This is a genomic window from Lysobacter olei, from assembly GCF_054777355.1.
The window spans coordinates 1-57671 of the sequence record NZ_BAAHAT010000002.1 but is presented as its reverse complement, the minus strand read 5'-3'; the positions used below and the strand labels follow the sequence as shown (position 1 = coordinate 57671).

The window sequence follows — 57671 nt, the reverse complement described above, 5'->3', positions numbered from 1 at the left end:
CCATGGCCTGCAACCGGGCGCGTGTGGCGTGGTCGGTGTCGCGGCGTTCGCGCAGCAACTGCTGCATGGTGGCCAGTTGGGCCAGCACGCTTTGCGGGTGGCGATTGCCCGTCGGCAGCGGCGTGTCGAGGTCACCCGTCGACACTCGCAGCGCCACCGCGGCCGCTTCACGGGGGTCGCCCCCCAGCAGTCGGCGGGCGGTGCGCAACAGGATCGCGCCCACGGCCAGCGCCAGCAGCAGGCCGACGCCACCGGCGATGCCCAGCGCCAAGTGCTGTTGCCGCGCCTCGCGCTGGGCGTCGAGCGCTGCCCACTGTACCTGCTGCTGGCGCTCGCCCACCTGAATCTCCAGCAGCTGGCGCCACGATGTCAGGGCCGGCTCCACGATCTCGGCGTAGCGCACCTGTGCGTAAGCGAGGTCCCCGGTCACGAGCGTGGCGGCCATGTCCTCCGCGGCCTTCGCGGCCTTCTCCTGCATGTCGACCAGCGCGCGCAGTGCCGCGCGCTGGTCGTCGCCGGCGGGCAGGCGCGTCAGGGCCTCCTGCGCGACCCGTGCGTCCAGCCAGCCGGGCAGCGCCTGCTCCAGGCGGGTGGCGGCTTCCGTGGCCGAAGGCGCGGTGGACGCGGCCTCCACGTCACGCGCGATGCGCGCCGCGGCCATGTCCAGCGCGTGCAGGTGCTGGACCTGCGGCAGGATCTGCTGGGTGATCCGATCCAAGCGCTGCTGCATGCGCGTCGTGGCCAGCAGCGTGCCGGCGCACACGGTGGCCAGCAGCAGGGCCATCAGCCCCAAGCCGAGCGCCAAGCGAGCGCGAAAAGACAACCGGTCCTTCATTCCATCCATCCTTCGTCGGGGCGGCGACGAGGATCCGGCAGTTTCATTCAGCGCATATGACAGGCTGGCGCGCCGGGGGCCGTGCCCGCCACAATGCGGCGCATGGACAGCCTTGCCCCCACCCTGCTTGAAACCGTCGAACGCGAGACCGGCCCGTCGCCCACGTGGTCGGTCATCTGGCTGCATGGCCTCGGGGCCGACGGCCACGACTTCGAACCCATCGTCCCCGAACTGGTGCGCCGCGACTGGCCGGCAATCCGCTTTGTGTTCCCGCACGCCCCGGTGCGCGCCGTGACCATCAACAACGGTGCGCGCATGCGCGCCTGGTACGACATCAAGGATTTCGACCTGGCCAACCGCGCCGACGAGGGGGGCGTGGCCGAATCGGTCGAGCAGGTCGAGGCGCTGGTGGCACGCGAAGTCGAACGGGGCATCCCGCGCGAGCGCATCCTGCTGGCGGGGTTCTCGCAGGGCGGCGCGATCACGCTGGCCTGGGGCCTGCGGACGGCGCGCCCGTTGGCGGGGCTGGTGGCCCTCTCCACCTACCTGCCCTCCGCACAGAAGGCGGGCGAGTTCGCCACGGCCGAGGCCGTGACGCAGCCGGTGTTCATGGCGCACGGCACGATGGATCCGGTGGTGCCGGTCCAGGCCGGGCAGTTCAGCGCGAGGCTGCTGCAGCAGCTGGGCCTGCGCGTGGACTGGCATGCCTACCCGATGGCGCACCAGGTCTGTGCCGAGCAGATTCGCGACCTGGGCGACTGGCTCTCGCGGCGCTTCGCGGCGCCCTGACCCATGATCGGTCCCGGCACGGAGCGCGAACCCTGGCTGCCGGACCTGTGTCGGCTGCCGCGGTTGGCGGTGATGCTGGGCGTGGCCGAACTCGTCGTGGTGGTGCTGGCACTGGCGCCAGACGGTGGGGTGCGGTGGGATCTGGAGCGGTTCGTCACTGCCAGTGGCTTCGCGCTGTGGCTGGCGCTGACGGCGTCCGTGCTGCTATGCGTGTCGCGCCGTGCGCTGTCGCGGCTCCCGCAGACGGCGGGGGCGGCGTTGGCCCTGCTGGGCACGGGCGTCGTGGCTGCGGTCGGCGCCTGGATCGTGTTCGTGATCGACAGCAGCCTGGCCTACGGGCTGGTGCCGCCGGCGGTGACCCTGCACCGCTTCGCCTGGGGTGCCGCCGCGATCACCATGCTCATGGCGACCGTGGTGGTCCGGTACCTCTACGTCAACGACCGTTGGCAGGCCCAGGTCCGCGCCAGTGCGCGCGCCGAGGTGGATGCCTTGCAGGCCCGGATCAAGCCGCACTTCCTGTTCAACAGCATGAACACGATCGCGGGGCTGGTGCGCAGCGACCCGGCGGTGGCCGAGCGCGCGGTGCTGGACCTGTCGGACCTGTTCCGCGCGGCGTTGGGCGCCAATCGGGGCGATTCGACCCTCGCCGAAGAGGTGGAACTGGCCGAGCGCTACCTCGCCATTGAGCAACTGCGCCTGGGCAACCGCCTGCACGTGACCTGGTACCGCGACGAGCCGCTGCCGTGGGACTTCGCCATGCCCCGGCTGGTGCTGCAGCCACTGCTGGAGAACGCCGTCCTGCATGGCATCTCGCGCCTGCCGGAAGGCGGTACGGTGGAGGTCGCGTTGTCGGTGGAGGGAACGGAGCTGGTGCTGCGGGTGCGCAACCCGGCCCCGCCGCCGCGCGAGCGGGACGGCCAGGGCGCCCAGCACGCGCAGGCCAACATCGGCCAGCGGCTGCGCTACCACTACGGCCCGCGCGCCCGGATGACCGCACGCTGGGAGGCGGACTACTATCTGTGCGAACTGCGCGTGCCACTGGGGGGCGGGGCGCGCACCGGATGAAGGGGATGCCGATGCGCGTGATCATCGCCGACGACGAACCGCTGGCCCGCGAGCGCCTGCGCGGGCTGCTGGCCGACATCAACGACGTCGAACTGGTGGCCGAGGCCGCCGATGGCCAGCAGGCGCTGCACGCCTGCGCCGAGCTCAACCCCGACCTGGTGCTGCTCGACATTGCCATGCCCGGCATTGACGGGCTGGAGGCCGCGCGCCACCTCGCCGCCTTCGAGCCGCGCCCCGCGGTGGTGTTCTGCACCGCCTACGACGCGCATGCGCTGTCCGCGTTCGAGGCCGAGGCCATCGACTACCTGGTCAAGCCGGTGCGCCCGGAGCGGCTGGCGGCCGCGCTGCAGCGCGTGCGCACCTTCGCCGCCGGACGTCAGCAGACCACTCCCCCCGGCGAGGGGCGGCGCCGCAGCCACCTGTGCGCGCGCCTGCGCGGCAGCCTGCGCCTGATCCCGATCGAGGACGTGCATTACCTGCAGGCCGAGGAGAAGTACGTGGTGGTGCACCACGCCCGCGGCGAGGACCTGATCGAAGAGTCGCTCAAGTCCCTGGAAGAGGAGTTCGGCGACCGCTTCGTGCGCATCCACCGCAACTGCCTGGTGGCCCGGCACGAAATCACCGAGCTGCGGCGCGCACCCGATGGCCACACCCATGCGGTGCTGCGCCACGGCCGGCAACCGCTGGAGGTCAGCCGGCGCTGCGTGGCGCAACTGCGCGAGACGCTGAAGCATCTGTAGCCGCCCTGCTCGCCCGCGGGGTCGGTTCCCCGGCGTCGGTGCGGCGTTGAGCGTTGCCCGAGGGCCACGATCGCGCCGCGGATGTCCGGATCGCCGATAATGGGCGCATGAAGACCCTGCGCATCGCTACCCGTAAGAGCCCGCTCGCCCTGTGGCAGAGCGAGCACGTCGCCGCCCGCCTGCGCGCCGCGCATCCTGGCCTGGAAGTGGTGCTGGTGCCGATGAGCACGCGGGGCGACGAAGTGCTGGATCGCTCGCTGGCGGCGATCGGGGGCAAGGGCCTGTTCCTCAAGGAACTGGAGCTGGCCATGCAGCGCGGCGAAGCCGACTGCGCGGTGCACTCGCTCAAGGACGTGCCGATGGAACTGGAGCCGGGCTTCGCCCTGCCGGCCATCCTGGAGCGCGCCGACCACGCCGACGCCTTCGTCAGCAACCATTTCGCCGACATTGCCGCGCTCCCGCACGGCGCCCGCGTGGGCACGTCGTCGCTGCGCCGGCAGGCGCAGTTGCGCGCACTGCGCCCCGACCTGGAGTTGCGGGACCTGCGGGGCAACGTCAACACCCGCCTGGCCAAGCTCGACGCCGGCGATTACGACGCCATCGTGCTGGCGTGCGCCGGTTTGGCGCGACTGGGCTTCGAATCGCGCATCCGCGCCCGACTCGATGCGCCGCAGTGGCTGCCCGCGCCGGCGCAGGGCGCGATCGCGATCGAGACGCGCGACGACGATGCCGCCGTGCAGGCGCTGTGCGCGGTGCTTGACCACGCGCCCACCCGCACCTGCGTGTCGGCCGAGCGGGCGATGAACCTGGCCCTGCACGGCAGCTGCCACGTACCGGTCGCGGCGTACGCGGTACTGGCCGATGGCCGTCTGTCGCTGGAGGGGGCCGTGGGTTCGGCCACCCAAGGTACCGTCGTGCGTGCGCGCGGCGACGGCACGGCCGAGTCGCCGGCACGGTTGGGCGATGAAGTGGCCCAGGCACTGCTGGCGCAGGGCGCACGCGCGCTGATCGACGCAGCCGACTGAGGCGCGCACGCGCGCGCCGCTGCGATCAGAAGCGGCGACGGATCCCCAGCCAGCCCTCGGCCGTCCGCAGGGCATCGCTGTCGGGCTGGTGGCGGATCACCGCATCGGTTTCCAGCGTCCATTCCGGCCACAGCGCCACGTCCAGCCCGATCGATTGCTTGACGAAGGTGTCGTAGCGCCCCGCCTCGAACTGGATGCGCTGGGTCCATTGCGCCCGCTCGCCCAGGCGCTGGCCGACGTGCAGTTCGCCGCGGAACACCGGCCCGGCGTGGCGCACGCCATCGTCGTGCAGGGGGGCCAACCGGTAGCCGGCGCCAAACACCAGGCCCACCCGCGTGTCGCCGTCCCGCAATGCGTCGTAGCCGTAGGTCGTTCCCACATGGAAGTGGTCGGCGTAATGGCTGGACGCGTCACGTCGCGTGGCAGGTGCGCTCAACGCACCGCGGCTGCGGCTGCCCGGCAGGCTGGGCGGCCGGCGGGATGCCGTTTCCAGCCGGGGCGCGTCGGCAGCGCCGGCCAGGCGCCAACCCCCGTCGCCGCACCGCGTGGAATAGCAGGGCAGGCGCAGGTGCGCCGGGTCGCTGGCCAGCGCGATCAGCGCAGGCTCGCCGCCGTACACCGGCGTGGGAAAGGACACGAACGGACCCGTCAGCAGGGCCAGTCCAACGGCACCAAGCATGCTCAGGCAACGCGAAGGAGTGTGTCGGGATTATGCCAAAACCCGCAGACGCCGCATCCTTGCCCGGCGCCCCAGCCTTTCGGCTCCCAGTGGGCTCAGTAATACAGGCTGACGAGATGGCGGGCCTGGGCGAAGAACAGCCACCGCTCGACCGCGGCGCCCAGCAGCGCGGACGTCGCTGCCAGCACCAGCAACGCGGGGGCGGCCGACGCCAGGGTCGGCACCAGCACCAGGCAGAGCCCCGGGATCGCCCCGAACAACGCCGCGGCGACGATGCGGAGCGCGCGGCCGTGCTTGCGAGCCAACACGAAGACCATCTCGCGGGTGACGAAGTTGGCTTCGGTATGCGGCCGCTCGAACACACTGGGCGCGCGCGCAGGCAGGCCAATCGCGTCGCCGCGGCTGACCGGCAACGGGTCCGAGTCGATCGCGCGCCAATAGGCGAGTTTCAGCAGCACCAGCCCGGCCGCCATGGCCAGCAAGGCCCAGCCTCCCGGCGTGGCGCGATTGGACAGCGTCAGCACGCCTTGATCGAGCAGCCCGCCGGTAAACAGCGCGAAGCCCAGGTAACCCGGCAGCACCAGCGGCTGGCGCCAGGCGGGGATCGGCTTGAGCGAGGCGTAGATCATCGCCGTGCAGGCCACCGTGGCGAGGCTGCCCACGACGAGCAGGGCAGCCGCCAGCGACACCGCGAACGCCGGCACCCGCAGCAGGGATTCGCCCGACGCGTCGAACTGACGGGTCACCAGCAGCGTGCCCAGGAATGCGGCCGGCAGGAACGTCGCCATCGCCGCCACGCCTTCGCGCGACAGCCATGACGTGCGCCACTGCGACAGGGCGCGCCACGCGCGCGCGGGCTGGCCCAGGTGGGCCAGCGAGGCGAGCAGGCCGGCGACGACCAGCACGCCCCCCAGCGCGAGTCCCGCGAGCCAGGGCCCGGCGTCGCCGCGGGCCACGCCACCCAGGGCCAGGCGAAGTCCGAGCCAGCACCACAGGCCGTAGCCGGCGCCGGAGAGCGTGGTGAAGACGATGACGGAGAAGGCGGGGTGCATGCGATCAACCGGCGCGGAGGTGAAGGGGAAAGCGGCACGTCACGGTCGCGTCCAAAGTCGCTGGGGTCATCGCGACAGCACCCTGTCCAGCCAGCGCAGCACGCCCGGGAGCTGGGCCGCGTCGAGCGTTTCCGTCGGTGCGGTCGTTGTGGTCGTCTGGCGGGGACGTGTCGGCAGGTATTTGTTGGTGGGCCGGTAGCCCAGCGCCGGCATCAGGTCCACGCCGCCGCGTTCGGCGACCAGCTTCGACACCGCAGATTCCGGGTCGCCGAGGTCGCCAAAGTGGCGCGCGCGGGTCGGGCAGGCCTGCACGCAGGCCGGCTGCCGTTCGCGCTCGTCCAGATGCTCGTTGTAGATGCGGTCGATGCACAGCGTGCATTTCTTCATCACGCCTTCCACCGGGCTGTACTCGCGCGCGCCATAGGGGCAGGCCCACGAGCACAGCTTGCAGCCGATGCACTTGTTCTCGTCCACCAGCACGATCCCGTCCTCGGCCCGCTTGTAGCTCGCGCCGGTAGGACACACGGTGACGCACGCGGGTTGCTCGCAGTGCAGGCAAGAACGCGGGAAGTGCAGCGTCATCGCCGGTTGCGCCGGGTCCGGACCCGGGGTGGGCGTGCCACAGCCTGTGGCCGCCAGCTCATAGCCGTGCACGCGGTTGAACCACACGCCCGACGGATCCTTGCCGAAGGGTTGTTCGTCGGTGAGCGGCGCGGCCGCGCCCCCGGCGTTCCATTCCTTGCAGCTCACCGCGCAGGCATGGCAGCCCACGCAGGTGTCGAGGTCGATGACCAGCCCGAGCTTCTTCGCCGATGGTGGCGGCAGTGCGGTCACGGCCGGTCCTGCTTGCGGCACTTGAGCAACCACAGCCCCAGCACGAACAGCGCCAGCGCGCCCAGCAAGGTGGGCAACAGGCCTAGGAACAGCGCGGCGAGGGACGTGGGGGCCTGCGCGGTGGACATGCCGACCGGCTCGATTACCCCGTACCCCAGCAGCACGACCACGGCAAAGCCCAGTGCCACGCACAGCCAGCCGGCAAACCGGCGTCCATCGTTCATTGCTTGTCTCCAGGGGCGGGCGCCCGTCGGCGGAACGCGGCGCCGTAGCGCAACGGTGCATTGTCGGCCGTGCCGTAGGGGAGTGGCGCGAACTGGGGCAGGCTCTCGCCCGCCGCGGGGGCCTTGGCGATGCGCACGCGCAGGTCGAACCACGCCGCCTGGCCGGTGATCGGGTCGGCGTTGGCGTAATCGCCGCGTGGCGTGATGTCGCTGATCAGATGGTTGAGCAGGAAGCCCTTGCGCGACTCCGGAGCATCCTGCGCCAGCCGCCACGCGCCCTTGCGCTTGCCGATCGCGTTCCAGGTCCACACCGTGTCGGGCTGCACGTTGGCGGCCAGCCTGGCCTGCACGGTGATGGTGCCGTGGTGCGACGTCACGGTGATCCAGTCGTCGTCCGCAATGCCGTGGCGTGCGCCGGTGTCGGGATGCAGGTACAGCATGTTGCGTGTGGCGATCTGCCGCAGCCAGGCGTTCTGCGAGCCCCACGCGTGGTACATGAACATCGGGCGCTGGGTGACGGCGCTGAGCGGGAAGTCGCCCGTGGCCTGCACGCCCTCGAATGGCTCGTACCAGATCGGCAACGGATCGAAGTACGTGGCGACGCGCTCGCGATGGACGTCGGGCGGCTGGTGCGGGCCATGGCCCTGCGCTGCCAGCCGGAACTTCTGCAGCGTTTCCGAGTACAACTGCAGCGGGATGGGGGCGGCATGGCCGAGGAAACCCATGCGTTGCGCCCACTCCAGATAGCCACGATTGGCCATCTTGAAGTAACGCGCCTGCTCGGGGATGTCGCTGCGCCAGAATCCGCCGTGCGCGATGTAGCGCTGCAGCTGGTCCGGGTTCGGCGCGCCCTTGGCCTCCTGCGTGCCATCGGCACCGCGCCAGCCGGCGAGCAGGCCCACGCCCGGCGCGCGTTCGTGGCGAACGATGTAGTCGGCGTAGTCGCGGTACTTGGGTGTGCCGTCTTCGTTGACCATACCCGGCAAGCCCAGGCGTGCGCCCAGGTCGAGCAGCACGCTCTGGAAACCGCGCACGTCACGGTGCCGTTGTTCTGCACGTCCACCGGGATCACCGGCGTTCTCGCCACCTCCGCGACCAACGCCGTCGCGGGCGTCATCTGCGTGCGCGCTGCCGCCTCGCGCGGGATCCAGCACCGGGTGGCGGATCGCATCGGCGGCGCCATCGGCATCCGAAATCGGACGGTCGAGCAGACTGATCGCGTCGAACCGTTCCAGGTAGGTGGTGTCCGGCAGCACCAGGTCGGCGTAGGCCACGGTTTCGCTGGCGTACGCGTCGGCGTAGATGATGCGAGGGATGCGGTACTCACCGCTGGTGTCCTTGTCGGTGAGCCAGCCGATGGTCTCGGCGGTGTTCATCGCCGAGTTCCATCCCATGTTGGCCATGAACATCAGCAGCGTGTCGATGCGGTACGGATCGCCCGCCCACGCGTTGCGGATCACCGTGTGCATCATCCCGTGCGACGACAGCGGGTAGGCCCACGAGAACGCGTGATCGATGCGGCGCGGTGCGCCATTGGCGTCCACCAGTAGGTCCTCGGGTCCATGCACGAAGCCCAGCGATGCGGCATCGAGCGCGCCGTTGGGCTGCCGGGCCTTGCCCGGCCGGTTGGGCGGCGGGATCGGCTTGGGGTGGGGCGGCTGGTAGCGGAACGAGCCCGGCGTATCCACCGCGCCCAGCAGCAGCTGCAGCAGGTGCAGCGCGCGACAGGTGTGGAACCCGTTGCTGTGCGCGCTGATCCCGCGCATGGCGTGCAACGCGACCGGGCGTCCGACCATCTCCGCGTGCTCTCGGCCCCAAGCGTCGGTCCACGCGATCGGCAGGCGCACTTCGTGGTCAAAAGCCGCTTCGGCCAACTCGCGTGCGATGCGACGGATGGTGTCGGCGGGAATGCCGCAGCGTTCGCTGACCGCATCGGGCGCGTACTGCGCGTCGAGGTAACGTTCGGCGACGAGGTGGAACGCCGGCACCGCGCGGCGCCCGTCCGGCAGCGTGACCTCGCCCACCACGGCGGGATGGATCTCGACGGCATCGGCGGGCACGGCGTGGCCGCGGTGAGGCGTGTGAGCGGCGTCCGTCGCCTCGCGCTGCCAGCACAATGGCCGGCCTTCGCCGTCGCGTGCGAACAGGCCGTCGTCGGCGCCGCCCGGGTTGCGCACCACCAGCCAGTGCGCGTTGGTGTAGCGCACCAGGTAGTCCAGGTCGATGCGGTCGGCCTTGAGCAACTCGTGGATCAGCGCGAAGGCAAACAGCCCATCGGTGCCGGGGCGGATGCCGATCCACTCATCGGCCACCGCGCCGTAACCGCTGCGCACCGGGTTCACCGCGACGATCTTCGCGCCGCGCGCCTTGAGCTTGCCCAGGCCGAGTTTGATCGGGTTGGAGTCGTGGTCTTCGGCCACGCCCCACAGCATCAGGTAGCGGGTGTGCTCCCAGTCGGGCTCGCCGAATTCCCAGAAACTGCCGCCGAGCGTGTACAGCCCGCCCGCGGCCATGTTGACCGAGCAGAAGCCGCCATGTGCAGCGTAATTGACCGTTCCGAACTGCTGCGCCCACCAGCCCGTGAGGGCCTGCGACTGGTCACGGCCGGTGAAGAACGCCAGCTCATCCGGGTTGCGTTCACGGATCGGCGCCAGCCACGACGTGGCGATGGCCAGCGCCTCGTCCCATTCGATCTCGCGGAACTCGCCGCTGCCGCGTTCGCCCACGCGCAGGAGCGGTTTGTCCAGACGCGCCGGCGAGTAGTGCTGCATGATCCCGGCCGAACCCTTGGCACACAGCACGCCCTGGTTGACCGGATGGTCGGGGTTGCCCTGGATGTAGCGCACGCGCCCGTCGCGCAACCACACCTTGATGCCGCACCGACAGGCGCACATGTAGCAGGTGGTGGTCTTGACCTCGTCGCCGGGCGAGGGCGAAGTGTCGATGGCCGGTTCCGTGGGCAAGCGCATGGCCGCATTGTGCCTGTCGGGGCGCGGCAGGGCCACGCCGGTCAGCGGCGTGGCGCGTGCCATCGCCGCCAGCCGCGGCCACGTGTGCCATCCTAGGCGCCAGCCCTCCGCCACGCCGTCCCTCATGGAACGCATCGAACGCATCCACGCCCTGCACCGCATCCTGTCCGCCGCGCGCTACCCGGTGACGGTGCAGCGCCTGCAGGACGAACTGGAATGTTCGCGCGCCACCGTGTACCGCGACCTGGCCTACCTGCGTGACAGCCTGATGGCGCCGCTGGTGGGCAATGGCGAGGCGGGCTTCCGCTACGACCACAGCGAGAACGACCGCTTCGAGCTGCCCGGCCTGTGGCTCAGTTCGGAAGAGCTGCATTCGCTGCTGGCCGCGCAGCAACTGCTGATGCGCAGTGGCGGCGGGGTGCTGTCGAATGCGCTGGCGCCGTTGCAGCACCGCATCGAGAAGCTGCTGGACGAACACGCCGGTGGCCGTCGCATTCCGGTGGAGCGGGTGCGCGTGGTGCCGCACCGCACCCGCAAGCTGGATGAGCACGCGTTCCGCAACGTCGCCACCGCGGTGCTGGATCGCAAACAACTCAGCTTTGAGTACCGCGCGCGCTCGACCGACGAAACCACGCGCCGCACGGTGTCACCGCAGCGCCTGACCCACTACCGCGACAACTGGTACCTCGATGCGTTCGACCACGACCGCGGGGCGTTGCGCAGTTTTTCCGTGGATCGCATCGGCAATGCGCGCGTGAGCGACACGGCCGCGCGTGACCTGCCCGAGGACGAGCTGAACCAGCACCTGGCCTCCAGTTACGGCATTTTCTCCGGCACGCCCAAGGGCTGGGCCACGATCGTGTTCAGTGCCAAGGCCGCGCGCTGGGTGGCCGACGAGCACTGGCATTCGCAGCAGCAAGGCCGCTTCCTGGCCGACGGGCGCTATGAGCTGAAGGTGCCCTACAGTGCCGGCCGCGAATTGCTGATGGACGTGATGCATTACGGCGCCGATGCGGAGATCGTCGAGCCGCCGGTGCTGCGCGAGCAGGCGCGCGCGCTGCTGTCGCTGGCGCTGGGCAACTACGAGCGCTGACATGGGCCCGGCCGGCACGCCAAGGCACGGGCAAGGTGAGCCGGTCGCACTGGTGTTGGGGGCCGGCGGCGCGCGCGGCTTCGCGCAGATCGGGGTGATCGAGGCGCTGGAGGCGCGCGGCCTGCATGTCGTGGCGGTTGCCGGGTCCTCCAGCGGCGCGCTGGTCGGTGGCCTGTATGCCGCCGGGCGACTGCCTGCGTTCCGCGAGTGGCTGCTGGGGTTGGGCCGCACGGCCATGCTGCGCATGCTGGACCCGGTGTTCGGCCAGCCTTCGCTGTTCGGCGGAGACCGCTTGATCCAGGCCTTGCGCGAACAGGCCGGCGACCATCGGATCGAACAGTTGCCAATTCCATTTACGGCCGTGGCGGTCGACCTCATGCGTCAGCGCGAAGTGTGGCTGCGCGATGGCGACCTGTGGGACGCGGTGCGTGCGTCGATCGCGATCCCCGGCATTTTCACCCCGCACGTGGTGCGCGGCCGTGCGTTGGTCGATGGCGGCCTGCTCGCACCGCTGCCCATCACCGCCACGCGGCTGTCGGGCACGCATCGGTTGATTGCCGTGGACATGCACGGCTGGCCGGAGCGACCGGTCGGCCGGTTGACGCAAACCTCGGCGGGTATCGAGGCCGGTGCCAACGCGAGTCACGTGGCGGCGGCATCGACGGAGTCCGGCGCGGCCAGCGACCCGCGCAGTCAGCCGGTCGCGCAGTCGGCCAAGCCCGACGCGGAGCGCTCCCGCATCATGGAGTGGCTGGCCAGGCGCTTCCGGGACGAAGCGCAACGCCAGGGCGGGGCTTCGCCCATGGCGCCGATCGGCCTCCCCGCGCCGCTGGGGTTCACCGAACTGATGGCGCGCTCGCTGGACACCATGCAGGCGCAGATCGCCCGGGTGCAGATGGCATTGGACCCGCCGGAGCTGGTGATCCGCATCCCGCGTGACGCGTGCCAGTTTTACGAGTTCTGGCGGGCTGGGGAGCTGATCGAGATCGGGCGGCGCGAGGCGGACAAGGCGTTGGACGCGGCGGGCTACTGACCGCGCGTCGGGTGCGCGCACCGTGCCCTGTCGAGCCCGGTCCGCCCCCTGTCGGGCAAGGTCGCAGCCCCTGAGACGCGGCCGGGCGAAGGTGGGTCCACGTCCCTCGGAGCCTTCGCCATGAGCCGCTTGCCGTCTGCCGTTGTCCGACCGAATTCATCCCCCTTCTCCACCGTCCGGCACGGCGATGCGGCCCCGGTCCAGCGTGCGTGGCGGTCGATGGAGGCCGCGCCGTTTGAATCCGGCCCCGACCCCTGGGTGGACGAGGCCCTGAAGCTGGTTCTGGCCGTGGGGGTCGTGGTCGTCCTGTTGCTTCCGGGCGCACGGGGGTCGGTGGCGAGCATCGGCTGGTTGCCAATGTGGCTGCTGGGCATGCCGCTGGTGGCGCTGTGGGCCCTGCGCGGCTTCCCGCATCCGTGGGGCGCGCGCGCTCCGGAGGTCGCCCCGGCGTCCCACCGCCGACGCCGCCTTTCCCCACAGGCCCGTCGCCGCACGCGGGCATTGCCGCCGCCGGTCCGCGCCCGGGCGGCCTGATTGGCCCAGCCTTGGGGCCCCCGGCCCCATGACTTTGGCCACGCGGGAGGGGCGTGGCGCGTGTGCTAGCGTCAAGGATTCCTGTTGCCCGAACCGGAGAACCCATGACGCCATTGTCGAAGGCCTGCCAGCACCTGGTGGCCGCCGCCGGCTTCGCCACCGTCGCCACGGTGGGGCTTGCCCATGCCAAGGAAACCGCGATGACCGACCCCTACGCCTGGCTGGAAGACGTCGAAGGCGAGCGCGCCCTCACCTGGGTGAAGCAGCAGAACGCCAAGTCCGAGGCCGAGCTGGCGACCACGCCCGCGTTCAAGCAGCTGGAAGGCGACATCCGCGCCATCCTCGACTCCACCGCCAAGATCCCCGGCGTGGAGAAGATCGGGCCGTACTACTACAACTTCTGGAAGGACGCGCAGCACCAGCGCGGCCTGTGGCGCCGCACTACGCTTGAGGAATACCGCAAGCCCGAGCCCAAGTGGGAAACCGTGCTCGACCTGGACGCGCTGAACAAGGCCGAGGGCGAGAACTGGGTATGGCACGGCGCGCAGTGCCTCAAGCCGAAGTATGAGCGCTGCCTGATCGCGCTGTCGCGCGGCGGCGCCGACGCGGATGTCACGCGTGAGTTCGACCTCACCAGCAAGAACTGGATCAAGGACGGCTACTTCCGCCCCGAGGCCAAGGGCGGCCTGGCCTGGATCGACCAGGACAACGTCTACGTCTACACCGACTTCGGTACGGGCTCGATGACCTCGTCGGGCTATCCGCGCGTGGTCAAGCAGTGGAAGCGGGGCACGCCGATGTCCGCCGCGAGCGTTGTGTACGAAGGCAAGGCTGACGACATGTACATCGCCGCCGTGCACGACGACACGGTCGGCTTCGAGCGCGATTTCGTCAGCCGCACCCTGGCGTTCTACAACGATGAACTGTACCTGCGCGGCAAGGATGGGACGCTGACGAAGATTGATGCGCCCAACTCCGCCAACAAGGGCGTGCACAAGCAATGGCTGCTGCTCGAACTGCGCGAGCCGTACGTCGCGGGCGGCCAGACCTATGCCGCGGGCAGCCTGATCGCGGCGAAGTTCGAAGACTTCATGGCGGGACAGCGCGTGTTCACCACGCTGTTTGCCCCGACCGAGCGCACCTCGCTGGCCAGCTACAGCTGGACCAAGGATCATCTGGTGGTCAACGTGCTCGAGGACGTGAAGAACCGCATCAGCGTGCTGACCCCGCCGGCCGACGTTGCCGCAGGCAAGCCGTGGACCAGTGCGCCGATGGTGGGTGCGCCGACCATCGGTACCGTGGCCGTCAGCGCGGTCGATGCCGACGAGAGCAACGCGGTGTGGATGACCGCGACCGACTACCTGACCCCGACGTCGCTGTCGCTGGCGCAGCTGGGCCAGCAGCCGGAAGTGCTGAAGACCAACCCGGTGTTCTTCGACGGCAGCCAGCACGTGGTCGAGCAGCACTTTGCCACCAGCAAGGACGGCACCAAGGTCCCGTACTTCATGGTCAAGCCCAAGGGCCTGACGCTGGACGGCAAGACCCCGACCCTGTTGTACGGCTACGGCGGCTTCGAGATCGCGCTGACCCCGAGCTACAACGCGGGCGCCGGCAAGGGCTGGCTGGAGAAGGGCGGCGTCTACGTGGTCGCCAACATCCGCGGCGGCGGTGAGTACGGCCCGCGCTGGCACCAGGCCGCGCTCAAGGCCAATCGCCACAAGGCGTACGAGGACTTTGCCGCGGTCGCGCAGGACCTGGTCGCGAAGAAGATCACCTCGCCCCAGCACCTGGGCATCCAGGGCGGCAGCAACGGTGGCCTGCTCACCGGCAACATGCTGACCCAGTACCCCGAGCTGTTCGGCGCGGTGGTGGTGCAGGTGCCGCTGCTGGACATGAAGCGCTACAGCCACCTGCTGGCCGGCGCCTCGTGGATGGCCGAGTACGGCAACCCCGACACCGCCGACTGGGAGTTCATCCAGACCTTCTCGCCGTACCACCTGTTCGATGCCAGGAAGCAGTACCCGGCCACGCTGTTCACCACCTCCACCCGCGACGACCGCGTCCACCCGGGCCACGCCCGCAAGATGCACGCGCTGATGTCGGAGGCCGGCAAGGACGTGCGCTACTACGAGAACATCGAGGGTGGCCACGGCGGCGCGGCCAACAACGCGCAGGCCGCGCACATGAGTGCGCTGGCCTACACGTTCCTGTGGAACCAGCTGTCCGAGTGACCGCTGCCATGAGGCCTTGATGTGACACCGCGGCGGGCGCTCCCAGGGGCGCCCGTTGCTTTTGCGAAGGACGGACCCCATTCCATGAAGCCCACTTCCCTGATCCTGGCGGCCACGCTGCTCATGACCACCACCCCCAGCCTCGCCGGCACTGCCGGCCGCACCGACCTGCCGCCCGCGCCCGATGCCGCCCGCAAGCCGCACGTGGTCAAGGCCCCGCACGGCGCCCAGCGCAATGACGAGTACTACTGGCTGCGCGACGACAAGCGCAAGCAGCCGGAGATGCTGGCCTACCTCAACGCCGAGAACGCCTACGTCGACGCGTTCATGGCGCCGCTGAAGCCGCTGGAGAACGCGCTGTACGAAGAGATCGTCGGCCGCATCAAGCAGGACGACAGCTCCGTGCCCTACCGCGAGCGGGGCTGGTGGTATTACAGCCGCTTCGCCACCGGCCAGGACTACCCGATCCATGCGCGCCGCAAGGATGCCGCGGGCGCCAACGCCGCCACCGTGCTCAAGGCCAGCGAAACCCCCGATGCCGACGAGCAGGTGCTGCTCGACGTCAACGTGATGGCAGCCGGCAAGGATTACTTCAGCGTCGGCGATTTCGAAGTCAGCCAGGACAACCGCCTGCTGGCCTGGGCCGAGGACGCGGTGGGCCGTCGCCAGTACACCATCCGCATCAAGAACCTCGACACCGGCGAGGTCTACCCCGACACCATCAGCGGCGTCTCGCCCAACCTGGTGTGGGCCGACGACAACAAGACCCTGTTCTACGTCGAGAACGACCCCGAGACCCTGCTGACCGTGCGCGTGAAGAAGCACGTGCTCGGCACGCCGATCGCGCAGGACGTGCTGGTGTACGAAGAGCACGACGACAGCTTCTACATGGGCATCAGCCGCACCCGCGATGACCAGTACATCTGCATCGGCGTCGAAAGCACGGTGTCCAGCGAATCGCGCTGCGCGCCGGCCGCCGATCCCGCGACCTTCACGGTGCTGGCACCCCGCCAGCGCGACGTGGAATACCAGGCCGACCACCACGGCGGCCGCTGGGTGATCCGCACCAACGCGCCGGGCGCAGACGGCAAGCCCGCGTCCAACTTCAAGCTGATGACCGCACCGAGCACTGCCACCTCGCGCGCGCAGTGGCAGGAATGGATCGGCCACCGCGATGACGTGTTCATCGAAGGCTTCGAGCTGTTTGACGGGTTCAACGCCATCAGCGAGCGCAGCAACGGCCTCGAGCGGCTGCGCCTGCTGAAGCCCGGCACCCAGGAGGCGTACGTCAGCGCCGACGAGCCGGCGTACAGCATGGGCCTGTCGACCAACTCCGAGCACGACACCGACTGGCTGCGCTACACCTACACCTCGCTCACCACGCCCGCGACCACCTACGAGGTCAACACCAAGACCGGCGAGCGTCGCATGCTCAAGCAGCAGCCGGTGCTGGGCTACGACCCGGCCAAGTACACCACCGAGCGCGTGTGGGCCACGGCGAAGGACGGCACGAAGGTGCCGGTGTCGCTGGTGTACCGCAAGGGCTTCCAGAAGAACGGCACGGCCGCGCTGCTGCAGTACGCGTACGGCAGCTACGGCAACTCCATCGACCCGGGCTTCAACCTGCCGGTGGTGAGCCTGCTCGACCGAGGCGTGGTCTATGCCATCGCGCACATCCGCGGCGGCCAGGAAATGGGCCGCAAGTGGTACGACGACGGCAAGCTGTTCCACAAGAAGAACACCTTCACCGACTTCATCGACGTCACCGACTTCCTGGTCAAGGAAGGCTATGCGGCCAAGGACCGCGTGGCGGCCTATGGCGGCAGCGCCGGCGGCCTGCTCATGGGCGCGATCAGCAACATCGCGCCGGACAAGTACCGCGTGATCCTGTCGCAAGTGCCGTTCGTGGACGTGGTGACGACGATGCTGGATCCGTCGATTCCGCTGACCACCAACGAGTACGACGAGTGGGGCAACCCGGAGAAGGCCGACTACTACGACTACATGCTGTCGTATTCGCCGTACGACAACCTGTCGGCACAGGCCTACCCGGCGATGTTCGTCGGCACCGGCCTGTGGGACTCGCAGGTGCAGTACTGGGAGCCCGCAAAGTACGTGGCGCGGCTGCGTGACCTGAACACCTCCAAGCAGCCGGTGCTGTTCCGCACCAACATGGACGCAGGGCACGGCGGCAAGTCGGGGCGGTTCCGCCGCTACCGTGAGTTGTCGGAGATGTACGCGTTCCTGCTGGACCAGTTGGGCGTGAAGCCCGACCTCGACGTGGCTCGCCCGTAACGCGGGCTTGAGGGTGGCGGACGCGGACACGGCTCCGCGCCGCCTCCGGGTGTCCTGCGTCGGGTCGCTGGCAACGGCCGCTCCGGCAAGGTGCGGTCGCGCCCCTTCGCCGCGACGTTACGCGTTCCTGCCGCATACTTGCGTCATGAGTGACCAACTCCCCGACGAGCACTTCGGCCGTTTCCGCTGGGCGTGGTGGCTGCTGGCGTATGCCGCGCTGGCCCTCGGGCTGGTGGGTATCGTGGTGCCCGGGCTGCCGACGGTGCCGTTCGTGCTGCTGGCGGGGTTTGCGGCGGCGCGCGGCTCCAAGCGGCTGCATGCCTGGCTGCATGCGCACCGCCAGTTCGGGCCGATGATCCGCGATTGGGAGCGCAGCGGCGCGGTCAGCCGTCGCGCCAAGCGGCTGGCGGTCTCGATGATGATCGTCTGCGCACTGATCCTGTTCGCGACCGCGCCGGCCTGGTGGATGGCGGCGCTGGGCAGCGCCATCATGGCGGTGGTGGCCACGTGGCTGTGGATGCGGCCGGAACCCTGAGGCCGCACGCCGTTGAGCCGCCACCGCGGCGCGCTACACTGCGCGAATGAAGCTCAAGACCGTCTTGCTGTTGATTCCGCTGTCGCTGCCGTTGACCGGCTGTGGCAACAAGGGCCCGCTGGTGCTGCCGCAGGCACCGGTGTCGGTTGACGCGCCGGTGCCGGCGGACGAGGTGCCGGCCGAGCCGGTACCGGCTGACGCAAATACCCCGCAACCGGCTACACCCCCCACCACGCCGGACCCGGTCCCCCGGGACGGCAAGGGCTGAGTCCGTGGCCCGCGACCTGCGCTTCACCAAGATGCATGGCGCAGGCAACGACTTCGTCGTGATCGACCTGCGCGACGGCACGCCCGCGCCCGATGCGGCGCTGTGCCGCCTGCTGGGCGACCGCCACCGCGGGGTGGGCTGCGACCAGATCCTCACGGTCGAGCCGCCACGCGCCGACGGCTCCGTGGCCAGTTACCGCATCTGGAATTCCGATGCCAGTCCGTCGCAGCAGTGCGGCAACGGCGCGCGTTGCATCGCCGCCTGGCTGGTGCGCGATGGTGCCGCGCCGGCAGGGGGCGCGTTCCGCCTCGACAGCCCGGTGGGTACGCACGCTGTCACCGACCTTGGCGAGGGCCACTTCGAAGTGGTGATGGGGGTGCCGGATTTCCGGCCGGCCCACGTCCCGCTGCTGGGTTTCGCGCCCCTCCAGGACTCCTACTTCCTCGAGTTGGAGGGCGCACCGGTGTTCTTTGGCGCGGTGTCGATGGGCAATCCGCACGCGGTGCTCGAAGTGCCTGACACGGCCGCGGCCGACGTCGCCACGATCGGTCCGGCGATGCAGGCGCATTCGGCCTTCCCGGAGTCGGCCAACATCGGGTTTGCGCAGGTCGAAGCCTTCGACCGCATTCGATTGCGGGTTTACGAACGGGGCGCCGGCGAGACCCTGGCGTGCGGCAGCGGTGCCTGTGCGGCGGCCGCAGTGCTGATGCGCCGTGGCCGCGTCGGGCGCGACGTTACCGTGGCGCTGCCCGGTGGCGAGCTTCGCATCCGCTGGCCCGACGACGACGCAACGCTGGCGATGGCCGGCCCCACCGCCTTCGTGTTCGAAGGCACCCTCACCGAGAACGCGATGCCATGACCGACACCGCCGAGCCGTTGGCCGCCCACGAAGTTGCGGCATGGCTGCGCCGCCATCCGCGCTTCCTGCAGCAGTTCCCCGACCTGGCGATCAGCCTGGTGGTGCCGCGCGACGAAGGCCCGGCCGCGTCGCTGGCCAGCTACCAGTTGGACGTGCTGCGCGACAAGAACCGTGAACTCACGCGGCGCCTGCACGAACTGTTCGCAAACGCGCAGGAGAACGAGCGCCTGAGCGTGCGTACCCACCAGCTCACCTTGGCCCTCATGCGCCAGCCGACGCAGGCCGACACGCTACGTGCGATGGCGGCGTCCTTGGCGGAGGATTTCAGTGGCGACCTGGTGCGAATGATCCTGTTCAAGCCGGTCGACGGGCTGGACGATGCCGAGTGGCTGCACGTGGTTCCTATGGAAGACCCGCGCCTGCAGTCGTTCCGCGATTGTCTCGGCTCGGGTGAGCCGTTGTGCGGCCGCCTGCAGCCGGAAAAGCATGCCGTGCTGTACGGCGCACGGGCCGACGACGTCCAGTCCACGGCGCTGCTGCCCGTGCCCGGCGTGGGCATGGTGGCCGTGGGCAGCCGTGACCCCAATCGCTTCTTCCCCGGCATGGGCACGCTGTTCCTGCGCATGATGGGTGAGTCGCTGAGCGAGGCGTTGGCGAGGTATGCGCGCTGAGTTGCCGTCGAACGCCGTGCCCGGCGTGATCGCTCCGCTGGGGCGCGCGCGCGATCGCCGGCATAGGATGCCGATGCGATGCGGTCATGGGGGCGTGCCAGCATGACCGCGCCGGCCCCGGTCGAGGCGTTCCTGGCGTACCTGGCGGTGGAGCGACGCATGTCCGCCCACACGACCGATGCCTATCGCCGTGACCTGGAAGCCTTGGCGCAGTGGAGCGACGCTCAGGGTGTGGAGGTGGTGGCCCTGCAGCCGGAGCAATTGCGCGCGTTCGTGGCCGCTGAGCACCGTCGCGGCCTGTCGCCCAAGAGCCTGCAGCGCCGGCTGTCCGCATGCCGCAGCTTCTACGGCTGGCACGTGCGCCAGGGGCACCTTGCTGCCAGTCCCGTGGCCGCGATCCGCGCCCCGAAGGCGCCGCGCAAGCTGCCGCAGGTGCTGGACCCGGATGAGGTGAAGGCGCTGGTCGAGGTGCCGACCGACGCGCCGTTGGGCCTGCGTGATCGCGCCTTGCTGGAACTGTTCTATTCCTCCGGCCTGCGCCTGAGCGAACTGTGCGCATTGCGCTGGCGCGACCTCGACCTGGCCGACGGCCTGGTGACGGTGCTGGGCAAGGGCAGCAAGCAGCGCAGCGTGCCGCTGGGGTCCTTCGCGCGCAACGCGCTGCACGAATGGCGCGCATCCACCGGTGCCGACAGCGATGCGCCGGTGTTTCCCGGGCGCGGTGGCGGCCCCATCAGCCCGCGCGCGGTGCAGTTGCGCCTGCGCCAGCTCGCGCAGCGGCAAGGGCTGTTCAAGCGCGTGCATCCGCATTTGTTGCGTCACAGCTTTGCCAGCCACATCCTCGAATCCTCGGGAGATCTGCGGGGTGTGCAGGAACTGCTCGGCCATGCCGACATCGCCACCACGCAGATCTACACCCACCTCGACTACCAGCATCTGGCCAAGGTCTACGACGCGGCGCATCCGCGGGCCAAGCGGAAGGGTGAAGGCGGCTAGGCTACGGGCCGGCCGCTCGGGGCATTCGATTCAATTCGCTCCCGCCCCATAACGCCAGGCCAACGAACGACACCCCTCCCTTGAGGGGGGCGGCCGCCACCCCCATCCATGGGTTTCCTCCCCCAGGAAGGTCCCCATGGACCCGAGCCAGAATCCAAACGTCTTCCACGCCACCACCATTGTCTCGGTGCGCCGCAACGGCCATGTGGCCGTCGCCGGCGACGGGCAGGTGACCCTTGGCGCCACCGTGATGAAGGGCAACGCGCGCAAGGTGCGTCGCCTCGGCCGCGATGGCCAGGTGCTGGCCGGTTTTGCCGGCGCCGCGGCCGATGCCTTCACCCTGTTCGAACTGTTCGAGGCCAAGCTTGAGAAGCACGGCCAGCTGACCCGCGCCGCCGTCGAGTTGGCCAAGGATTGGCGCACCGAGCGCCGCCTCGGCAAGCTGGAAGCGCTGCTCGCGGTGGCCGACCGCGAGACCTCGCTGATCATCAGCGGCACCGGCGACGTGATCGAGCCGGAGGACGGCATCATCGCGATTGGCTCGGGCGGCATGTACGCGCTGTCCGCCGCGCGCGCACTGATGGCGCACACCGCACTGGACGCCCGCACCATCGCCACCGAGGCGATCGGCATTGCCGGCGATGTCTGCATCTACACCAACCGCAACGTGGTGGTGGAGGAACTGTGAGCATGAAGCCCGATACCACCAGCGCCACCATGACCCCGCGCGAGATCGTGCAGGAGCTCGACCGCCACATCGTCGGCCAGCAGCAGGCCAAGCGTGCGGTCGCCATCGCGCTGCGCAACCGCTGGCGCCGCATGCAGTTGGCGTCGGAGCTGCGCAACGAGGTGATGCCGAAGAACATCCTGATGATCGGCCCCACCGGCGTGGGCAAGACCGAGATCGCGCGGCGCCTGGCCACACTGGCGAACGCGCCGTTCGTGAAGGTGGAAGCCACGCGCTTCACCGAGGTCGGCTACGTCGGCAAGGACGTAGAGCAGATCGTGCGCGACCTGGCCGACACCGCGGTCAAGCTGTACCGCGAACAGGCGAAGGTGCAGGTGCGCACTCGCGCCGAGGACCTCGCCGAAGACCGCATCCTGGATGCGTTGCTGCCGCGACGGCAGGACGCGTCCGGCGGCTTCGGCTTCGGCGCGTCCACGACCACCGTCGACATCGGTGCCGAACCGGTCGGCGATGACAGCACCCGTGCCAAGTTGCGCCGGCAACTGCGCGCCGGCGAGCTGGACGAGCGCGAGATCGAGTTCGACGCGGCGGTCAACGTCGGGGTGGACATCATGGCGCCGCCGGGCATGGAGGAAATGGGCCAGCAACTGCGGCAGATGTTCTCGCAGATGGCGGGCGGCAAGACCAGCAAGAAGAAGCTGACGATCAAGGCCGCGCGCACCCTGCTGATCGAAGAGGAAGCGGCCAAGCTGGTCAACGAGGACGACATCCGCGCCGCAGCGATCGAGGCCTGCGAGCAGCACGGCATCGTGTTCATCGACGAGATCGACAAGGTTGCCAAGCGCAGCCAGCCGGGCGCGACCGGCGGCGATGTCAGCCGCGAGGGCGTGCAGCGCGACCTGCTGCCGCTGGTCGAAGGCTCCACCGTCAGCACGAAGTACGGGCCGGTGAATACCGACCACATCCTGTTCATCGCCAGCGGTGCGTTCCACCTGGCCAAGCCCAGCGACCTGATTCCTGAACTGCAGGGCCGCTTCCCGATCCGGGTGGAACTGGGCGCGCTGAGCAAGGACGACTTCGTGCGCATCCTCACTGAGCCCAAGGCGGCGCTGACCACGCAGTACGTGGAGCTGATGCGCACCGAGGGCGTGGACCTGTCGTTCACCGCCGACGCGGTCGAGCGCCTGGCCGAGATCGCGGCGCAGGTGAACGAGCGCCAGGAGAACATCGGTGCACGTCGCCTGCACACCGTGCTCGAACGCCTGCTGGACACGTTGAGCTACGAGGCGCCCGACCGGGACGGCCAGCGGGTGGCGATCGACCGCGCGTACGTGGACGCACACCTGGGCGAACTGGTGCAGGACCCCGACCTGAGCCGCTACATTCTCTGAACAGGGGGCGCGGCGAGCGCTTTACAGGGGTTTAACGCGCACCGGTCTAGCGTCACCGGTGCGCGCCGGGGGGGGAGTGCGCGCACTGCGCGTTCGTCCGTTCCACACTCTCGGGGACCAAACATGAAGCAGCAGAAGCTCGTTGCGGCACTCGCCGCCGCCCTTGCGTTCACCCTGTCCGCCACCGCGCTTGCCGCCCAGCCCGACCCCAACCGGGTCTGGGTGAAGTACAAGCCCGGCACGGGCGCCGCCGCCGAGGCCGCGCTCACCGCCGCGGGGGCGCGCATGCACTACCGGTTCGACCGCCTGCGGGCGTTCGCCGCCACCGTGCCGTCCCAGGCCCTGCAGGGGCTGCGCAACAATCCCAACATCGAATACATCGAGGCCGATGCGCCGCGTTATCCGTCGGCGCAGACCACCCCGTGGGGCATCACCCGCGTGCAGGCGCCCGAGACCGCGGCGACCGGCGCCAATGGCACCGGCATCAAGGTGTGCGTGATCGACTCGGGCATCAATGCGAACCACGAGGAGTTCGCCGGCATCAGCATGACCGGCTATCCCAGTGGCTGGAACAATGACAGCTGCGGCCACGGCACCCATGTGGCGGGCACGATTGCCGCGGCCAACAACAGCGTCGGCGTGGTCGGCGTCAGCCCGGCCAAGGTCAGCCTGCACATCGTCAAGGTATTCGACGGCGCGTCCTGCGGCTGGAGCTACAGCTCCACGCTGGTCGATGCGGCCAACCGCTGCCAGTCGGCAGGCGCGAAGATCATCAGCATGAGCCTGGGCGGCGGCACCTCGAGCGCCACCGAGAACACCGCGTTCGCCAGCCTCAACAGCGCCGGCATCCTCAGCATCGCGGCTGCCGGCAACGCGGGCAATTCCACTTTCAGCTACCCGGCCTCGTATGCCAGCGTAATGTCGGTGGCGGCGACCGACAGCGCCAATGCCAAGGCCTCGTTCTCGCAGTACAACAACGCGGTGGACATCGCCGCGCCGGGCGTGGGCGTGCTCAGCACGTACCCGTTCAAGGACGCCGACCTCACGGTCAACGGCAGCAGCTACCTGGCTTCGGCAATCGACGGCACGGTGCAGGCCAACGCGTCGGGCGCACTGGTCAACGGCGGGCTGTGCGACAGCGTCGGCAGCTGGGCCGGCAAGGTCGTATTGTGCGAGCGCGGCGTGGTCAGCTTCGCGCAGAAGGTGACCAACGTGACCAGCGGCGGCGGCGCGGCGGCGGTGATCTACAACAACGTTTCCGGTGGCTTCTCCGGCACGCTCAACGGCGGCTCCACGATCCCGGCCCTGAGCCTGAGCCAGGAGGATGGGCAGGCCCTGGTGGCGGGTGCGCTGGGCCAGAACGCGAGTGTCAGCACTGTCGCGGTGAGCAACGCCAGCGGCTACACCTACATGGACGGCACCTCGATGGCCACGCCGCACGTGTCGGGTGTCGCCGCCCTGGTGTGGAGTGCCAAGCCGACGGCGACCAATGCGGACGTGCGTTCCGCGCTGGAATCGACCGCGGTCGACCTGGGGGCCGCAGGCCGCGACAACAACTTCGGCTACGGTCTGGTGCAGGCGTTTGACGCCACCGAGGCCCTGCTCGGGGGCGGCGGTGGTGGCGCAACCCCGCCTGCGGGCCTGGCCGCTAGCAAGGGCGCCGTGTCCAAGAACAAGTCGACCATCACCTTGAGCTGGAGCGGTGGCGCGACGCGGGTGGACGTGCGTCGCAACGGTGGTGTCGTGGCCGGCAACCTCAACAACACCGGTAGTTATGCCGAATCGGTCCGTGCGCGGGGCTCGTACTCTTATCAGGTGTGCAATGCCGGGACGTCGGAGTGCAGCGGGTCGGTCACGGTCAGCTTCTGAAGCCACCCTGCGATGCGTGCAAGGGCCCGCCTGGCGGGCCCTTGTCGTTGGCGTGGGCGTGGGGCGGGGCGCGGTCCCGGTCTGTCCGGGGTAGGGGGGCATCCGGCACGGGCCGTTGGATGGCCTGTCACCTTTTACCACCGGATACACGCAATGAAGCAGCAACCGCTTGCCCTGGCGCTCGGCGCCGCGATCCTCCTGTCGTTCGCGTCCACCGCCAGCGGTGAGCAGCCCGACGCGAACAGGGTACTGGTCAAGTTCCGGCCCGGTGCGGCCGCGCAGGCAGAAGCCGCGCTGAAGGGGGCCGGCGGCAAGGTGCACCAGCGCCTGGACAAGCACCGCGTCATCGCCGTGACCGTGCCGGCGCAGGCCCTGCAGGGGCTGCGCAACAATCCGAACGTCGAGTACGTCGAACGCGACGCACCGCGGTATGCGTATTCGCAGACCGCGCCATACGGCATCGCCAAGGTACAGGCGCCGGAGACCGTGGCGGTCGGCGCCGACGGCAGCGGCATCAAGGTGTGCGTGATCGACTCGGGCATCAATGCCAGCCATGAGGATTTCGCCGGCGTCGCGCTGTCGGGCTACCCCACCGGCTGGAACAGCGATACCTGCGGGCACGGCACCCACGTCGCGGGCACCATCGCCGCGGCCAACAACGACCGTGGCGTGGTCGGCGTCAGCCCGGGCAAGGTGGCGCTGCACATCGTCAAGTATTTCGACGGTCCCACCTGCAAGCGCTTCAGCTACGTCTCCAACCTGATCGCGGCCGCGGACGAGTGCCAGCGTGCCGGTGCCAAAGTCATCAACATGAGCCTGGGCGGCGCGCTGCCCAGCACCACCGAAAGCAACGCGTTCGCCAACCTCAACAACCAGGGCATCCTGAGCATTGCCGCCGCCGGCAATGATGGCAACACCACGATGAGCTACCCGGCCTCGTATGCGTCGGTGGTGTCGGTCGGCGCGACGGACCAGAACAACGCGCATGCGTCCTTCTCGCAGTACAACGCCGAGGTGGAAGTCGCTGCGCCGGGCGTGGGCGTGTACAGCACGTACCCGACGCGCGACGCGCAGTTGCTGGTCAGCGGCAATGCCTACGTGGCCAACGCCATCACCGGCACCGTGCAGGGCAGCGCCAGCGCCGCTTTGGTCGATGGCGGTCGATGCGCCGCCGCCGGCAGTTGGGCGGGCAAGGTGGTGTTGTGCGAGCGCGGTGACATCAGCTTCGCCGACAAGGTGGCCAACGTCACCGCCGGTGGCGGCAGCGCCGCGATGATCTACAACAACGTCGAAGGTGTCCTCGCGGCGACCTTGGGCGATGGTGTGACGTCCAGCATCCCGGCGGTCACGTTGCTCCAGGCCGACGGCCTCGCCCTGCGCGCCAGCGCACTGGGCCAGACGGCCAACGTGACCACCGTGCCGCAGACCAATGTCAGCGAGTACACCACCATGGACGGCACGTCGATGGCGACCCCGCACGTGGCCGGCGTGGCCGCGCTGGTGTGGAGTGCCAAGCCCAGCGCGACCAGCCAGCAGGTCCGCGACGCGCTGACCTCGACCGCGCTCGACCTCGGCACGCCGGGCCGTGACGCCCAGTTCGGCTATGGCCTGGTGCAGGCCTTCGACGCCACCGAAAAGCTGCTCGGCGGCGGTGGCGGCAGCACGCCCGCCGCACCGGCTGGCCTGACCGGTACCAACAACGGCACTATCAAGGGTCAGCTGCGGGTAGGCCTGGCTTGGAGCGGCGGTGCCGCGACGGTCGACGTGTACCGCAACAACGCCAAGGTGGCGTCGGGCGTGAACAACAGCGGGCGCTACACCGATGCGGTCAAGATCAAGGGCCGCGGCACGCTGACCTACAAAGTCTGCAACGCGGGCACCGGCACGTGCTCGGGCAACGCCTCGGTCAGCTACTGAGACGTAGCCTCCCCGGCATGACGAAGGGCCCGCTTGCGGGCCCTTCGCTTTTCTTCCTGTCAGCAGTACGCCACACCATCCGTCGCCCGGGTCCCACCCCGCGGTCGACTGGCAACGGCGTCGCCGCCACCCGCTCAGTCAGCCCGCACCCGCCACGCCTCCGACAGCGATATCGCGCCGGTGCGCGCCAGGGCTACGGCCGCCTGCGTGATCGGCACCATGCCCTCTTCGATCGCGGTCCGCTGGATCAAGTCCGCCTGCGCGCCGGGCACCACCAAGGCCTGCAAGGGCGGGGTCATCACCATCAGTTCGTACACGGCGCGGCGTTTGTGCACGCCCAGCCCATCGCACTGCGGGCACCCGCGGCCCACGTAGAACACCTCGTCGGCGCCCACGTCCAAGGCATCCCGGATGTGGGGGCTGATGGTTTCCACGTCGCGGCAGTGCGGGCAGGTCAGGCGCACCAGGCGCTGTGACATCACCGCCAGCAGTGAGGCACGCAGCAGGTAGGCCTCCACGCCCAGGTCCAGCAGCCGGGTGACGGTGGTCGCGGCGGTATTGGTGTGCAGCGTGCTCAGCATCAGGTGGCCGGTGAGCGCGCTTTCCACCGCGATGTCAGCCGTTTCCTGGTCGCGGATCTCGCCGACCATGATCACGTCCGGGTCGTGGCGCAGGAAGTTGCGCATCGCCGAGGCGAACGTGAAACCCGCGGCGCGGTTGACCTGCATTTGCTGCACGTCCTCGACGTGGAACTCCACCGGGTCCTCGATGGTGAGGATGTTGATGCGTTGCCGGCGCAGCTCCAGCAACATCGCATACAGCGTGGTGGACTTGCCGCAGCCGGTGGGGCCAGTGGTCAGGAACATGCCGTGGCTGCGCGACATCACGTCGTCCAGGCGCTCGCGGTCCTTCTCGCTCAGGCCCAGCTGGTCCAGGCTCCACAGGCCTTCGTTGGCATCCAGCAGGCGCACCACCACGCTCTCGCCGTGCACCGCCGGGAGCACCGAGATGCGCATGTCGATCTTGCGACCGTCGTCCATCACGTGGCTGGTGCGGCCGTCCTGCGGTCGGCGGTGTTCGGCCAGGTTCATCGCGCCCAGCACCTTGATGCGGCTGACCACGGCCGGATGCAGCGCGCGCATCAGGCGACGCACGGGCACCATCTCGTCGTCGATGCGGTAGAGCACGTCGGTGCCGTTGGCGCCCGGCCGCAGGTGGATGTCCGACGCGCGCCGTCGCACCGCCTCGGTGATCATGGTCTTCACCATGCGCACCACCGGCGCCTCGCGGGCCAGGCGTTGCGCCTCCTGCTCGCTCTCGATGGCGGTCGCTGCAGGGTCCAGCCCCAGTTGCTGGACCATGTCGCGGTCCTCGACCTGGTCGTACAGCCGGGCAATGGCCTCGCGGATGTCACGCGGGCTGGCCACCAGCACGATGGTTCGCTCGGGGCTGATGAAGTCCAGGGTCGCCAGCGCGTTGGCGGCGCCCGGGTCCTCCATTGCCACCGCCACCATGCCCTGGTGCGTGCGCAGCGGGATCGCCCGCAACTGGCGCGCCAGGGTCGGGTTGAGCAGGCGCACGGCATCCGGCGACGGCTCTAGCCCGGCCAGCCGCACCAGCGGGATGCCGAACCGGCAGGCCGCGCGGTAGCTGGCCTCGCTGGTGTCGTCGCCCAGCGCCAGCCAGTCCTCGAGTGAAGTGCCCGCCTGGTGGTTCAGCGGCGAGAACGTGGCGTGGTGGTAATGGGCCAGGTACCCGTCGAGGGCAGCCGGGGTGGCAATCAGCAGGGGTCCTTCACCGCGCGTGGCGTCGTCAGCCATGGGGGGTTCCCAGAGGAGTTTGCTTCAGTGTGCACCGGACGGGCGCGCGCGTCTTGATGGGCGTCAAGCTGGGTGTGCGGCGTGGGGCGCGGCGGCGCTGGCCACGCCCGCCAAGGGTGCGATAATCGCCGCATGAGCGCCTCACCGACCCCGCCCGAATCCCCGTCCGATTCCGCCGCCAAGACCACCCACTTCGGCTACCGCGACGTCCCCGTCGCCCAGAAGCAGAAGCTGGTGGCCGAGGTGTTCTCCTCGGTCGCGGGCAAGTACGACCTGATGAACGACCTGATGTCGCTGGGCATCCACCGCATCTGGAAGCGCTATTTCGTCGGCACCGCCCAGGTCCGCCGTGGCGACCGCGTGCTCGACCTGGCCGGCGGCACCGGCGACATCGCCCTGCTGCTGCGCGACCGCGTGGGCGACACCGGCAGCATCGTGCTGGGCGACATCAACGGCGAAATGCTGCGCGTGGGCCGCGACCGCATGACCGACAAGGGCAAGGTCGACGGTTTTGAGTACGTGCAGATGAATGCCGAGAAGCTGCCGTTCCCCGATGCCAGCTTCGACCTGGTCACGATTGCTTTTGGCCTGCGCAACGTCACCGACAAGGACGCCGCGCTGCGTGAGATGTTCCGCGTGCTCAAGCCCGGCGGGCAGGCGCGCGTGCTGGAGTTCTCCGAGGTCAAAGCCGACTGGTTCAAGCCGATCTACGACTTCCACTCGTTCAACGTGCTGCCCAAGCTCGGCAGCCTGTTCGCGGGTGACGCGGGCAGTTATCAGTACCTGGCCGAGAGCATCCGCAAGCACCCGCCGCAGGACGAACTGAAGGCGATGATGCAGGCGGCCGGCTTCGCGCGATGCGACTACAAGAACCTCAACACCGGCATCGTCGCGATCCACACCGGCTACAAGGCCTGAAGCCCCCGGCCCCGGCGTGGCAGCGCCTCAGAACCGGGGCTGCCACGCGTAGCTGAGCTTGAGGAACGCGCTGCGGCTGGTATCCAGCAGCGAATCGCGCGGTTCGCCGTCGCGGTCGATGTCCAGCGCGCCGTGTGAGTAGCCGGCATACAGCGCGGTGCGCGGGTTGACCTTGTAGGAGTACAGCAGCTGTGCGGTCACGTCGCGCACGTGCGAACGGACCGGGATGATGCACGCGGTGGCCGCCGGGTCGAGGGCGATCGGGCACTGGGCGAGCGGGAAGGTGTAGAGAGCCTGGTCGCGCTGCACGTTGCCGGCCTGCACCGACAGGCGCAGGCGCTGGCGCGGGTCCAGCTGCCAGCTCAGGCGGCCGTCCAGCACGCGCGCGTCAAACGCGGTGCCGCCGTCGCGGCGCAGGCGCTGGCGCGAATGGTTCAGCGTCAGGTTGACGCCGCGGCCGATGTCCAGCTCCACGTACGGCTCCCAGATGATGCCGCGGCCCATGCGCGATGCGGCCAGGTCCAGCATGTCGCCGCTGCGTTGCCACGAGCCGAAGGTGAAGCCCGGCCACGGCGTGGCGCCGATGAAGCCGCTGGCGAAGCTTTCGTCGAACATTCGCCCGTTCCAGTAGCGCACCCGGGTGACGCCGCCGATGTTGGCCTGCGTTTGCCGGGTCGCACTGACCCGCACGTAGCCTTCCAATTCGCGCTCCAGTAGCTGGCCGTCGGCGCGGTGGGTGATGTCCCAGTCGCCGGTGAGGCTGATGCGGCTGATCGTGTCGCCGTCCTCGCCGAACCAGTGGCGGCCGCCACCGATGAGCGAACGGTCGAAGCCAACCTGGCTGATGAAGCCCAGGTCCGCGCGGAAGCCGGGATCGATGCGCTGGTGGCTGAGGTCGGCGAACCAGGCTCTCTGGCTGTAGTTGTAGGCAGCCGACAGCGCATTGCCGCGCGGCGTGGTGTCGGCCAGGCCCAGGGCGTCCGGGTACGCCGAGTCGCTGCGCAGCCACTGGCTGCGCAGGGTGTGGCGGCCCTGCTGCCAGCGCGCATCGAGTCCGCCGAGCGCATTGCGATAGTCCTCGCCCTGCCGCAGGGTGCCGATGGCGCCCAGGGTGGTGCTGGCGTTGAGGTCATAGCGGTAGCGACCGACGAACGCATCCGCGGGCTGGTCGAGAAACCGCATGCTGGACCCCAGCGCGCCCGGCACCAGCAACTGGGTGTTGGCATCGCGCGCGGCGATGGCGCCGTAGGCCTGCTGGCCGTTGCGGCCGGTCACGCGCACGCCGGCGTCGGGGTCGCCGATCTGGCGCGTGTACAGCACCTGCAGCGGGGTGGTGAAGTAGTCCGCGCCCTCCATGAAGAAGGGACGCTTCTCCGGGAAGAACAGCGCGAAACTGGTGTTGAGGTCGAGCTGCGCCTGGTCGGATTCGACCTGCGAGAAGTCGGGGTTGAGCGTGCCGTTGAGCGTGATGTTGGGGGTGGGGGTCCATGCCACGTCCAGCCCCGGCTCGACGTGGGTGCCGTTGTCGCCGCCGGGGTGGACCCACGGCGCACCGCGACTGTCGCGTTCCTCCGCGTGCAGCACGGTCAGGGTCGGGGTGATCTCCAGGTTGCGGCCCTGCGTGACCCCGCTGAAGCCTTCGAGCTTGCCGAAGCTGCAGGTCAGGCAACGCGAGCCGCGCTCCACCCGGTTGTTGAAGTACTGGTAGCGGAATTCGCGCGGGCGGATGCGCAGGAAGGAGGCGCCCCAGCGACGCGCGTCCTCGGTGTTGCGGAAGCGCAGCGTGGCGAACGGGATCCGCATCTCCACGTCGTACCCGTGCGCAGTGATGCGCGCCGCGCTGTTCCACAATCCGTCCCACGAATCGTCTTCGTTGCCGGTGGCCTCTTCCTTCACCAGGTCGGCCTGCACGCCCAGCGGATTGACGAAGAACTCGTAGGCGCGTCGCTGGTCGTCGAACGTGTCCAGCATCACCCCGACGAAATCGTCGCCGTACAGCGCGTCGCGGTCGCGCAGGTACGCGCGCAGCTTCGACGGGTCCGGGTCCTCGGCGCGGAAGGCCAGCAGCACCGCGTCCTGGGTGTAGGCGATGTGTGCGGTGGTCTTCACGGCGGCCGGCAGGTTGTCGCCCGGCGACACCTCGTGGCCGATGTCGATGGCGGCCGCCTGCGCCCACACCGGCTCGTCCAGCAGGCCATCGACGGTGATGTCGGCGTCGACCCGCGGCACCTGCACCGGATTGGCCGCGGCCATCGGAGCGACGAGCGCCAGCACCAGGCCTGCCGCCAGCCGGGCGCGCCGTGCGGGCGGGGCGAGGGAGTGTCGGGTGGGGGAGGCCGGTGGGGCGACGGGGGCGGTGCGCGGGCGGGACGAAGTCATGGCACAGGATGACGTGTACGCGACTTTGCCGACTGTGCCGGAAGTCGGGCGGCGCACGATTCGCCCTCGACACGGGCGGCGGTACACTCGGAGGCTTACCCGCAACCGTGGTCCCTCCATGCGTCCTTCGATCCTGACCCTGTGCCTGGCCGCCGCGCTCGCCGCCGGCTGCTCCCGCGAATCCACGCCGGCCGCCGGCGCCGATGCCCAGCCCGCCGCCACCCAGCAGGCCGCCGTGAACGCCACCGCCGAAACCGACGAGCAGTCCTACGCCGAGCCGGACAAGGTCCGCACCAAGGACCTCGCGCTGGAGCTGAAGGTCGACTTCGACGCCAAGACCCTGTCGGGCAGCGCCACCTACACCCTCGACTGGCTGGACAAGAACGCCACCCAGCTGGTGCTGGACAGCCGCGCCATCACCGTCGAGAAGGTCGTGGGCGAGCGCGCCGACGGCAAGTGGGACGACCTCAAGTTCAGCTTCGCGCCCGCCGACGAACTGCTGGGCAGCAAGCTGACCATCGAGGCCCCGCAGCGCAACCCGCGCATCCGCATCACCTACACCACCTCGCCCGAGGCCTCGGGCCTGCAGTGGCTGACCCCGGCGATGACCGAGGGCAAGAAGACGCCGTTCATGTTCAGCCAGTCGCAGCAGATCCACGCGCGTTCGTGGGTGCCGCTGCAGGACACGCCGCGCGTGCGCTTCACCTACACCGCGCACGTGACCGCGCCGAAGGACGCGATGGTGCTGATGAGCGCCGACAACGATCCGAAGGCCGCGCGTGACGGCGACTACACCTTCGCCATGCCGCAGCCGATCCCGTCGTACTTGCTGGCGATTGCTGCCGGCGACCTGGTGTTCCAGCCGATCACCGACAAGGCCGGCGTGTGGGCCGAACCCTCGATGGCGCCGAAGGCTGCCGCCGAATTCGTCGACACCGGCCGCATGATCGACACCGCCGAGCGCCTGTACGGCCCGTACCGCTGGGGCCGCTACGACATCCTCGTGCTGCCGCCGTCGTTCCCCTACGGCGGCATGGAAAACCCGCGCCTGACCTTCGCCACGCCAACTGTCATCACCGGCGACAAGACGCTGGTGTCGCTGGTGGCGCACGAACTGGCGCACAGCTGGTCGGGCAACCTGGTCACCTTCTCCAGCTCGAAGGACGCGTGGCTCAACGAAGGCTTCACCAGTTACGTCGAGAACCGCATCATCGAAGATCTGTTCGGCAAGGAACAGGCCGACATGGAGAGCGTGATCTCGCGCAACGAGCTGGCCGAGGAGTTCAAGGACGCCAAGCCGGAGACCACCGTGCTGGCGCTGAAGCCGGAGACGATCCGCAATCCGGACGATTCGCTGACTTCGCAGCAGTACACCAAGGGCGCGTGGTTCCTGCAGTTCCTGGAGCAGCGTTTCGGCCGCGACGTGTTCGACCCGTTCCTGAAGGGCTACTTCGACCACTTCGCCTTCCAGTCGATCCCGACCGCGAAGTTCGTCGACTACCTCAAGACCAACCTGATCGAGAAGCACCCGGGCAAGGTCACGATGGAGGAGGTCAACCAGTGGGTGTACCAGCCGGGCATCCCCGACTTCGCGCCGAAGACCGTGTCGCCGCGCTTTGACGCGGTCGACGCCGCGCGCAAGGCGTGGCTGGACAACGGCACGCTGCCGGACAAGGCGCTGACGGGCAAGTGGATCACCCAGGAGTGGGTGCACTTCATCGAAGGCATGCCGGAAACCCTGAAGGTCGAGCAGCTGGCCGCGCTGGATGCCGCCTACCGCTTCACCGGCACGCCCAACGGCGAAATCGCGCAGCGCTGGTACCCGCTGGCGGTGCGCAGCGGCTACCACCAGGCCGATGCCGCGATCAGCGCGTTCCTGCAGAAGATCGGCCGTCGCAAGCTGATCATGCCGACCTACAACGCGCTGGTGAAAACGCCCGAAGGCCTGAAGTTGGCCGAGGAAACCTTCGCCAAGGCCAAGCCGGGCTACCACCCGATCACCACGGGGTCGGTGGAGTCGGTGATCGCCAAGGCCAAGCAGGCGCCGGCCCAGTAAGCCATGCGCTGGCGCAATGCCATCATCGCGGCCGCCCTCGTGGCGGCCGCGTTGTTGTTGGGCGGCGCGATCTGGGTCGCGCGCGATCCGGAAGTGGTACTGCGCGCGGAGTTCACCCGCCTGCGCATCGACGCCGGGCTGCAGCAGGCCTCGGTCGAGGTCGCCGACCATCGCTGGGTGTATGCGGTCAGCGACGACGCCCCCGCCGACGCGCCGGTCCTAGTGATGGTGCACGGCTTCACCGGTAGCAAGGAAAACTGGTATCCGCTCGCGGAGCGGCTGCGTGGCCGCTACCGGCTGGTCATTCCCGACCTCGCCGGTTGGGGTGCCAGCAGCCGCCGGCGCGGGGCGGATTACGGTTATGTCGCGCAGTCGGAGCGCATGGCAGCCTTCATCCAGGCAGTGGCGCGACAGCCCGGCCGGAAAACCGTGTTGCTGGGCCACTCGATGGGCGGCGGCATCGCTGCGCTGGTGGCCGCGCGGCATCCGTCGCTGATCGACCGCGTCGGCCTGCTCGACGCGGCCGGCGTGCGCTTTGCCGACAACCGGTTCGGTCAGGAAGTGCTGGCCGGGCAGAACCCCTTTGCCGTGCATGACGTGGCGACCATGCACCGCTATCTCGACACGGTGTTCTTCGATGCGGCGGCCAAGCCGTGGATCCCGTGGCCGGCCAACGGCATCTACGTGGCACGCCGCACGCGCGAGGCCGCGTTCGAACAGCGCGTGCTCGACCGCATCGGCCGCAGCAATGAGCGCTTCCTCCCGGGTGATGAAGCTGCACACATCCGCCAGCCGGCGCTGCTGCTATGGTGCCGCCAGGACGCGGTGATCGATGCCAGTGCGCTCGACCTGTACGCCGCGCGCATGCCGCAGGCGCGCAAGGTGTTGCTGGACGGCTGCGGCCACATGTCACTGATGGAACAACCCGATGCGGTCGCCGACGCGGTGGTCGCACTGATCGAACGAGGACAACCCCGATGAAACCCGCCACCCTTCGCCTGGTCCTGCCGCTGGCCGCCGCGCTCGCGCTGGGCGCCTGCAAGCCCGCCGAGGACCCGGTCGCCATCGCCGCGCGCCAGAAGGCCGCGATGGAGCAGGCCGCCGACGAAGCGGCCAAGCAGTTCGACGCCGAATACGGCCGCCACAACTGGGAGTTGGCCAAGGCGCACGGCGACGTGCTGATCGACAAGTATCCCGACAGCACTGCCGCCGCGCGCATCAAGGAGCGCCATGCCGACGCCGTCGGCAAGGCGACCGAGGCGCGTGAGCAGCGTCGCCTGGCATCATTGTGGTCGTACGGCAAGGAGCCGGTGGGCAAGGGCAGCCAGCTGTCGGCGTCGATCTACTCGCAGGAGCCGGTCGATACCGACGGCAGCGGCGCCCAGCCGGTGCGCCTGATTTTCCGCGACCACCCGGAGTGGGGCACCAGCAGCTACCTCGTGCTCGAAGCCGGCGACTTCAACTGCTACGCCGGCTGCAAGGTCAAGGTGAAGGCCGACGCTGCCGCGCCCAAGGCGATGGCCGCCACGCGGCCCAAGACCGACGAAGCCATCGCCATGTTCATCGAGGACGAGAAGACGCTGTGGAAGCTCGCGCGCGATGCCAAGGTCATCGAAATCGAGTTCCCGGTGAAGGCCGGCGGCACGCGCACCGCGGTGTTTGAAGTGGCGGCGCTGGATCCTACCTCGCTGCCGAAGTGGCCCCAGTAAGCCCCGGGCTTTACGTCGCTTTTCCATTCCAGGAGTAAGCTCCCGGCATGGCGCGCGAATCGCCCGCCAGGTTGGCGTGAGGCGGACCCTCGCGCCCCGTCACGTGCGGCAGCGCCGCGTGGAGCGCAGGCGCTGCCTTCCGGAGGCAGCCATGCTTTCGCCCCGCCTGCACAGCCTGCTGAACACGCAGCACGCTCCCTATGTCCCCCTGTCCCACGAGCGGGCCGTCACCGCGCTCGACACTGCGGCCGCCATGCACGTGCAGCGCGAGCTGTTTGCCAAGACCGTGATGCTCAAGTTTGACGGCACGCTGGCGATGATGGTGATGCCCGCGCCCTACCGCGTCGACCTGCATCGCCTGTCGCTGGCCCTGGGCGGCGCTGTCGTCGAGTTGGCCGAAGAAGCCGACTTCCGCGGCGCGTTCCCCGACTGCGAAGTGGGCGCGATGCCGCCGTTCGGGCATCTGTACGGCATGCCGGTGTACGTCGACTCGCGCCTGGCCCAGCAGTCGGAGATCGCGTTCAACGCGGGCACGCACACCGACGCGGTACGCATGCCTTACGCCGAGTTCGAGAGGCTTGCCCAGCCCGAGCTGCTGTGGCTCGCGCACGTGATGTAGGCATGCATGCCCGCGCCGTGTCGCTCACCGCCAAAGCGCGAACGGCAGCATGTCCCAAGCAGCGAGCACGGCGCACCATTGCAGCACCAGCAGCGCGGCCAGCAGGTTGAGCCGGCCGTGCGCCAAGCCCTGGCGCATGCGCCGGCTGCGCCATGCCTGCCACAACATCAGCGCGGGCAACGCAGCGCTGGCCGCGTACAGCGACAGGCTGGCCGCGGTGCGATCGCCCAGCTGGATGTAGGACTGCAGCAGGAACAGCGGAAGCGGCAGCACTAGCAGGGCCGCGCCTACCACGCCCGGCACGACCAGCGGCTCGCGCCCAAGCGCCGCGCGCAATGGCACCACCAGCAGGAACCAGGCGAGCCCCAGCAGGCCCAGGGCCAGGCTGGCCGCCACCGCCCAGTAGGCGATCGGATGCACCTTCCGATGGGTGCGCAGGCCATCGCTGAGCAGCCGTTCGCCGTTGGCTCCGGCGAGCAGCACGTGCGAAGCGCGGCGGCGATCATCGGCGACGAAGCGTGCCCCACCGCTGGGCGTGAGCATGCGCGCCGGGCGTTGGCCGCGCGTGTAGTGCAGCGAACGGCCATCCCATGCCAGGGTGACGCTGTCGAACAGGAAGTCGGCGTACGCGAATTGCGCCATGCGGTTGGGCGCCGGCACGTAGCGCCCCGTCCACCCGCCCACGTCGCGCGGTGGTGCCTGCGCAGGCTCCGTGCGCGCCTGTGGCAAGCCCAGTGCATCGACCATCAGCGCATCAAAGCGCCCGACGTCGCGACCATCCCCGTCGGTGTTCTGCACGGTTAGGAACGCCCGCCCGCCGCGCACTGCGCTCAGGTCCGGGAACACGCACAGCATTGCGTGGAAGCCGACCACGTCGCCGGCGTGGCACAGGCCGGCCACGCCATGCCTGTCGCGGCGCGCCAGTCCCAACGCGTAGCCTTCGCGCAGGCCCGCACGTGCGGCGTCGGTCGTGCTCGGACGTCCCATCGCGCGTAGCAGTGCCGTTGCCACGAAAGGACGGCCCTCGATGCGTCCGTCGCCCAGCAGGAAGGCCCCGAACACCGCGAGGTCCCGTGCCGTGGTGGTGAACTGCCCTGCCGGACGCAGGTAGACCGGCATTGCCGGCGCGGGCGTGGCCAGATCGTGGTGTCCCCAGGCCAGGCGCGGATCCGCGTCCGGCCCCTGCTGCGAGGTGAAATGGAAGGTGCTGTCGCGCATGCCCAGCGGCCGCAGCAGTTCGCGGTCGAGCCAGGTCTCATAACGTTCGCGGGTCACGGCCTCGATCACCATGCCGGCCAGCGCATAGCCCATGTTCGAGTACGAGAACTGGCTGCCGGGCCGGCTGCGTACCGTCAGTATCGACGGGCCGCGGGCAAACACAGCGGCCAAAGGCGTGTCGGGTGTTGGCTGCGTGCTGAACAACTGCCACAGGCGGATATCGTCGAGCCCAGCGGTGTGGTCGAGCAGGTGGCGCACCCGCACCGGATGGTCGGGCCAGGGATTGTCGAAGCGCATACCCGGCAGGTAACGGTTGACCGGGGCGTCCAGATCGATCCGGCCGGTGCTGGCCAGGCGCAGGACACCCGTGGCGAGCACCGCTTTCGCGATCGACCCCACGTGCACCCGGCTGTCGGGGCGCAGCGGTTCACCGGATGTAGCGTTCCGCACCCCAGCGGCGCCGGTGCGGACCGTGCCGTCATGCTCAAGCGTGGCCCACACCGCGCCCGCCACCTGATCGTCGCGCAAGGCCTGTTCGACCCGCGTCTGCAGTGCCTGCGGAGCCGCCATTGCGACTCCAGCCAGCCCCAGCCATCCCGCCAGCACACATCCGATGAGCCTGTGCCGATTCGCGTTCCACATCCTGTGGCTCTCCCGGTTACGCCGCCTCGGCCATTCCATCCCCCCGTCGTGCGCGGGGATAGGGTCGAAGGTCACGGCAATGGCAACGCCATCGCGAGCCGGTTCCACAGCGCTGACAGCAATCAGCGCCTCCGCCACCTCACCGGGAAAACGCAGGAATTACAGCGCGTACCCGAACTGCTGCTTGAACTGCTCGGCAAATTCTTCGTAGTCGAAGCGCTGGTTCTGCGTGCCCGGATGTTCCACCTTCAGCGCGCCCATCAGGTTGCCGATGCGGCCGATGGTCATCCAGTCGTAGCCCTTCTGGATGCCGAAGATCAGGCCCGCGCGGAACGCATCGCCGCAACCGGTGGGATCGGTCACGCGGCGCTCGTGCGCGGGCGGCACGTCAAAGGTCTTCTCGGCGGTGTGGATCTCCGCGCCCTTCGGGCCACGCGTGCAGATGTACGCCTTCACCCGCTGCACGATGTCCTTCTCGCTCCAGCCGGTGCGCTCCTGCAGCAGGTTCGACTCGTAGTCATTGACCGTGACGTAGTCGGCCAGCTCAATGAACTTGCGCAGCTCCTCACCGTTGAACAGCGGCATCGCCTGGCCCGGATCGAAGATGAAGGGAATGCCGCCCTCGGCGAATTCCTTCGCGTTCTGCAGCATGCCTTCGTAGCCGTCGGGGCTGACGATGCCGAAGGTCACGCCCGGCACGTCCTTCACGTGGTTCTCGTACGAACGCATCATCGCGCCCGGGTGGAACGCGGTGATCTGGTTGTTGTCGTGATCGGTGGTGATGAACGCCTGCGGGGTGAACAGCTCGTCGATCATCTTCACCCGGTCCAGGGTGATGCCCTGTTCGGTGAACCACTCGCGGTACGGGCCGAAGTCCTGGCCCACGGTCGCCATCGGGATCGGGTCGCCGCCCAGCAGCTTGAGGTTGTAGGCGATGTTACCGGCGCAACCGCCAAACTCGCGGCGCATCCGCGGCACCAGGAAGGACACATTCAGGATGTGCACCTTGTCCGGGAGGATGTGGTTCTTGAACTGGTCGGGGAACACCATGATGGTGTCGTAGGCCAGCGAGCCGCAGATCAGTGCCGACATGGGCGGGAAGCTCCTGTTGAGGGGGCAGGCCGCCCGCCGGACGGACGGGTGCGGCGGGAGTTGGAAGGGACGGACGCAGCCGTACGGCGCGTAGGGTAGCCGCTGGGCCGCGCCCCGGCCAGCCGGCCCCGGTCGTGACCCCGGTCGCAAGTTGAACGAAGCGCCAACGCGGACCCTTGCCTGTGTCGCGAAAACGGCCGCAAACCGCTGATTTTCCTTGCCCGGCCCGGGGGGCGTTGCTAGGCTAGCCCACTTGCCCCCGCATTCCCCCAGACGGCCTGTTTCCCGATGTTCAAGAAGTTTCGCGGCATGTTCTCCAATGACCTGTCCATCGACCTGGGCACGGCCAACACCCTGATCTATGTCCGCGGGCAGGGCATCGTCCTGAACGAACCCTCGGTGGTTGCCGTCCGCCAGGACCGCCTGATCGGCGGCACGCGCTCGGTGGCCGCGGTCGGCGCGGAGGCCAAGCAGATGCTCGGCCGCACCCCCGGCCACATCACCACCATCCGGCCGATGAAGGACGGCGTGATCGCCGACTTCACCTACACCGAGGAAATGCTCAAGTACTTCATCCGCAAGGTGCACAAGAGCCGCTTCCTGCGCCCCAGCCCGCGCGTGCTGGTGTGCGTGCCGTGCGGCAGCACCCAGGTGGAGCGCCGCGCGATCAAGGAATCGGCCGAAGAGGCCGGCGCGCGTGAGGTGTACCTGATCGAGGAACCGATGGCGGCTGCGATCGGCGCCGGCATGCCGGTGACCGAGGCCCGCGGCTCGATGGTCGTGGATATCGGCGGCGGCACCACCGAAGTGGCGGTGATCGCGCTCAACGGCATCGTGTACTCGGCGTCGGTGCGGATCGGTGGCGACCGTTTCGACGAGTCGATCATCAACTACGTGCGCCGCACCTACGGCACCCTGATCGGTGAGGCCACCTCCGAGCGCATCAAGCTCGAGCTGGGCTGCGCCTACCCGCAGAAGGACAACCGCACGATGGAGGTCACCGGCCGCAACCTCGCCGAGGGCGTGCCGAAGATGATCACCATTAGCAACAACGAAGTGCTCGAAGCGCTGCGCGAGCCGCTGGCCGGCATCGTGACTGCGATCAAGCTGGCGCTGGAGCAGACCCCGCCGGAACTGGGCGCGGACGTGGCCGAGCGCGGCATCGTGCTGACCGGCGGCGGCGCGCTGCTGCGCGACCTGGACCGCCTGATCAGCGAGGAGACCGGCCTGCACGTGCAGGTGGCGGACGACCCGCTGACCTGCGTGGCCCGCGGTGGCGGGCGCGCGCTGGAGCTGGTGGACATGCACGGCAACGAGTTCTTCGCGCCGGACTGAGCCGCACCCGCGTTACCGCGCGCGTGGCGCGGCCCCGTCGTCCCCTCCAACTCGTGACCTGATCCGCTGACGTGCCGCCCTACGCCGGTCCTCCCACGCCTCCCCGCTCCGGCGAAATCGCCGATTCGCTGCGGCTGATGGTTTACCTGGGCTTGGCCGTCGCATTGATCGTGCTCGACCACCGCGGCGGCTGGCTGCACGAGGCCCGTCGCCAGATGTCGTTGGTGGTGCAGCCCCTCTGGGCCGTGGCCGGTTGGCCGGGCCAGGCAATGCGCCGCGTGCAGGCGGACGCCGGCACCCTGGGCCAACTCACCGACGAGAATCGCCGGCTGCGTCAGGAATTGCTGCTCAGCCAGGCGCGCATGGCCCGGCTGCGCACGGTCGCCGCCGACAACGAGCGCCTGCGCGGCCTGCTGGACGCCGCCCAGACCAGCGGCGTGGACGTGCAACTGGCCCCCGTCCTGGACATCGACCTGGATCCGGCGCGACAGCGCCTGGTGGTGCGCGCCGGCACCGGTGACGGCGTGCGCGTGGGCCAGAGCGTGATCGATGCCGGCGGCTTGCTCGGCCAGGTGATCGAGACCAGCGCCGGGCAGTCGACCGTGCTGCTGATCACCGACCCCTCGCATGCGGTGCCCGTGGCGGTCGTCCGCAATGGCGTGCGGCTGGTGGCCTATGGCAGCGGCGAAGGCGGGCACCTGCGCCTGGCCAACGTGCCCACCTCCAGCGACGTCAAGGTCGGCGACGAACTGATCACGTCCGGATTGGGCGGGCGGTTCCCGGCGGGGTTCATGGTGGGCACCATCGTCGATCTGCGTCCCGATGAGAGTCGCGCCTATCTTCAGGGCGAAGTACGCCCGGCGGCGCAGCTGGATCGGGGTCGTGACGTGCTGTTGCTGCGCGCCGCGCCCGCCATGCCCGCGGCGTCGCCGACGCCCGTCGGTGCGGTACCGCCGGGTCCGGATGCCGCCATGCAGACCCCGCAGGGCACAACCACCGGCGGCGCTGGCGTGGCCCCGACCGGCACCACCGGCGCCACCGGCACTGGTGCTGTTCCGGTGGTTCCTGCCCCGGCGCCCGCGACGCTGCCAATCCGGTATCCGCGCCGCGCGGTCCCCACGACGCAACCGGCAACGTCGCCCGCGTCACCCTCGGTCGCGGCCACGGCATCGGCGCCCGCTTCGACTACGACGTCGCCGGCAAGCGGCGCCGCCGCAACCGGTACCGGCGGTGCGCCCGCCCCGCGGCCGGCCGTCCCCGCGCCGCGCGAACCGGCGCCCCCCGCGTCGCAAACGACCGGCTCCAAGCCGCCCACCGATGAGGGCGCCCGTCGATGAGCCGCACGCTGTCGCACTGGATCCTGCCGGTCAGCGTGGTCGTGGCACTGCTGCTCGGCCTGCTGCCGTTGCCCGCGATGCTGCAGCCGCTGCGGCCGTATTGGCTGGCGCTGGTGCTGGCCTACTGGTTGATCGAAGAGCCCGATCGGGTCGGTCTGGGCGTGGCCTTTGGCGTCGGGCTGGTCGCCGACCTCGCTTTCGGCACGGTGCTGGGCGAGCAAGCGCTGCGGCTGGTGGTGATGGGCTTCATCCTGCAGCGCTTCCGCGCGCGCCTGCGCTTCTTCCCGATCTCGCAGCAGGCGCTGGCCATCGGCGGGCTGCTGTTCAACGACCGCATCGTCACGGCGGCCATCCACATGGCGCTGGGGCTCAAGCCGCTGTCCGGCCTGTTCTGGCTGGCGCCCGTGGCCGGCATGCTGCTGTGGCCGCTGGTGTTCCTGGTGCTGGATTCGGCGCGCTACGGCCGCTGGCGGAAGGGCTGAGCGATGCGTCCACGGCGCGGGCGCCGCATCCTCAAGAACACCGCCGCGGAAGCCGAGCAGTTCCGCCGCCGGTCCGCGCTGGCGTTCGTGTGCGTGATGCTGGCGCTGGGCGGGCTGGCGATGTGGTATTTCCGCCTGCAGGTGCTGCAGCACGCCGAGTACGCCACGCGCTCGGAGGCCAACCGCATCAAGCTTCAGCCCGTGGTGCCGGGGCGCGGCCTGATCTATGACCGCAAGGGGCGCCTGCTGGCCGACAACGTGCCCGCGTTCCGCCTCGACGTGACCCCGCGCGAAGCGGGTGACGCGGCCAAATGGCTGCCGGCGCTGTCCAAGGTGGTGGCGCTGAGCGAGGACGACCTCAAACGTTACGAGGAAGGCCGTCGCGCCGCGCGCGGTTACAAGCCGGTGACGCTCAAACTGCGTCTCACCGAAGAAGAGGCCGCTGCGTTTGCCGTGGATCAGTGGCGTTTCCCCGGCGTGGACCTGGTGTCATACCTCAACCGCCGTTATCCCCACGGCGACCTGTTCTCGCACGTGATCGGCTACGTCGGCCGCGTGGATGCGAAGGATGCCGAACTGCTGGGCGAGGCCAACGCCGCCTTCAGCCACATCGGCAAGACCGGCCTGGAGCGCTACTACGACGAGGCGCTGCGCGGCCGCATCGGCTACGAGAAGATGGAGACCAACGTCGACGGCCGGCCGATGGGGCTGGTCGGGCGCGTGCCAGCGGTGCCCGGCACGGACCTGCGGCTGAGCGTGGACCTGGACCTGCAGCAGGCCATGGTCTACGCCTTCGGCGACATGGACGGCTCGGCGGTGGCGATCGAACCGTCCACCGGCGAGGTGCTCGGCATGGTCAGCCTGCCGGGCTACGACCCCAACCTGTTCGTCAACGGCATCTCGCACACCGACTACCGCGCGTTGATGGACAACCCGTCGCGCCCGCTGTTCAACCGCAACGTGCTGGGCGGCGGTCCGCCGGGCTCCACGATCAAGCCGCTGGTGGCACTCGCCGGCCTGGACAGCGGCCTGCGCACGCCGGAGGACAAGGTGTTCTCCACCGGCGAATTCCACATCCCGGGGCAGCGTCGCGGCTACCGCGATGCGCACGGCGGTGCCGGCTGGACCGACCTGCGCAAGTCGATCTCGCAGTCGGTGAACTACTACTACTACAAGCTCGCCTACGAGATGGGCATCCGCACGTTCGACCAGTACATGCGTCGATACGGGTTCGGCCAGCCCACCGGCATCGACCTGGCAGGCGAGAACGCGGGCGTGGTGCCTTCGCCGCAATGGAAGGCCAAGCGCACCCGCGAGAACTGGTACCCCGGCGAAACGGTGATCGCCGGCATCGGCCAGGGCTACTGGATCGCGACCGCGCTGCAGCTCGCGCGCGGCACCGCGGCGATCGCCAACGGCGGCGACCTGCGCCGGCCGCACCTGGTGGCGCAGCGCCGCGATGGCTTCGAGGCGCCGTGGACCGCGTTGCCGCAGCCGCCGCCGACGCGCATCACCGATAACGCCGCCCATCTGCGCGCCGTGCAGGAAGGCATGATGGCCACCATCCACGGCGGCGGCACCGGCGCGGCAATGGCCCGCGGCGCGCCGTACCTGATGGCCGGCAAGACCGGCACCGCGCAGAAGGTCAGCCGCAAGGGCAGCGCGAGCGTCGATCCGCACAACCTGCCGTACCACCTGCGCCACCAGGCCTTGTTCGTGGGCTATGCGCCGGCCGACAACCCGAAGATCGCGGTGGCGGTGGTGGTGGAGCATGGCGGTTACGGCGGCAGCACCGCGGCGCCGATCGCGCGCAAGATCTTCGATGCCTGGCTGCTGGGCAAGATGCCCGAGCCGCCGGCTCCCGGCGCGGCCAGTCGGCCGGGCACCACCCCGGTGACGGCTGCAGGCGGCTCGCCTGCGGCACCGGCGTCGAACGCCTCCGCCACGCCCGTGACCACACCCGTGGCCACGCCCCCGACGGGGCCGGCGGCCACCCCCATGGCACCGCGCTCTACCACGACGACTGCGGCCGACACGGCGCCTGCGTCCGCCACGGCGCGTCCGGCCGGCGCGCCCGCAGCCGCGGCGCGCCGGTCCACCCCGCCACCCGTCAACGACCCTGCGCGGGAGCCCCGCCGATGAGCGCCATCCTGCGTTGGCTCTACGGACTGGCGGCGCATTTCCTGCGGACACTGGACCCGCTGCTGATGGGCGCGTTGCTGGCGCTGATGGCCATCGGCCTGGCGGTGCTGTACAGCGCCGGCGGCGGCGAGCCGACCCTGGTGATCGCGCAGGGCGCGCGCTTCGCGGTGGGGTTGGGAGCGATGTGGGCGCTGTCGCGCGTGTCGCCCACGCAGCTGCGCAACTGGACGCCCCCGGTGTACGCCTTCACCCTTATTCCGCTGCTGGTGGTGCTGGTGGTGGGCGAGGGCAAGCACGGCAACCACTGGATCAACCTCGGCGTGTTCTATTTCCAGCCCGCCGAACTGCTCAAGCTGAGCCTGCCGATGATGGTGGCGTGGTACCTCAACACGCAGCCGTTGCCTCCGCGGCTCAACGTGGTGCTGGTCGCCGGCGTGATCATCGCCGTGCCCACGCTGCTGATCCTCAAGCAGCCCGACTTCGGCACCGCGATGCTGGTCGCCAGCAGCGGCGCGTTCGCGCTGTACCTGGCGGGGCTGCCGTGGTGGTGGTTCGGCCTGGCGTTTGGCGGCGTGGCGGCCATCGCGCCGGTCGCGTGGTTCTGGCTGCTGCGTCCGTACCAGAAGGACCGCATCCTGACCTTCCTGGACCCGGAGTCGGACCCGCTGGGCACCGGCTGGAACATCATCCAGTCGAAGATCGCCATTGGCGGTGGCGGCTTCACCGGCAAGGGCTGGGGTGAAGGCAGCCAGTCGCACCTGAACTACATCCCCGAGCACACCACCGATTTCATCTTCGCCGTGCTCAGCGAGGAGTTCGGCTGGGTGGGCGTCGCGACCGTGCTGGCGCTGTACCTGTTCGTGGTGGGGCGCTGCCTGTGGATCGCCGCCGATGCGCGTGATGGCTATTCGCGCCTGCTGGCGGGTGCACTGGGCTTGGCGTTCTGCGTGTACGTGATCGTCAACGGCGGCATGATTTCCGGCCTGTTGCCGGTGGTGGGCGTGCCGATGCCGCTGCTCAGCTACGGCGGCACCTCGGCGGTGTCACTGCTGGCCGGGCTGGGCGTGGTGATGGCGGTGCGGGCGCATCGGCCGGTGCACGCGCGCTGACGCGAAGGGCCGGCCCGTTCGGCAACAAACCTGACTGGGGCGTTCAGGCGCGCGAAAATCCGCGGTTTTTTGCGCCAACTTTCGCGTGCTACCCTCGCTGCGATGACTAAAACCGACTTCACCCGCCGGGCCGCGCTCTGCGTGCTCCCGCTCGTGCTGGCGGCCTGCGCGACGCAGGTGCCGTCTCCTCCCCGTGCCACGCCGGGCGCCACTGCCGCGCCTGCGCCCGGCACCACGCCGGGCACCGACCCGCTGCCGCCGCCGCTGCCGTCGCTGCCATTGGCCGAGGCCAAGGCCGCCTTCGTGCGCGACACCGCGGCCAAGTACGGCGTGGACCCGGCGTACATCGAGTCGGTGCTGGCCAAGGCGCAGTTGCGCGAAGCCATCATCGCGGCGATGGCGCGCCCGGCTGAAGCGAAGCCCTGGCGTGACTACCGTCCGATCTTCATCACCCAGGCGCGCATCGACGGCGGCAAGGCCTTCCTCGCCACCCACCGCGATGCACTGGCCCGGGTGGAAGCGCAGTACGGCGTGCCGGCCGAGATCATCGTTTCGATCATCGGCGTGGAAACCAGCTTCGGCGCCAACATGGGCAAGTACCCGGTGGTGGACGCGCTGTACACGCTGGCGTTCGCCTACCCGCGCAGCGGCGATCCCGCCAAGGCCGACCGCGAGAACCGCCGCGAGGCGTTCTTCCGCGGCGAGCTGGCGCAACTGTTCGCCCTCGGCAAGGAAACGGGTCTCGACATCACCACGCTGACCGGCAGCTACGCCGGCGCGATGGGCTGGGGCCAGTTCATGCCGTCCAGCTACCGCGAGTACGCGGTGGACGGCAATGGCGACGGCAAGCGCGACCTGTTCACCAGCACCGACGACGTGTTCGCCTCGATTGCCAATTACTTCGTGAAGAAGGGCGGCTGGGTGCGCGGCACGCCGGTCACCGTGCGCGCCAACCGCGATGCCAACGCACGCGACATCGAGCCCGAATCGCTGGAGCCGGTGGTGCCGATGGCCGAACTGGCCGCGCGCGGTTTCCGCCCGCTGGTCGACGTGCCGGGCGTGCAGACCGCCACCGTGCTGAAGTTCGATGGCGTCAGCGGGCCGGAGTACTGGTTCGGCTTCCGCAACTTCCACGCGATCACCCGCTACAACATCTCCAAGCACTACGCGATGGCGGTCTACCAGTTGTCCGAAGCCGTGGCCGGGCGCGAGAACCCGCTGGCCGCGATCGTTGAAGGGCAGCCGGGCGCATGAGGCGGCTGCTCGCCGCGGCAATGGTGCTGGGGCTGGCCGCCTGCGCCAGCGCCCCGAAGAAGTCGGCGCCGCCTGCAACCGCGAGTGCGACGGCCCCCACCCCTGCGGCGGGTCACCACGGGCCGCGGCCGAAAAAGGTTTCGCCCTACGCCCCGGCGCAGGAAGACCCCAGCACCCGCGGTGATTACGTGGCCGGCGGCCTGTACAAGCCCGGCGTGCCGGACAGCACCCCCGATTACGTGCCCAACGTGGACGCCATTCCCGAGCCGGAGGTGGTGGCCGAACCGCGCTCGCGCGCCGGCAACCGCTCCACCTACAGCGTGCTCGGCAAGCAGTACCGCGTGCTGGCGGATGGCGATGCCGCCGGCTACGTGGAGGAGGGCAACGCCTCCTACTACGGGCAGAAGTTCCACGGCCGCCGCACCTCCAACCTGGAGGTGTACGACATGTACGCCTTCACCGCGGCGCACAAGACGCTGCCGCTGCCCAGCTTTGCGCGCGTGACCAACCTCGACAACGGCAAGTCGGTCGTGGTGCGCGTCAACGACCGTGGCCCGTTCCATGCCGGCCGCATCATCGACCTGAGCTATGCCGCGGCGGTGAAGCTGGGCATCACCCAACGCGGCACCGGTCGCGTGGAAGTGCGCGCGCTCACCCCGAATGGCGACACCCGCCTGGCCAGCGCCGAGCCGCGCGCGGGCAAGCCCAGCGCCATGGATCGACTGCTGTCCACGGGCGGTGCCGAGCAGCGCTTCGACATGCGCCAGGACGGCAAGCCGATGACCGCCAACGAGTTCGATGCGTGGATGAAGTCGCGTCGGTTGACCGTGGCGACCGGCAAGCCCAAGGCGCCCGGCGCGGCGACCCTGGCGTCGTCGGCATCCGGCCCGGACCGCGGCAAGGGCGGCATGGCCGACGCCGTACCGCCGTCCACCAGCGCTTCCCAGGCAGTCGACGCGGTCGCCGCCATCGCGCCCGCCGCCCCGCCGCCGCCTTCGCCCACGCAGGTCGCCAAGGCCGTCGCGGCCGCCGTGCCCACGGCCGGCAGCGTGACCCTCCAGGTGGCCAGCTTCGCCACCCGGGGCAATGCCGACCGCGCGCTGGACCTGCTGCGGGGCGCTGGCATCGCGGGCGCCAGCCTGCACGATGGCAGCGCGAATGGCCGCAGTGTGTGGCGCCTGCGCGTGGGGCCGTTGGCGGCCAGCGCGGCGGCGGAGCTGAGCGCGCGCCTGGTCACCCTCGGGTTTGGCCAACCGCAGTTCGTGCACGACTAAAATGCTTGATCACCTGGCCGGACACGCCGGCCCCCGGAGCCGCTGAACAATGAAAGTCCGTTTCTCTCCCCGTCGCCGCGCGACCGCTGGCATGACCGTCCTGCGGGCCTTCGCGGTGACCGCGCTGGCCACCTTCGCCGTGGGCCTGGCCGTCGCCCAGCAGACGCCTTCGACGCCCGCCAAGGCCGCCCCGGCGCGCGCGCTGAGCAGCGACCTGCCCGTGCCGCCGCCCCCGGCGATCACCGGCAAGGCCTGGATCCTGGTTGATGCAGTCAGCGGCAACGTGCTCGCGGGTGAGAACTACGACACCCCGCTGGAGCCGGCCAGCATCACCAAGGTGATGACCAGCTATGTCATCGCCGCGGAACTCGCGGGCGGAAAGGTCAAGGAAACCGACCAGGTCATGATGTCGGAGAACGCCTGGCGCCAGGGCGGCGCGGGCACCGACGGCAGCTACTCCGGCTTCGAGGTCAACAAGACCGCGCCGCTGGAGCAGATGGAAAAGGGCATGGTGGTGCAGTCGGGCAACGACGCCGCCATCGCACTGGCCGAGCATGTGGCCGGCAGCACCGATGCGTTCGCGCAGCTCATGAACATGTATGCCAAGCGCATCGGCATGAAGAGCAGCCACTTCGTGAACCCGCACGGCCTGCCCGCCGAAGGCCACGTCTCCACCGCGCGTGACCTGGCCATGCTGGGCCGCGCGCTGATCCACGACTTCCCCAAGGCGTACTCCTACAACAAGATCAAGGAGTTCACCGTCGGCCCCATCACCCAGCCCAACCGCAACCTGCTGCTGTGGCGCGACAGCACCGTCGACGGCATCAAGACCGGCCACACCGCCGCGGCAGGCTACTGCCTGATGGCCTCGGCAAAGCGCGGCGACCAGCGCCTGATCTCGGTGGTGATGGGCTCGACCTCCGAGGCGCAGCGCGCCAGCGACAGTCTCGCGCTGCTCAACTGGGGCTTCCGCTTCTACGAGACCCACAAGCTGTACGACGCCGGCAAGCAGGTCGCCCAGCAGAAGGTGTGGAAGGGTCAGGCCAACGAAGTGCAGCTGGGCGTGGCCGAGCCGATGCTGGTGACCATCCCGCGCGGCAAGTACGACCAGCTCAAGCCGATCATGGACGTGCCCAAGTCGCTGGTCGCGCCGATCAAGAAGGGCCAGGCCATCGGCACCGTGAAGGTCATGCTGGACGGCAAGATCGTGGCCCAGCGCCCGCTGGTGGCGATCAACGCCGTCGAGCAGGCCGGCTTCTTCAAGCGCCTGTGGCATGAACTGCTGATGTGGTGGTACGCGGACTAAAAGCTCCGCACGCCGGACGCCGCATCGCGCGGCGTCCGGACAGGGTTGGCGTGGTACAGTCCAAGGTCCCGTGTGCTTAACGGGCCATGAACCACCTTCAAGCCCGTTCCCGCGGTAGACCGTGACAGCCCCTCCCGTCCAGCACGCCCCCCTGCAAGCCCGACTGGGCTTCTGCCGCAACCTGCCCTCGCCGCCGGGCATCGCGCTGCGCATCCTTGAACTGGCCCAGGACCCCGGGGTGGAAGCCGCCGCGGTGGCCGAGGTCGTGGGGATGGACGCGGCGCTCAGCGCGCGCGTGCTGCGCATCGCCAACTCGCCGCTGTACGCGACCCGTCGCCGCATCGAGACCCTGGGCCAGGCACTCACGCTGCTGGGGCTGAATGCGACCCTCAGCCTCGCGCTGGGGTTCTCGTTGACGCCAGGGCTGCGGGGGCCGTCCGGCAAGCAGGACTGGATCTGGCGGCGCAGCGTGATCGCCGCGCTGGCGTGCCGCCTGCTGGGCCAGTGGGCCGGGCTGCGCCGGGTCGAAGACCTGATGCTCGCCGGGCTGCTGCAGGACATTGGCGTGCTGGCGCTGCTGCAGTTGTTCCCGGACGAATATTCCGCGGTGCTGGCCACCGCGGACAGCAACGCGCAACTGCTGCAAATCGAGCGTGAGCGATTCGGCATCGACCATGCCGAGGCGGGCGCGGAACTGGCCGTGCAATGGCGCCTGCCCGCCTACCTGCAATTGGCGATCCGGGGCAGTGAATCCTGCACCGGCGAAGATCGTTTCCAGGCCTGCGTCAGCTTGTCCGGGCGCGTGGCCGACCTGTGGTTGGCCGAGGACAGCGAGGCCCTGCGCCTGCAGGTGCTCGCCGACGCCCGCGACATGCTGGGGCTGGACGCGCGCGCGTTCGATGGCGTGCTGGAGCGCATGTCCGCCGCACTGCCGGACATCAACGCGCTGTTCGACGTGCAGATCCGCCAGCCGGAACACATCCGCGCCATCCTCGAGCACGCCGATGAGCTGGCCACGCTGCGCCGCCTGCGCGAGTTGCAGGCCGCCGCCCAGTTGCGCGAAGTGGCCGACGACGCGGAGCGCCGCGCCAACGACCTGGCCGAACAACTGCGCCGCGACCCGCTGACCGGCGTCTTCAGTCGCCAGCACCTGGAACTGGTGCTGGAACACGAATTCCAGCGCGCCACCGACACCGCACGGCCGTTGTCGATCGCCTTCATCGACCTGGACGACTTCAAGAAGGTGAACGACGCGCATGGCCACCCGGTCGGCGACCTGGTGCTGCGCAACACCGCCCAAGCCCTGCAGCGGCTGATTCGCAGCGAGGACACCATCGCCCGCTACGGCGGCGAGGAGTTCATGCTGATGCTGGTGGACACCGACGAGGAGGTCGCGCGCGCGGTGGTCGAGCGCCTGCTGGCCGCGATCGCGCCGGAACCAATGGCGACCCTGGATGGCGTGCCGGTGAAGGTCACGTTCTCCGCCGGTCTGGCCACCCACGGCGGCAGCGAGTGGTTCCAGAGCGCGGCGGACCTGCTCAAGGCCGCCGACGAAGCGGTCTACGGCGCGAAGCGCACCGGGCGCAACCGCGTGGTGACCACCGGCGGGTGAGGGCCGGCGGCCGCAGGTCGGCCGAACGACCACCGCATCGCGCCCCCCGCGGTCTCAGTGGGGTTGCCGCTTGGGTTCGCCCCAGGCCGGACCCATAATCCGGGGATGGAAATCAAATCCGACAACCCCGACCACGGCTTCCAGTTTCCCGGCACGTTCGAGCTCAGCGCCATGGGCACCGCCGAGAAGGACCTGGAGACCGTGCTGCCCAGCCTGCTGATGGACGCCGGCATCGACGTCGTGCAGGAAACCGTGACCTGGAAGCACTCCAGCAACGGCCGCTACGTGTCGGTGCGGATCAGCTTCCAGGCCGACAGCCGCGAGCAGTATGAGCGCGCCCACCAGGTGCTGCGTGACCACCCCGAAGTGAAGTGGACGCTGTGAGCGGAACGGCCGGCACCGTTGCCGACAACGGCACTGCAGACGCGGGCGTGGACGCCGAAGCCGCTGCGGGCGCCGACGGCGCGGTCTGCGCCCTGACGGGCGAGCGTGCCGCCGAAGTGCCGGTCGTGGTGCCGCCCGCCCAGTTGCGTGACCTGGGTCGCCAGCCCTACGAGCCGGTGTGGCGCGCCATGCAGGCGTTCACCGACGCCCGCACCGCCGACACCCCGGACGAGCTGTGGCTGGTGGAGCACGACCCGGTGTTCACCCTCGGCCAGGCCGGCAAAGACGAGCACGTGCTGATGCCGGGGGACATCCCGGTCATCCACGTCGACCGCGGCGGCCAGGTGACCTACCACGGCCCCGGCCAGATAGTGCTGTACCCGCTGCTGGACCTGAAGCGGCTCAAGGTGGGCGTTAAGGAGTACGTCTGCCGCATCGAGCAGGCCATCATCGACACCCTGGCGGACTGGAACATCGAGGCCCGCCGCCTGGAGGGCGCCCCCGGCGTATACGTGAACGGGGCGAAGATCGGCGCGCTGGGCATCCGCGTGCGCCACGGCTGCACCTTCCACGGGCTGGCCTTCAACATCGCCATGGACCTGGAGCCGTTCCGCCGGATCAATCCCTGCGGGTACGCGGGGATGGCGGTGACGTCGATGGTAGACTTGGGCGGCCCGTCCGGCCTGGACGCGGTCAAGCCGGTGCTGGTCGGCCACATCGCCCGATTGTTCGGGCTGACGGTCCAACCCGCCGCGCCGCCGTCGTTCGGCTGACCCCCCTCGCGAGCGCGCCCCGACGGCGGACGCGCCCGGCCCGGCCACGGACCGCGTGGCCAACCGCCCCGGCCGCATCGCCGTGGGCATCCGCATAGGCACCGCAGCAGCAATGACCGATACCGCGCCCAAGTCCATCCCGCTCGCAGTCGTGGGCGGCGAGGCCCCTGCGTCCCTCGAGCCGGGCGTGAAGCAGCTGGCCGGCGACAAGATCAACCGCTCGCCGGTGCAGTTCGCCGACGCGCCGGTGCTGCGCAAGCCCTCGTGGATCCGCGTGCGCATCCCCTCGGGCAACTCGGTGCAGAAGCTTAAGGAAAAGCTGCGCGAGAACCGCCTGGTCACCGTCTGCGAAGAGGCCAGCTGCCCCAACATCCACGAGTGCTTCGGCCACGGCACCGCGACGTTCATGATCCTGGGCGAGGTCTGCACGCGTCGCTGCAGCTTCTGCGACGTGGCCCACGGCCGGCCCAAGCCGCCCGATGCCGCCGAGCCGCTGAAGCTGGCGCAGACCGTGAAGGACATGGGCCTGAAGTACGTGGTGGTCACCAGCGTGGACCGCGACGACCTGCGCGACGGCGGTGCCGGCCACTTCGTCGATTGCATCACCGCGATCCGCGAGTTCACGCCCAGCACCAAGATCGAGATCTTGACGCCCGACTTCCGCGGCAAGGGCCGCATGGAGCGCGCGCTGGAGATACTGGCGGCCAACCCGCCGGACGTGTTCAACCATAACATCGAGACCGTGCCCGACCTGTACCGCAACGTGCGCCCGGGCGCGGACTACCAGTGGTCGCTGACCCTGCTGCAGAAGTTCAAGGCGCAGCACCCGGACGTGACCACCAAGAGCGGCATCATGCTGGGCCTGGGCGAGACCATGGAGCAGGTGCAGGCCACCCTGCGTGACCTGCGCGCGCACGACGTGGACATGGTCACCATCGGCCAGTACCTGCAGCCGTCGGCGCACCACCACCCGGTGCTGCGCTACTGGACGCCGGATGAGTACAAGGCGCTGGAGGTCTACGGCTACGAGCTGGGCTTCAGCCACGTGGCCTCCGGGCCGCTGGTGCGCTCGTCGTACCACGCCGACCGCTCGGCCAAGGAAGCGGGCGTCGCCACCGCCTGACGGCCCTCGCCCCACGCAACCTGAACCCCGACTGCGCCCCGGCCGCCACACGCGTCCCGGGGCGTTGGTTTTTCAGGCAAGGTCGGATGACACGGACCGCAACTTTCGGCACTGTGGGGTGGTCGAACCGAGGACCATCCTTGACCGTGCCATCCCCCACCCAGGTTCCGGCCGCCCGCGGCCACAGAAGCATGCCGATGACTGCCCAGAAAACCCTGCTCGCGTTGTTGCTGGCCGCGCCCCTGGCGCTGATGGCCCGTGCCGACAGCGGCACCGCGTTGCCCACAGCCCCCACCGCCGACCAGGCCACCGCCGCCAAGCTGGTGTACGGCCTGCTGTCCGACAGTCGCTATGCCTACCGGCCCAAGGCGCTGGACGACACGCTGTCGGCCGACATGTACAACCGCTATCTGGAGGCGCTGGATCCGGGCAAGCAGTTCTTCACCGCGCAGGACATCGCCAAGTTCGACGCGTACAAGACCAGGCTGGATGACGGCTTCAAGCGCGGCGACATGTCCGCCGCCTATGCCATCTTCGCGATCTATCGCCAGCGCGTGGACCAGCGCGTGGCACATGCGCGCGCGCTGCTGAAGCAGGACATCTTCAGCTTCACCGGCAACGACAGTTTTGCCTATGACCGCGAGGACGCGCCGTGGGCCGCCGACAAGGCCGCACTGGACGCGCTGTGGAAGCAGTCGGTGCGCAATGACTGGCTGCGCCTGAAGCTGGCCGGCAAGAAGCCCGAGGACATCCGCAAGACGCTGGACAAGCGCTACGAGAACCTCGCCAAGGGCATTGCCGAGCTGAAGGGCGAGGACGTGTTCCAGACCTTCGTCAACAGCTACGCCAACTCGGTCGACCCGCACACCGATTACTTCACCCCGCGTTCGGCCGACAACTTCAACCTGTCGATGTCGCTCTCGCTGGAAGGCATCGGTGCGGTGCTGCAGAAGCAGGACGACGTGGTCGCCATCCGCGAGATCGTGGTCGGCGGCCCGGCCGGCAAGTCGGGCAAGCTCAAGGCCGGCGACCGCGTGGTCGGCGTGGGGCAGGGCGAAAGCGGGCCGATGGAAGACGTGATCGGCTGGCGCATCGACGATGTCGTCGCCAAGATCCGTGGCAAGAAGGGCACCAAGGTGCGCCTGGACGTGATTCCCGCAGAAGCGGGCCTGGACAGCCAGCCGGTGCGCGTGGTGCTGGTGCGCGACAAGGTGCGTCTGGAGGACCAGGCCGCCAAGTCCGAGGTCATCACCATCCCCGCCGCGGGCCAGGCGCCGGCCAAGCGCATCGGCGTGATCAAGCTGCCGGGCTTCTACCAGGACTTTGAAGGCCGCCGCCGCAACAACGGTGACTATGCCTCCGCCACCCGCGACGTGGCCAAGCTGCTGGTCAAGCTGCGCGGCGAAGGCGTGGACGGCGTGGTGCTGGACCTGCGCAACAACGGCGGCGGCTCGCTGACCGAAGCAATTGAGCTGTCGGGCCTGTTCATCGACCGTGGCCCGGTGGTGCAGGTGCGCGAGTCCGGTGGGCGCGTGAGCGTGGAGTCCGACAGCGATGCCGGCATCGCGTGGGAAGGCCCGCTGGCGGTGCTGATCAACCGCGGCTCGGCGTCGGCGTCGGAGATCTTTGCCGGTGCGATGAAGGACTACGGCCGCGGCCTGGTGATTGGCGAGACCACCTTCGGCAAGGGCACCGTGCAGAACCTGGTGGACCTGGACCGCTGGCCGGCCAACGAGACCGCGCGCTTTGGCCAGGTGAAGCTGACCATCGCCCAGTTCTTCCGCGTCAACGGCAGTTCCACCCAGCACAAGGGCGTGGAGCCGGACATCGCGTTCCCGGCGTCGGTGGATGCCAGCGAGTTTGGCGAGAGCACCTACGACAACGCGCTGCCGTGGACCCGCATCGCCGCGGTGCCGCACACGCGCTACGGCAATTTCGAACCGCTGCTGCCCAAGCTGCGCACCCTGCATGATCAGCGCGTGGCCGACAGCAAGGAATACCAGTGGTGGTCGGAGGACGTGGCGCAGTTCAAGGCCGAGCGCGCCAAGAAGACGGTGTCGCTCAACGAAGCCGAGCGCCGCGCCGAGCGCGACCGCAACGAAGCCAAGCGCAAGCTGCGCCAGGAGCAGCGCAAGGCCCTGGGCCTGGCGCTGGACCCGCTGGCCGATGACGTGGCCGACGACGGCCTCGCCGCCGGCGAGCGCGACATCGCCAAGGACGCCGCGCGCGAAAAGCTGGCCGACAGCCGCCCCGACCCGCTGCTGCGCGAGTCGGCCGCGATCCTGGCGGATGCGGTGCGGTTGCTCAACGGCGACGAGAAGTTGTCGGCGGTGGTGCTGCCGACCGCGAACGTGCGGGGGCACTGGGCGGATTGATCCTGCCCAGGCTCGGCAATGCCGGGCAGCGATAATTGCGAGTTGGATGTGGAACGGGCGGCCCTTGGGTCGCCCGTTTTTGTTTGGGCGACTGCATGTGCTATCGCACGAGGGGCGGGGTCATCTGTCGCGTATGGCGCAAAGCTCGCGGCGATCGTCGGTCAATGGGTGCCTTGTAGTGGGGCATTGACGGGCCTGCTTATCACGACGAATCGAGGGTGATAAAGCGCTATCACCCCATGGGTGCGTGATAACGCGGGGGCAACGTCACGGCGAAAGACACGCTGATACGGGATAGGTGGCTGATTCGGCGTGGGAATTTTTCCTTCGACACCGCCCCGGGAGTGCAGACCGTACGGTGTTATCGTCCCGGGATCTAATTAGTGTTAGGCCCCGCAATAAGCCATGCAACCCAAAGTCCGCACCAGCGTCGCATACGCCAATTTCTTGCTGGGTGCGGGCATCGGCGCCTGGAGCCTCTATCTCATCTCCATGCCGCTACATCCTGCCGCCGGCGACTCGCATGGCGGCCTTCTGGCCGTCTTTTCTGGATTCTTCCTGGCACCAGTCGCGCTCACGGCATTTGCTACCGGTCGGCTCTTTCAGCGGCACTCCAGGGGCGCTTGGCCCATGCAGGTGCTAGCTTTAGCTCTCGTGGCCGCACTCGTTCTCAGGCTTGCGCTGTGAGGCGGGCGTGGCCTAACAATTCATTCAAGCCGAAGCCGCTTCGCGGCTCGGCTTAATTCAGGTGTTAGGCCTCAGAATGACGCAGCCGACCCACAACCAACGCCATAGACCATATTTGGTTGTAGCGGCGCGACTACTATTCGCTGAGGTAGCGATAGCAATTGCATTGTCGTTTGCCCTTGGTCAAATGGCACTTCCGGCTGATTGGGTGATCCTCGCGACATGGGCATTTAACCTTGTTCCAGCTTGGCTCTTCTCCAAGGCTGCGAGCCAGCTCGGGCGCAGCCAGTTGGGCTACGGCGCCTTAGCCGCCTTGGGTCCTCCTGGCGGAATTGCCACTTATGTCATCCTGCACGGCATCGACCTCGCAAGGCGTTTAGACGGGTCCAGCAGCCAGCCATGAGCCAGCCGCTGAGGCCTAACAGATCATTCAAGTCGAAGTTGCTTCGCAGCTCGACTTAATTCCGGTGTTAGAGGGCATATGGCGGTTCAGCGGCTCGGCCGAGATACAACCAGTGTCGACGAGCTCTCGTGGGATGGCCGCAGCCTCGGAAATGCGACAGCCGATTCAATGTGGGGGCAGCTGCCCGAGCCGCTTAAGCAGATCGCGCGTGCCGAGTTCCAAGCCGGAAACTCGCCAGTCCATATCTTGTTCAATGAAACACACCGAATTGTCCTACTCTCTTTCGCAATGCCGCCCATGACTGCTCGGCCACCTGCCGAGGTGGCTAAGATCCACACCAGCTTTGCCAACGGCAACTACTGCTACGACGGTACCCTGTGTACCTACGAGGACATACGCACGGGTTGCTTCCTAGCGTTTGACGACCCGGAGTACGCGGATGCCCTCTAACAATTCATTCAAGCCGAAGCCGCTTCGCGGCTCGGCTTAATTCAGGCGTTAGGCCCCACACGAAATGCTCGACGCAATCTTTGACTGGTGGCAATTCGACTTCTGGTTTAAAACCATCTGCCTTGCCGCTGGCATTGCTGTTGTTTTGCCGTTCCTCATGAGCAAGTCATTTCGCAAACGGTTCGCCCGGTCTGACGTCGATCTGGAGGCTATCGGGCTAATTGCGCTTGTTGCCGCCGTGATTATCATTGGTCTCGACAACTATTTCTGGCGCGGTAGCGGCGCCTAACAATTCATTCAAGTCGAAGCCGCTTCGCGGCTCGACTTAATTCAGGTGTTAGAACTTTCGTGGGGAGATCGCGGTGGGCGCAAAGGAAAAGATTCAAGCCGAGCTGTCTGAGCTCTTGAAGCAAGGCGCGGAGGTATTGAAGAATTTTTATGACACTAAGAAGTCGCCCGACATAAGTATTGACTACCAGTCCTGGTGACCTGCCCCCGGTTTTCAGGGCCACCCTGACTTAAGTAGAGTCCGTTCCCAAGAAGAGGACGGACATGAAGAAGCGCTTCACCGACGAGCAGA

Annotated in this window: 49 protein-coding genes (1 of these 49 running past the window's edge); 39 read left to right on the top strand and 10 right to left on the bottom strand. The window is 69.0% G+C overall.

Annotation, left to right across the window (positions count from 1 at the left end):
* Positions 1-835: the beginning of a methyl-accepting chemotaxis protein gene (locus ACYVBS_RS02980; protein ID WP_460821687.1), read on the bottom strand. 1418 nt of this gene lie to the left of the window's left edge; 835 of the gene's 2253 nt are visible here — the first part of the coding sequence; its start codon is at positions 833-835; its stop codon lies off the left edge, out of view.
* Positions 836-937: 102 nt separating this feature from the next.
* Between ACYVBS_RS02980 and ACYVBS_RS02975 the strand changes: the two genes are divergently transcribed.
* The 4 genes from ACYVBS_RS02975 (at position 938) to hemC (ending at position 4454) form a co-directional block, all read left to right on the top strand.
* Complete coding sequence (locus tag ACYVBS_RS02975) at positions 938-1624, top strand: alpha/beta hydrolase (protein WP_460821686.1); 687 nt, start codon at positions 938-940, stop codon at positions 1622-1624.
* 3 nt (positions 1625-1627) lie between these two features.
* On the top strand, positions 1628-2689 hold the full coding sequence (locus tag ACYVBS_RS02970) for a sensor histidine kinase (RefSeq protein WP_460821685.1): 1062 nt from the start codon (positions 1628-1630) through the stop codon (positions 2687-2689).
* Between the two features lie 11 nt (positions 2690-2700).
* Positions 2701-3429, top strand: a complete 729-nt coding sequence (locus ACYVBS_RS02965) for a LytR/AlgR family response regulator transcription factor (RefSeq protein ID WP_460821684.1) — start codon at positions 2701-2703, stop codon at positions 3427-3429.
* Between the two features lie 107 nt (positions 3430-3536).
* A complete protein-coding gene (gene hemC, locus ACYVBS_RS02960) occupies positions 3537-4454 on the top strand; it encodes a hydroxymethylbilane synthase (RefSeq protein WP_460821682.1) in 918 nt (305 codons plus the stop codon).
* Positions 4455-4479: 25 nt separating this feature from the next.
* Here the strand turns inward: hemC and ACYVBS_RS02955 are convergent, their stop codons facing one another.
* The 5 genes from ACYVBS_RS02955 to ACYVBS_RS02935 all read right to left on the bottom strand — a co-directional run bounded on the left by ACYVBS_RS02955 (position 4480) and on the right by ACYVBS_RS02935 (position 10212).
* The gene (locus tag ACYVBS_RS02955) at positions 4480-5133 is read right to left on the bottom strand and encodes a DUF481 domain-containing protein (RefSeq protein ID WP_460821680.1); all 654 of its coding nucleotides are present in this window, start codon (positions 5131-5133) and stop codon (positions 4480-4482) included.
* Between the two features lie 95 nt (positions 5134-5228).
* Positions 5229-6185, bottom strand: a complete 957-nt coding sequence (locus ACYVBS_RS02950; RefSeq protein WP_460821678.1) for a dimethyl sulfoxide reductase anchor subunit family protein — start codon at positions 6183-6185, stop codon at positions 5229-5231.
* Between the two features lie 66 nt (positions 6186-6251).
* Positions 6252-7019, bottom strand: a complete 768-nt coding sequence (locus ACYVBS_RS02945; protein WP_460821676.1) for a 4Fe-4S dicluster domain-containing protein — start codon at positions 7017-7019, stop codon at positions 6252-6254.
* Positions 7016-7243, bottom strand: a complete 228-nt coding sequence (locus ACYVBS_RS02940) for a hypothetical protein (protein WP_460821675.1) — start codon at positions 7241-7243, stop codon at positions 7016-7018. The genes ACYVBS_RS02945 and ACYVBS_RS02940 overlap by 4 nt, the downstream gene beginning before the upstream one ends.
* On the bottom strand, positions 7240-10212 hold the full coding sequence (locus ACYVBS_RS02935) for a molybdopterin oxidoreductase family protein (protein WP_460821673.1): 2973 nt from the start codon (positions 10210-10212) through the stop codon (positions 7240-7242). The genes ACYVBS_RS02940 and ACYVBS_RS02935 overlap by 4 nt, the downstream gene beginning before the upstream one ends.
* Positions 10213-10336: 124 nt before the next feature.
* Between ACYVBS_RS02935 and ACYVBS_RS02930 the strand changes: the two genes are divergently transcribed.
* The 14 genes from ACYVBS_RS02930 to ACYVBS_RS02865 all read left to right on the top strand — a co-directional run bounded on the left by ACYVBS_RS02930 (position 10337) and on the right by ACYVBS_RS02865 (position 26592).
* The gene (locus ACYVBS_RS02930) at positions 10337-11305 is read left to right on the top strand and encodes a helix-turn-helix transcriptional regulator (RefSeq protein ID WP_460822165.1); all 969 of its coding nucleotides are present in this window, start codon (positions 10337-10339) and stop codon (positions 11303-11305) included.
* A 1-nt stretch (position 11306) separates the two neighbouring features.
* A complete protein-coding gene (locus tag ACYVBS_RS02925) occupies positions 11307-12338 on the top strand; it encodes a patatin-like phospholipase family protein (RefSeq protein WP_460821672.1) in 1032 nt (343 codons plus the stop codon).
* Positions 12339-12458: 120 nt separating this feature from the next.
* On the top strand, positions 12459-12872 hold the full coding sequence (locus ACYVBS_RS02920; protein ID WP_460821671.1) for a hypothetical protein: 414 nt from the start codon (positions 12459-12461) through the stop codon (positions 12870-12872).
* 104 nt (positions 12873-12976) lie between these two features.
* Positions 12977-15103 (top strand): prolyl oligopeptidase family serine peptidase, encoded by a 2127-nt coding sequence (locus ACYVBS_RS02915; protein ID WP_460821669.1) that lies wholly within the window; start codon positions 12977-12979, stop codon positions 15101-15103.
* Between the two features lie 84 nt (positions 15104-15187).
* Positions 15188-17398: a S9 family peptidase gene (locus ACYVBS_RS02910; RefSeq protein ID WP_460821668.1), complete on the top strand. Its 2211-nt coding sequence runs from the start codon at positions 15188-15190 to the stop codon at positions 17396-17398.
* Between the two features lie 145 nt (positions 17399-17543).
* On the top strand, positions 17544-17933 hold the full coding sequence (locus tag ACYVBS_RS02905) for a YbaN family protein (RefSeq protein ID WP_460821667.1): 390 nt from the start codon (positions 17544-17546) through the stop codon (positions 17931-17933).
* A 46-nt stretch (positions 17934-17979) separates the two neighbouring features.
* Positions 17980-18201, top strand: coding sequence for an LPS translocon maturation chaperone LptM (gene lptM / locus ACYVBS_RS02900; RefSeq protein ID WP_460821665.1), 222 nt, complete (start codon positions 17980-17982; stop codon positions 18199-18201).
* Positions 18202-18232: 31 nt separating this feature from the next.
* A complete protein-coding gene (dapF, locus tag ACYVBS_RS02895) occupies positions 18233-19060 on the top strand; it encodes a diaminopimelate epimerase (protein ID WP_460822164.1) in 828 nt (275 codons plus the stop codon).
* Positions 19057-19731 (top strand): DUF484 family protein, encoded by a 675-nt coding sequence (locus ACYVBS_RS02890; protein WP_460821664.1) that lies wholly within the window; start codon positions 19057-19059, stop codon positions 19729-19731. Before dapF ends, ACYVBS_RS02890 begins: the two co-directional genes overlap by 4 nt.
* 102 nt (positions 19732-19833) lie before the next feature.
* Complete coding sequence (gene xerC / locus ACYVBS_RS02885; protein WP_460821663.1) at positions 19834-20727, top strand: tyrosine recombinase XerC; 894 nt, start codon at positions 19834-19836, stop codon at positions 20725-20727.
* A 136-nt stretch (positions 20728-20863) separates the two neighbouring features.
* Positions 20864-21415: an ATP-dependent protease subunit HslV gene (gene hslV, locus ACYVBS_RS02880; RefSeq protein WP_460821662.1), complete on the top strand. Its 552-nt coding sequence runs from the start codon at positions 20864-20866 to the stop codon at positions 21413-21415.
* Positions 21416-21417: 2 nt separating this feature from the next.
* Positions 21418-22806: an ATP-dependent protease ATPase subunit HslU gene (hslU, locus tag ACYVBS_RS02875; RefSeq protein ID WP_460821661.1), complete on the top strand. Its 1389-nt coding sequence runs from the start codon at positions 21418-21420 to the stop codon at positions 22804-22806.
* 123 nt (positions 22807-22929) lie between these two features.
* Entirely contained in the window at positions 22930-24675 is a 1746-nt protein-coding gene (locus ACYVBS_RS02870; RefSeq protein WP_460821660.1) for a S8 family serine peptidase, read from the top strand.
* 153 nt (positions 24676-24828) lie between these two features.
* Positions 24829-26592 carry a S8 family serine peptidase gene (locus tag ACYVBS_RS02865; RefSeq protein WP_460821658.1) on the top strand — a complete coding sequence of 588 codons (1764 nt, stop codon included), beginning with the start codon at positions 24829-24831 and terminating at the stop codon, positions 26590-26592.
* Positions 26593-26726: 134 nt separating this feature from the next.
* On the opposite strand, the gene ACYVBS_RS02860 is transcribed toward ACYVBS_RS02865, so the two are convergent.
* Positions 26727-28412: a GspE/PulE family protein gene (locus ACYVBS_RS02860; RefSeq protein WP_460821657.1), complete on the bottom strand. Its 1686-nt coding sequence runs from the start codon at positions 28410-28412 to the stop codon at positions 26727-26729.
* A 132-nt stretch (positions 28413-28544) separates the two neighbouring features.
* Here ACYVBS_RS02860 and ubiE point away from each other — a divergent pair, with 132 nt between their 5' ends.
* Positions 28545-29330: a bifunctional demethylmenaquinone methyltransferase/2-methoxy-6-polyprenyl-1,4-benzoquinol methylase UbiE gene (ubiE, locus tag ACYVBS_RS02855; protein WP_460821656.1), complete on the top strand. Its 786-nt coding sequence runs from the start codon at positions 28545-28547 to the stop codon at positions 29328-29330.
* A 27-nt stretch (positions 29331-29357) separates the two neighbouring features.
* On the opposite strand, the gene ACYVBS_RS02850 is transcribed toward ubiE, so the two are convergent.
* Positions 29358-31709 (bottom strand): carbohydrate binding family 9 domain-containing protein, encoded by a 2352-nt coding sequence (locus tag ACYVBS_RS02850; RefSeq protein ID WP_460821654.1) that lies wholly within the window; start codon positions 31707-31709, stop codon positions 29358-29360.
* Positions 31710-31827: 118 nt separating this feature from the next.
* On the opposite strand from ACYVBS_RS02850, the gene ACYVBS_RS02845 reads away from it, so the two are divergent.
* The 4 genes from ACYVBS_RS02845 to ACYVBS_RS02830 all read left to right on the top strand — a co-directional run bounded on the left by ACYVBS_RS02845 (position 31828) and on the right by ACYVBS_RS02830 (position 36093).
* Entirely contained in the window at positions 31828-33765 is a 1938-nt protein-coding gene (locus tag ACYVBS_RS02845; RefSeq protein ID WP_460821653.1) for a M1 family metallopeptidase, read from the top strand.
* A 3-nt stretch (positions 33766-33768) separates the two neighbouring features.
* Positions 33769-34746 carry an alpha/beta fold hydrolase gene (locus ACYVBS_RS02840; RefSeq protein WP_460821651.1) on the top strand — a complete coding sequence of 326 codons (978 nt, stop codon included), beginning with the start codon at positions 33769-33771 and terminating at the stop codon, positions 34744-34746.
* Positions 34743-35474 (top strand): hypothetical protein, encoded by a 732-nt coding sequence (locus ACYVBS_RS02835; RefSeq protein WP_460821650.1) that lies wholly within the window; start codon positions 34743-34745, stop codon positions 35472-35474. The genes ACYVBS_RS02840 and ACYVBS_RS02835 overlap by 4 nt, the downstream gene beginning before the upstream one ends.
* Before the next feature lie 151 nt (positions 35475-35625).
* On the top strand, positions 35626-36093 hold the full coding sequence (locus ACYVBS_RS02830) for an aminoacyl-tRNA deacylase (RefSeq protein ID WP_460821649.1): 468 nt from the start codon (positions 35626-35628) through the stop codon (positions 36091-36093).
* A 24-nt stretch (positions 36094-36117) separates the two neighbouring features.
* On the opposite strand, the gene ACYVBS_RS02825 is transcribed toward ACYVBS_RS02830, so the two are convergent.
* Both ACYVBS_RS02825 and ACYVBS_RS02820 read right to left on the bottom strand, forming a co-directional pair.
* Entirely contained in the window at positions 36118-37881 is a 1764-nt protein-coding gene (locus ACYVBS_RS02825) for a serine hydrolase domain-containing protein (protein WP_460821648.1), read from the bottom strand.
* Between the two features lie 231 nt (positions 37882-38112).
* Positions 38113-39045: a carbohydrate kinase family protein gene (locus ACYVBS_RS02820; protein ID WP_460821646.1), complete on the bottom strand. Its 933-nt coding sequence runs from the start codon at positions 39043-39045 to the stop codon at positions 38113-38115.
* Positions 39046-39333: 288 nt separating this feature from the next.
* Here ACYVBS_RS02820 and ACYVBS_RS02815 point away from each other — a divergent pair, with 288 nt between their 5' ends.
* The 16 genes from ACYVBS_RS02815 (at position 39334) to ACYVBS_RS02740 (ending at position 57380) form a co-directional block, all read left to right on the top strand.
* A complete protein-coding gene (locus tag ACYVBS_RS02815; protein ID WP_460821645.1) occupies positions 39334-40380 on the top strand; it encodes a rod shape-determining protein in 1047 nt (348 codons plus the stop codon).
* 71 nt (positions 40381-40451) lie between these two features.
* Positions 40452-41717 (top strand): rod shape-determining protein MreC, encoded by a 1266-nt coding sequence (gene mreC / locus ACYVBS_RS02810; protein WP_460821643.1) that lies wholly within the window; start codon positions 40452-40454, stop codon positions 41715-41717.
* Positions 41714-42199, top strand: a complete 486-nt coding sequence (gene mreD, locus ACYVBS_RS02805; RefSeq protein ID WP_460821642.1) for a rod shape-determining protein MreD — start codon at positions 41714-41716, stop codon at positions 42197-42199. Before mreC ends, mreD begins: the two co-directional genes overlap by 4 nt.
* A gap of 3 nt (positions 42200-42202) precedes the next feature.
* On the top strand, positions 42203-44341 hold the full coding sequence (mrdA, locus tag ACYVBS_RS02800; protein ID WP_460821641.1) for a penicillin-binding protein 2: 2139 nt from the start codon (positions 42203-42205) through the stop codon (positions 44339-44341).
* Positions 44338-45450 carry a rod shape-determining protein RodA gene (gene rodA, locus ACYVBS_RS02795; RefSeq protein ID WP_460821639.1) on the top strand — a complete coding sequence of 371 codons (1113 nt, stop codon included), beginning with the start codon at positions 44338-44340 and terminating at the stop codon, positions 45448-45450. The genes mrdA and rodA overlap by 4 nt, the downstream gene beginning before the upstream one ends.
* Before the next feature lie 102 nt (positions 45451-45552).
* Positions 45553-46704 carry a lytic murein transglycosylase B gene (gene mltB, locus ACYVBS_RS02790; protein ID WP_460821637.1) on the top strand — a complete coding sequence of 384 codons (1152 nt, stop codon included), beginning with the start codon at positions 45553-45555 and terminating at the stop codon, positions 46702-46704.
* Positions 46701-47978, top strand: coding sequence for a septal ring lytic transglycosylase RlpA family protein (locus ACYVBS_RS02785; protein ID WP_460821636.1), 1278 nt, complete (start codon positions 46701-46703; stop codon positions 47976-47978). The genes mltB and ACYVBS_RS02785 overlap by 4 nt, the downstream gene beginning before the upstream one ends.
* Before the next feature lie 91 nt (positions 47979-48069).
* Entirely contained in the window at positions 48070-49284 is a 1215-nt protein-coding gene (locus ACYVBS_RS02780) for a D-alanyl-D-alanine carboxypeptidase family protein (RefSeq protein ID WP_460822163.1), read from the top strand.
* A gap of 121 nt (positions 49285-49405) precedes the next feature.
* Positions 49406-50896: an HDOD domain-containing protein gene (locus tag ACYVBS_RS02775; protein ID WP_460821634.1), complete on the top strand. Its 1491-nt coding sequence runs from the start codon at positions 49406-49408 to the stop codon at positions 50894-50896.
* 105 nt (positions 50897-51001) lie between these two features.
* A complete protein-coding gene (locus ACYVBS_RS02770) occupies positions 51002-51280 on the top strand; it encodes a DUF493 family protein (protein ID WP_460821632.1) in 279 nt (92 codons plus the stop codon).
* Between the two features lie 92 nt (positions 51281-51372).
* On the top strand, positions 51373-52053 hold the full coding sequence (gene lipB, locus ACYVBS_RS02765; protein WP_460822162.1) for a lipoyl(octanoyl) transferase LipB: 681 nt from the start codon (positions 51373-51375) through the stop codon (positions 52051-52053).
* A 112-nt stretch (positions 52054-52165) separates the two neighbouring features.
* A complete protein-coding gene (gene lipA, locus ACYVBS_RS02760; protein WP_460822161.1) occupies positions 52166-53176 on the top strand; it encodes a lipoyl synthase in 1011 nt (336 codons plus the stop codon).
* A 191-nt stretch (positions 53177-53367) separates the two neighbouring features.
* Positions 53368-55551 carry a carboxy terminal-processing peptidase gene (locus ACYVBS_RS02755; protein ID WP_460821630.1) on the top strand — a complete coding sequence of 728 codons (2184 nt, stop codon included), beginning with the start codon at positions 53368-53370 and terminating at the stop codon, positions 55549-55551.
* A gap of 405 nt (positions 55552-55956) precedes the next feature.
* Entirely contained in the window at positions 55957-56238 is a 282-nt protein-coding gene (locus ACYVBS_RS02750; protein ID WP_460821629.1) for a hypothetical protein, read from the top strand.
* Positions 56239-56938: 700 nt separating this feature from the next.
* Positions 56939-57091, top strand: coding sequence for a hypothetical protein (locus tag ACYVBS_RS02745; protein ID WP_460821627.1), 153 nt, complete (start codon positions 56939-56941; stop codon positions 57089-57091).
* Positions 57092-57155: 64 nt separating this feature from the next.
* Positions 57156-57380, top strand: coding sequence for a hypothetical protein (locus ACYVBS_RS02740; RefSeq protein ID WP_460821626.1), 225 nt, complete (start codon positions 57156-57158; stop codon positions 57378-57380).
* The last annotated feature ends 291 nt before the right edge of the window (positions 57381-57671 follow it).

Coding starts and splice junctions, on each gene's coding strand:
- ACYVBS_RS02750 (WP_460821629.1), top strand. CDS start 55,957: ATGCAACCCAAAGTCCGCACCAGCGTCGCATACGCCAATTTCTTGCTG.
- ACYVBS_RS02915 (WP_460821669.1), top strand. CDS start 12,977: ATGACGCCATTGTCGAAGGCCTGCCAGCACCTGGTGGCCGCCGCCGGC.
- ACYVBS_RS02870 (WP_460821660.1), top strand. CDS start 22,930: ATGAAGCAGCAGAAGCTCGTTGCGGCACTCGCCGCCGCCCTTGCGTTC.
- ACYVBS_RS02835 (WP_460821650.1), top strand. CDS start 34,743: ATGAAACCCGCCACCCTTCGCCTGGTCCTGCCGCTGGCCGCCGCGCTC.
- ACYVBS_RS02820 (WP_460821646.1), bottom strand. CDS start 39,045: ATGTCGGCACTGATCTGCGGCTCGCTGGCCTACGACACCATCATGGTG.
- ACYVBS_RS02830 (WP_460821649.1), top strand. CDS start 35,626: ATGCTTTCGCCCCGCCTGCACAGCCTGCTGAACACGCAGCACGCTCCC.
- ACYVBS_RS02935 (WP_460821673.1), bottom strand. CDS start 10,212: ATGCGCTTGCCCACGGAACCGGCCATCGACACTTCGCCCTCGCCCGGC.
- hslV (WP_460821662.1), top strand. CDS start 20,864: ATGGACCCGAGCCAGAATCCAAACGTCTTCCACGCCACCACCATTGTC.
- ACYVBS_RS02840 (WP_460821651.1), top strand. CDS start 33,769: ATGCGCTGGCGCAATGCCATCATCGCGGCCGCCCTCGTGGCGGCCGCG.
- lipA (WP_460822161.1), top strand. CDS start 52,166: ATGACCGATACCGCGCCCAAGTCCATCCCGCTCGCAGTCGTGGGCGGC.
- ACYVBS_RS02785 (WP_460821636.1), top strand. CDS start 46,701: ATGAGGCGGCTGCTCGCCGCGGCAATGGTGCTGGGGCTGGCCGCCTGC.
- ACYVBS_RS02850 (WP_460821654.1), bottom strand. CDS start 31,709: ATGACTTCGTCCCGCCCGCGCACCGCCCCCGTCGCCCCACCGGCCTCC.
- ACYVBS_RS02940 (WP_460821675.1), bottom strand. CDS start 7,243: ATGAACGATGGACGCCGGTTTGCCGGCTGGCTGTGCGTGGCACTGGGC.
- ACYVBS_RS02825 (WP_460821648.1), bottom strand. CDS start 37,881: ATGGCGGCTCCGCAGGCACTGCAGACGCGGGTCGAACAGGCCTTGCGC.
- ACYVBS_RS02925 (WP_460821672.1), top strand. CDS start 11,307: ATGGGCCCGGCCGGCACGCCAAGGCACGGGCAAGGTGAGCCGGTCGCA.
- ACYVBS_RS02930 (WP_460822165.1), top strand. CDS start 10,337: ATGGAACGCATCGAACGCATCCACGCCCTGCACCGCATCCTGTCCGCC.
- ACYVBS_RS02815 (WP_460821645.1), top strand. CDS start 39,334: ATGTTCAAGAAGTTTCGCGGCATGTTCTCCAATGACCTGTCCATCGAC.
- ubiE (WP_460821656.1), top strand. CDS start 28,545: ATGAGCGCCTCACCGACCCCGCCCGAATCCCCGTCCGATTCCGCCGCC.
- mltB (WP_460821637.1), top strand. CDS start 45,553: ATGACTAAAACCGACTTCACCCGCCGGGCCGCGCTCTGCGTGCTCCCG.
- ACYVBS_RS02860 (WP_460821657.1), bottom strand. CDS start 28,412: ATGGCTGACGACGCCACGCGCGGTGAAGGACCCCTGCTGATTGCCACC.
- ACYVBS_RS02920 (WP_460821671.1), top strand. CDS start 12,459: ATGAGCCGCTTGCCGTCTGCCGTTGTCCGACCGAATTCATCCCCCTTC.
- ACYVBS_RS02845 (WP_460821653.1), top strand. CDS start 31,828: ATGCGTCCTTCGATCCTGACCCTGTGCCTGGCCGCCGCGCTCGCCGCC.
- xerC (WP_460821663.1), top strand. CDS start 19,834: ATGACCGCGCCGGCCCCGGTCGAGGCGTTCCTGGCGTACCTGGCGGTG.
- rodA (WP_460821639.1), top strand. CDS start 44,338: ATGAGCGCCATCCTGCGTTGGCTCTACGGACTGGCGGCGCATTTCCTG.
- hslU (WP_460821661.1), top strand. CDS start 21,418: ATGAAGCCCGATACCACCAGCGCCACCATGACCCCGCGCGAGATCGTG.
- dapF (WP_460822164.1), top strand. CDS start 18,233: ATGCATGGCGCAGGCAACGACTTCGTCGTGATCGACCTGCGCGACGGC.
- mreD (WP_460821642.1), top strand. CDS start 41,714: ATGAGCCGCACGCTGTCGCACTGGATCCTGCCGGTCAGCGTGGTCGTG.
- ACYVBS_RS02755 (WP_460821630.1), top strand. CDS start 53,368: ATGCCGATGACTGCCCAGAAAACCCTGCTCGCGTTGTTGCTGGCCGCG.
- ACYVBS_RS02905 (WP_460821667.1), top strand. CDS start 17,544: ATGAGTGACCAACTCCCCGACGAGCACTTCGGCCGTTTCCGCTGGGCG.
- ACYVBS_RS02950 (WP_460821678.1), bottom strand. CDS start 6,185: ATGCACCCCGCCTTCTCCGTCATCGTCTTCACCACGCTCTCCGGCGCC.
- ACYVBS_RS02955 (WP_460821680.1), bottom strand. CDS start 5,133: ATGCTTGGTGCCGTTGGACTGGCCCTGCTGACGGGTCCGTTCGTGTCC.
- ACYVBS_RS02970 (WP_460821685.1), top strand. CDS start 1,628: ATGATCGGTCCCGGCACGGAGCGCGAACCCTGGCTGCCGGACCTGTGT.
- ACYVBS_RS02745 (WP_460821627.1), top strand. CDS start 56,939: ATGACTGCTCGGCCACCTGCCGAGGTGGCTAAGATCCACACCAGCTTT.
- ACYVBS_RS02975 (WP_460821686.1), top strand. CDS start 938: ATGGACAGCCTTGCCCCCACCCTGCTTGAAACCGTCGAACGCGAGACC.
- ACYVBS_RS02740 (WP_460821626.1), top strand. CDS start 57,156: ATGCTCGACGCAATCTTTGACTGGTGGCAATTCGACTTCTGGTTTAAA.
- ACYVBS_RS02965 (WP_460821684.1), top strand. CDS start 2,701: ATGCGCGTGATCATCGCCGACGACGAACCGCTGGCCCGCGAGCGCCTG.
- ACYVBS_RS02890 (WP_460821664.1), top strand. CDS start 19,057: ATGACCGACACCGCCGAGCCGTTGGCCGCCCACGAAGTTGCGGCATGG.
- lptM (WP_460821665.1), top strand. CDS start 17,980: ATGAAGCTCAAGACCGTCTTGCTGTTGATTCCGCTGTCGCTGCCGTTG.
- ACYVBS_RS02910 (WP_460821668.1), top strand. CDS start 15,188: ATGAAGCCCACTTCCCTGATCCTGGCGGCCACGCTGCTCATGACCACC.
- mrdA (WP_460821641.1), top strand. CDS start 42,203: ATGCGTCCACGGCGCGGGCGCCGCATCCTCAAGAACACCGCCGCGGAA.
- hemC (WP_460821682.1), top strand. CDS start 3,537: ATGAAGACCCTGCGCATCGCTACCCGTAAGAGCCCGCTCGCCCTGTGG.
- ACYVBS_RS02865 (WP_460821658.1), top strand. CDS start 24,829: ATGAAGCAGCAACCGCTTGCCCTGGCGCTCGGCGCCGCGATCCTCCTG.
- ACYVBS_RS02780 (WP_460822163.1), top strand. CDS start 48,070: ATGACCGTCCTGCGGGCCTTCGCGGTGACCGCGCTGGCCACCTTCGCC.
- ACYVBS_RS02770 (WP_460821632.1), top strand. CDS start 51,002: ATGGAAATCAAATCCGACAACCCCGACCACGGCTTCCAGTTTCCCGGC.